At 67.1% G+C, this 57,671-nt stretch carries 49 protein-coding genes and 4 tRNA genes; 26 read left to right on the forward strand and 27 right to left on the reverse strand.

The annotated features are described in order from the left end of the window. The first annotated feature begins 512 nt into the window (after window positions 1-512). Complete coding sequence (locus tag ACHQ4I_RS04895; protein WP_420770463.1) at window positions 513-1,718, forward strand: GNAT family N-acetyltransferase; 1,206 nt, start codon at window positions 513-515, stop codon at window positions 1,716-1,718. A 74-nt stretch (window positions 1,719-1,792) separates the two neighbouring features. Continuing rightward, on the forward strand, window positions 1,793-2,221 hold the full coding sequence (locus ACHQ4I_RS04900) for a YccF domain-containing protein (protein ID WP_420770464.1): 429 nt from the start codon (window positions 1,793-1,795) through the stop codon (window positions 2,219-2,221). Window positions 2,222-2,231: 10 nt separating this feature from the next. Here ACHQ4I_RS04900 and ACHQ4I_RS04905 read toward each other — a convergent pair whose 3' ends face one another. Beyond that, window positions 2,232-2,669, reverse strand: coding sequence for a MarR family winged helix-turn-helix transcriptional regulator (locus ACHQ4I_RS04905; protein WP_420770465.1), 438 nt, complete (start codon window positions 2,667-2,669; stop codon window positions 2,232-2,234). A gap of 57 nt (window positions 2,670-2,726) precedes the next feature. On the opposite strand from ACHQ4I_RS04905, the gene ACHQ4I_RS04910 reads away from it, so the two are divergent. Further along, on the forward strand, window positions 2,727-2,969 hold the full coding sequence (locus ACHQ4I_RS04910; RefSeq protein WP_420770466.1) for a DUF2530 domain-containing protein: 243 nt from the start codon (window positions 2,727-2,729) through the stop codon (window positions 2,967-2,969). A 15-nt stretch (window positions 2,970-2,984) separates the two neighbouring features. Here the strand turns inward: ACHQ4I_RS04910 and ACHQ4I_RS04915 are convergent, their stop codons facing one another. Continuing rightward, window positions 2,985-5,036: a neutral/alkaline ceramidase gene (locus ACHQ4I_RS04915; RefSeq protein WP_420770467.1), complete on the reverse strand. Its 2,052-nt coding sequence runs from the start codon at window positions 5,034-5,036 to the stop codon at window positions 2,985-2,987. Window positions 5,037-5,151: 115 nt separating this feature from the next. Between ACHQ4I_RS04915 and ACHQ4I_RS04920 the strand changes: the two genes are divergently transcribed. Further along, window positions 5,152-5,778 (forward strand): TetR/AcrR family transcriptional regulator, encoded by a 627-nt coding sequence (locus ACHQ4I_RS04920; protein WP_364347106.1) that lies wholly within the window; start codon window positions 5,152-5,154, stop codon window positions 5,776-5,778. 83 nt (window positions 5,779-5,861) lie between these two features. Here the strand turns inward: ACHQ4I_RS04920 and ACHQ4I_RS04925 are convergent, their stop codons facing one another. After that, a complete protein-coding gene (locus tag ACHQ4I_RS04925) occupies window positions 5,862-9,122 on the reverse strand; it encodes a sacsin N-terminal ATP-binding-like domain-containing protein (RefSeq protein ID WP_420770468.1) in 3,261 nt (1,086 codons plus the stop codon). Window positions 9,123-9,863: 741 nt separating this feature from the next. Next, on the reverse strand, window positions 9,864-11,345 hold the full coding sequence (locus ACHQ4I_RS04930) for a DUF3027 domain-containing protein (RefSeq protein WP_420770469.1): 1,482 nt from the start codon (window positions 11,343-11,345) through the stop codon (window positions 9,864-9,866). Window positions 11,346-11,362: 17 nt separating this feature from the next. On the opposite strand from ACHQ4I_RS04930, the gene ACHQ4I_RS04935 reads away from it, so the two are divergent. The 3 genes from ACHQ4I_RS04935 to ACHQ4I_RS04945 all read left to right on the forward strand — a co-directional run bounded on the left by ACHQ4I_RS04935 (window position 11,363) and on the right by ACHQ4I_RS04945 (window position 14,444). Continuing rightward, window positions 11,363-12,136 (forward strand): glutaminyl-peptide cyclotransferase, encoded by a 774-nt coding sequence (locus tag ACHQ4I_RS04935; protein WP_420770470.1) that lies wholly within the window; start codon window positions 11,363-11,365, stop codon window positions 12,134-12,136. Window positions 12,137-12,213: 77 nt separating this feature from the next. Continuing rightward, the gene (locus ACHQ4I_RS04940; RefSeq protein ID WP_420770471.1) at window positions 12,214-13,938 is read left to right on the forward strand and encodes an MFS transporter; all 1,725 of its coding nucleotides are present in this window, start codon (window positions 12,214-12,216) and stop codon (window positions 13,936-13,938) included. After that, window positions 13,935-14,444, forward strand: coding sequence for a DUF2771 domain-containing protein (locus ACHQ4I_RS04945; RefSeq protein WP_420770472.1), 510 nt, complete (start codon window positions 13,935-13,937; stop codon window positions 14,442-14,444). The genes ACHQ4I_RS04940 and ACHQ4I_RS04945 overlap by 4 nt, the downstream gene beginning before the upstream one ends. A 164-nt stretch (window positions 14,445-14,608) precedes the next feature. On the opposite strand, the gene ACHQ4I_RS04950 is transcribed toward ACHQ4I_RS04945, so the two are convergent. After that, window positions 14,609-15,034, reverse strand: a complete 426-nt coding sequence (locus ACHQ4I_RS04950) for a cold-shock protein (RefSeq protein ID WP_420770815.1) — start codon at window positions 15,032-15,034, stop codon at window positions 14,609-14,611. A gap of 199 nt (window positions 15,035-15,233) precedes the next feature. Here ACHQ4I_RS04950 and ACHQ4I_RS04955 point away from each other — a divergent pair, with 199 nt between their 5' ends. Next, window positions 15,234-15,476 carry a hypothetical protein gene (locus tag ACHQ4I_RS04955; RefSeq protein WP_420770473.1) on the forward strand — a complete coding sequence of 81 codons (243 nt, stop codon included), beginning with the start codon at window positions 15,234-15,236 and terminating at the stop codon, window positions 15,474-15,476. 366 nt (window positions 15,477-15,842) lie between these two features. Then, window positions 15,843-16,463, forward strand: a complete 621-nt coding sequence (locus ACHQ4I_RS04960; RefSeq protein WP_420770474.1) for a resuscitation-promoting factor Rpf1 domain-containing protein — start codon at window positions 15,843-15,845, stop codon at window positions 16,461-16,463. Between the two features lie 90 nt (window positions 16,464-16,553). Here ACHQ4I_RS04960 and ACHQ4I_RS04965 read toward each other — a convergent pair whose 3' ends face one another. Beyond that, window positions 16,554-16,742 carry a hypothetical protein gene (locus tag ACHQ4I_RS04965; protein WP_420770475.1) on the reverse strand — a complete coding sequence of 63 codons (189 nt, stop codon included), beginning with the start codon at window positions 16,740-16,742 and terminating at the stop codon, window positions 16,554-16,556. 106 nt (window positions 16,743-16,848) lie between these two features. Between ACHQ4I_RS04965 and ACHQ4I_RS04970 the strand changes: the two genes are divergently transcribed. Next, window positions 16,849-19,140, forward strand: a complete 2,292-nt coding sequence (locus ACHQ4I_RS04970) for a helicase-associated domain-containing protein (RefSeq protein WP_420770476.1) — start codon at window positions 16,849-16,851, stop codon at window positions 19,138-19,140. Here the strand turns inward: ACHQ4I_RS04970 and ACHQ4I_RS04975 are convergent, their stop codons facing one another. Continuing rightward, window positions 19,141-19,653 carry an LppU/SCO3897 family protein gene (locus ACHQ4I_RS04975; protein WP_420770477.1) on the reverse strand — a complete coding sequence of 171 codons (513 nt, stop codon included), beginning with the start codon at window positions 19,651-19,653 and terminating at the stop codon, window positions 19,141-19,143. Between the two features lie 319 nt (window positions 19,654-19,972). On the opposite strand from ACHQ4I_RS04975, the gene ACHQ4I_RS04980 reads away from it, so the two are divergent. Further along, window positions 19,973-20,791 (forward strand): hypothetical protein, encoded by an 819-nt coding sequence (locus tag ACHQ4I_RS04980; RefSeq protein WP_420770478.1) that lies wholly within the window; start codon window positions 19,973-19,975, stop codon window positions 20,789-20,791. Between the two features lie 7 nt (window positions 20,792-20,798). Here the strand turns inward: ACHQ4I_RS04980 and ACHQ4I_RS04985 are convergent, their stop codons facing one another. From ACHQ4I_RS04985 to ACHQ4I_RS05000, 4 genes are read right to left on the reverse strand one after another with little or no spacing between them, the layout of a single operon-like run. Continuing rightward, a complete protein-coding gene (locus tag ACHQ4I_RS04985; RefSeq protein WP_420770479.1) occupies window positions 20,799-22,190 on the reverse strand; it encodes a M1 family metallopeptidase in 1,392 nt (463 codons plus the stop codon). 50 nt (window positions 22,191-22,240) lie between these two features. Then, window positions 22,241-22,876, reverse strand: coding sequence for a LysE family translocator (locus ACHQ4I_RS04990; RefSeq protein WP_420770480.1), 636 nt, complete (start codon window positions 22,874-22,876; stop codon window positions 22,241-22,243). Window positions 22,877-22,915: 39 nt separating this feature from the next. Then, window positions 22,916-23,584 carry a DUF3239 domain-containing protein gene (locus ACHQ4I_RS04995; RefSeq protein WP_420770481.1) on the reverse strand — a complete coding sequence of 223 codons (669 nt, stop codon included), beginning with the start codon at window positions 23,582-23,584 and terminating at the stop codon, window positions 22,916-22,918. Between the two features lie 41 nt (window positions 23,585-23,625). After that, entirely contained in the window at window positions 23,626-25,284 is a 1,659-nt protein-coding gene (locus ACHQ4I_RS05000) for a DNA repair helicase XPB (RefSeq protein ID WP_420770482.1), read from the reverse strand. Between the two features lie 307 nt (window positions 25,285-25,591). Between ACHQ4I_RS05000 and ACHQ4I_RS05005 the strand changes: the two genes are divergently transcribed. Further along, window positions 25,592-26,236, forward strand: a complete 645-nt coding sequence (locus ACHQ4I_RS05005) for a LysE family translocator (RefSeq protein ID WP_420770483.1) — start codon at window positions 25,592-25,594, stop codon at window positions 26,234-26,236. Between the two features lie 111 nt (window positions 26,237-26,347). Next, window positions 26,348-27,034, forward strand: a complete 687-nt coding sequence (locus ACHQ4I_RS05010) for a trimeric intracellular cation channel family protein (protein ID WP_420770484.1) — start codon at window positions 26,348-26,350, stop codon at window positions 27,032-27,034. A gap of 6 nt (window positions 27,035-27,040) precedes the next feature. On the opposite strand, the gene ACHQ4I_RS05015 is transcribed toward ACHQ4I_RS05010, so the two are convergent. Then, window positions 27,041-28,219 carry a pyridoxal phosphate-dependent aminotransferase gene (locus ACHQ4I_RS05015; protein ID WP_420770485.1) on the reverse strand — a complete coding sequence of 393 codons (1,179 nt, stop codon included), beginning with the start codon at window positions 28,217-28,219 and terminating at the stop codon, window positions 27,041-27,043. Between the two features lie 174 nt (window positions 28,220-28,393). Between ACHQ4I_RS05015 and ACHQ4I_RS05020 the strand changes: the two genes are divergently transcribed. Next, entirely contained in the window at window positions 28,394-28,597 is a 204-nt protein-coding gene (locus tag ACHQ4I_RS05020; protein WP_420770486.1) for a hypothetical protein, read from the forward strand. Between the two features lie 49 nt (window positions 28,598-28,646). On the opposite strand, the gene ACHQ4I_RS05025 is transcribed toward ACHQ4I_RS05020, so the two are convergent. After that, complete coding sequence (locus tag ACHQ4I_RS05025) at window positions 28,647-29,567, reverse strand: sigma-70 family RNA polymerase sigma factor (RefSeq protein ID WP_420770487.1); 921 nt, start codon at window positions 29,565-29,567, stop codon at window positions 28,647-28,649. A 106-nt stretch (window positions 29,568-29,673) separates the two neighbouring features. Between ACHQ4I_RS05025 and ACHQ4I_RS05030 the strand changes: the two genes are divergently transcribed. After that, window positions 29,674-30,243, forward strand: a complete 570-nt coding sequence (locus ACHQ4I_RS05030; protein WP_420770488.1) for a GNAT family N-acetyltransferase — start codon at window positions 29,674-29,676, stop codon at window positions 30,241-30,243. A 44-nt stretch (window positions 30,244-30,287) separates the two neighbouring features. Continuing rightward, window positions 30,288-30,842: an SAM-dependent methyltransferase gene (locus tag ACHQ4I_RS05035; RefSeq protein WP_420770489.1), complete on the forward strand. Its 555-nt coding sequence runs from the start codon at window positions 30,288-30,290 to the stop codon at window positions 30,840-30,842. A 38-nt stretch (window positions 30,843-30,880) separates the two neighbouring features. Here ACHQ4I_RS05035 and ACHQ4I_RS05040 read toward each other — a convergent pair whose 3' ends face one another. From ACHQ4I_RS05040 to ACHQ4I_RS05055, 4 genes are all read right to left on the reverse strand, one after another. Beyond that, on the reverse strand, window positions 30,881-31,972 hold the full coding sequence (locus tag ACHQ4I_RS05040; RefSeq protein WP_420770490.1) for a 3-deoxy-7-phosphoheptulonate synthase: 1,092 nt from the start codon (window positions 31,970-31,972) through the stop codon (window positions 30,881-30,883). Window positions 31,973-32,155: 183 nt separating this feature from the next. Then, on the reverse strand, window positions 32,156-32,626 hold the full coding sequence (locus ACHQ4I_RS05045; RefSeq protein WP_420770491.1) for a carboxymuconolactone decarboxylase family protein: 471 nt from the start codon (window positions 32,624-32,626) through the stop codon (window positions 32,156-32,158). A 149-nt stretch (window positions 32,627-32,775) separates the two neighbouring features. Beyond that, window positions 32,776-33,654: an oxidoreductase gene (locus ACHQ4I_RS05050; RefSeq protein WP_420770492.1), complete on the reverse strand. Its 879-nt coding sequence runs from the start codon at window positions 33,652-33,654 to the stop codon at window positions 32,776-32,778. A gap of 66 nt (window positions 33,655-33,720) precedes the next feature. Further along, entirely contained in the window at window positions 33,721-37,257 is a 3,537-nt protein-coding gene (locus ACHQ4I_RS05055) for a non-ribosomal peptide synthetase (protein ID WP_420770493.1), read from the reverse strand. A gap of 137 nt (window positions 37,258-37,394) precedes the next feature. Between ACHQ4I_RS05055 and ACHQ4I_RS05060 the strand changes: the two genes are divergently transcribed. Continuing rightward, the gene (locus ACHQ4I_RS05060; RefSeq protein WP_420770494.1) at window positions 37,395-39,014 is read left to right on the forward strand and encodes a (2,3-dihydroxybenzoyl)adenylate synthase; all 1,620 of its coding nucleotides are present in this window, start codon (window positions 37,395-37,397) and stop codon (window positions 39,012-39,014) included. 123 nt (window positions 39,015-39,137) lie between these two features. Here ACHQ4I_RS05060 and nbtS read toward each other — a convergent pair whose 3' ends face one another. Continuing rightward, window positions 39,138-40,448, reverse strand: a complete 1,311-nt coding sequence (gene nbtS / locus ACHQ4I_RS05065; RefSeq protein WP_420770495.1) for a nocobactin biosynthesis salicylate synthase NbtS — start codon at window positions 40,446-40,448, stop codon at window positions 39,138-39,140. Between the two features lie 104 nt (window positions 40,449-40,552). Beyond that, window positions 40,553-41,317: a DUF2127 domain-containing protein gene (locus ACHQ4I_RS05070; RefSeq protein ID WP_420770496.1), complete on the reverse strand. Its 765-nt coding sequence runs from the start codon at window positions 41,315-41,317 to the stop codon at window positions 40,553-40,555. Between the two features lie 212 nt (window positions 41,318-41,529). Between ACHQ4I_RS05070 and ACHQ4I_RS05075 the strand changes: the two genes are divergently transcribed. Further along, the gene (locus ACHQ4I_RS05075) at window positions 41,530-43,983 is read left to right on the forward strand and encodes a glycerol-3-phosphate 1-O-acyltransferase (RefSeq protein ID WP_420770497.1); all 2,454 of its coding nucleotides are present in this window, start codon (window positions 41,530-41,532) and stop codon (window positions 43,981-43,983) included. Next, window positions 43,983-45,458: an HAD-IB family hydrolase gene (locus ACHQ4I_RS05080; protein WP_420770498.1), complete on the forward strand. Its 1,476-nt coding sequence runs from the start codon at window positions 43,983-43,985 to the stop codon at window positions 45,456-45,458. Before ACHQ4I_RS05075 ends, ACHQ4I_RS05080 begins: the two co-directional genes overlap by 1 nt. Before the next feature lie 99 nt (window positions 45,459-45,557). On the opposite strand, the gene ACHQ4I_RS05085 is transcribed toward ACHQ4I_RS05080, so the two are convergent. The 6 genes from ACHQ4I_RS05085 to ACHQ4I_RS05110 form a co-directional block, all read right to left on the reverse strand. After that, window positions 45,558-46,277, reverse strand: coding sequence for a polyprenol monophosphomannose synthase (locus ACHQ4I_RS05085; protein ID WP_420770499.1), 720 nt, complete (start codon window positions 46,275-46,277; stop codon window positions 45,558-45,560). A 250-nt stretch (window positions 46,278-46,527) separates the two neighbouring features. After that, on the reverse strand, window positions 46,528-46,713 hold the full coding sequence (locus ACHQ4I_RS05090; RefSeq protein ID WP_420770500.1) for a hypothetical protein: 186 nt from the start codon (window positions 46,711-46,713) through the stop codon (window positions 46,528-46,530). A gap of 127 nt (window positions 46,714-46,840) precedes the next feature. After that, window positions 46,841-46,914 (reverse strand) — tRNA-Phe (locus ACHQ4I_RS05095). Window positions 46,915-46,973: 59 nt separating this feature from the next. Then, window positions 46,974-47,047: transfer RNA gene (locus ACHQ4I_RS05100), tRNA-Asp, on the reverse strand. A 29-nt stretch (window positions 47,048-47,076) separates the two neighbouring features. Beyond that, window positions 47,077-47,149: transfer RNA gene (locus ACHQ4I_RS05105), tRNA-Glu, on the reverse strand. A gap of 93 nt (window positions 47,150-47,242) precedes the next feature. After that, complete coding sequence (locus ACHQ4I_RS05110; protein ID WP_420770501.1) at window positions 47,243-47,908, reverse strand: TetR family transcriptional regulator; 666 nt, start codon at window positions 47,906-47,908, stop codon at window positions 47,243-47,245. Window positions 47,909-48,748: 840 nt separating this feature from the next. On the opposite strand from ACHQ4I_RS05110, the gene ACHQ4I_RS05115 reads away from it, so the two are divergent. The 3 genes from ACHQ4I_RS05115 (at window position 48,749) to ACHQ4I_RS05125 (ending at window position 50,650) form a co-directional block, all read left to right on the forward strand. Continuing rightward, a tRNA-Lys gene (locus ACHQ4I_RS05115) sits at window positions 48,749-48,821 on the forward strand. 159 nt (window positions 48,822-48,980) lie between these two features. Then, entirely contained in the window at window positions 48,981-49,214 is a 234-nt protein-coding gene (locus ACHQ4I_RS05120) for a DUF937 domain-containing protein (protein WP_420770502.1), read from the forward strand. Window positions 49,215-49,687: 473 nt separating this feature from the next. Next, window positions 49,688-50,650: an acyl-ACP desaturase gene (locus ACHQ4I_RS05125; RefSeq protein ID WP_420770503.1), complete on the forward strand. Its 963-nt coding sequence runs from the start codon at window positions 49,688-49,690 to the stop codon at window positions 50,648-50,650. A 140-nt stretch (window positions 50,651-50,790) separates the two neighbouring features. Here ACHQ4I_RS05125 and ACHQ4I_RS05130 read toward each other — a convergent pair whose 3' ends face one another. Beyond that, window positions 50,791-51,429, reverse strand: coding sequence for a hypothetical protein (locus tag ACHQ4I_RS05130; RefSeq protein ID WP_420770504.1), 639 nt, complete (start codon window positions 51,427-51,429; stop codon window positions 50,791-50,793). A 242-nt stretch (window positions 51,430-51,671) separates the two neighbouring features. Between ACHQ4I_RS05130 and ACHQ4I_RS05135 the strand changes: the two genes are divergently transcribed. Both ACHQ4I_RS05135 and dusB read left to right on the forward strand, forming a co-directional pair. Beyond that, window positions 51,672-52,538, forward strand: a complete 867-nt coding sequence (locus tag ACHQ4I_RS05135) for an SDR family oxidoreductase (protein WP_420770505.1) — start codon at window positions 51,672-51,674, stop codon at window positions 52,536-52,538. Between the two features lie 222 nt (window positions 52,539-52,760). Further along, window positions 52,761-53,909, forward strand: a complete 1,149-nt coding sequence (gene dusB / locus ACHQ4I_RS05140) for a tRNA dihydrouridine synthase DusB (RefSeq protein WP_420770506.1) — start codon at window positions 52,761-52,763, stop codon at window positions 53,907-53,909. Window positions 53,910-54,552: 643 nt separating this feature from the next. Here the strand turns inward: dusB and ACHQ4I_RS05145 are convergent. Further along, window positions 54,553-55,356 (reverse strand): hypothetical protein, encoded by an 804-nt coding sequence (locus ACHQ4I_RS05145; RefSeq protein WP_420770507.1) that lies wholly within the window; start codon window positions 55,354-55,356, stop codon window positions 54,553-54,555. Between ACHQ4I_RS05145 and ACHQ4I_RS05150 the strand changes: the two genes are divergently transcribed. Both ACHQ4I_RS05150 and phoU read left to right on the forward strand, forming a co-directional pair. Then, on the forward strand, window positions 55,337-56,782 hold the full coding sequence (locus ACHQ4I_RS05150; RefSeq protein ID WP_420770508.1) for an LCP family protein: 1,446 nt from the start codon (window positions 55,337-55,339) through the stop codon (window positions 56,780-56,782). The two genes, ACHQ4I_RS05145 and ACHQ4I_RS05150, sit on opposite strands and share 20 nt — an antisense overlap. A 101-nt stretch (window positions 56,783-56,883) precedes the next feature. Next, a complete protein-coding gene (gene phoU, locus ACHQ4I_RS05155; RefSeq protein ID WP_420770509.1) occupies window positions 56,884-57,546 on the forward strand; it encodes a phosphate signaling complex protein PhoU in 663 nt (220 codons plus the stop codon). The last annotated feature ends 125 nt before the right edge of the window (window positions 57,547-57,671 follow it).

A 57,671-nucleotide genomic window follows, 5' to 3' on the forward strand; every position in this document is an offset into this window, starting at 1 on the left:
CTCGCCAGCACGCCACACATGCGACACAGCCACAGCTCGACCGCCAAGACCGCCGCCGATGCCGAGCTGACCAGGCAGACATTTCCGCCTTCACCAGCACGCCACACATGCAACACAGCCACAGCTCGGCCCCCCGAACCCGCCGCCGATGCCGAGCTCATCAGGCAGACATTTCCGCCCTCGCCAGTACGCCACACAGCTACAGCTCGACCGCCAAGACCGCCGCTGATTCCCAGCTGACCACGCGGACATTTCCGCCTTCGCCAGCACGTCGCTCATGCGGCACGGCTACGGCACGGCCGCCGAGACCGCCGCCAGGGAGGGCGAGGTCCGCGGTTCCGCAGTTCCTCAGGGTATGTGTGGGCGACCGGGCCGATCCCGCTCGAGCCTGCGCTGAGCTTCGAGCAAACCTCGGCGGGGCGTGTGGCAAGTCGGTCTGCGAGGTGTTCGGTACCTCTGTGCAGCCGGTAAATCGAGTGCGGGTGGGTGGGGCACCGTGCGATGGTCGAGGGATGACGCTGATACCCGGCATCACCATTCGGTCGGCCACCGACGACGATGTGGCGGACATCCGATTGCTCGGCGACACTTTGTTCGGCGGGCGCACCGAGCCGGCGCATGCGGACCTGCGCAAGCAAGTCTTTCCGACCGAGGAGGCGATCGTCGCCATCGATGACGGGCGCGTCGTCGGGCATGCCAGGTCCACCCGGATGACGCTGACGGTGCCCGGCGAGCGCACGGTCGAGGCCTGCGGCATCGCCGCGGTCGGGGTCGCGCCGACCCACCGGCGGCGCGGGATTCTGCGGGCCATGTACACCGAGCAACATCGGCGCACCGAAGCAGACGGGCTCGCGTTGACCATTTTCACCGCGAGTCAGGGCGCCATCTACGGCCGGTTCGGATATGGACCGACGATTCGCGAGAACGCGGTGTCGATCGATCGGCGGTTCGCCGAATTCCTGCCGTCCGCACCCGATCCGGGCGGTGTGGTGCTCAGTACCATGGCCGACGCGGGCGAGCCGATACGCGCGATCTACGACCGGTGGCGTCGCCTGGTGCCCGGCGCACAGCGACGTCCCGAGGCCCGCTGGAAAATGGACCTCGCCGATCCCCCCGCCTTCCGCGACGGTGGCACCGACCTTTTCGCGTTCCTGCACCCGGACGGATATGCGCTGTATCGGTACCACCGCCGCGAGCATGGCAAGGCCGCGGTGGTCGAGGAGATGCGCGCGGTGACCCCCGAGGCGCATATCGCTTTGTGGCGGGCGCTATTCGGGCTCGAGCTCTGTAGCCACGTCGAGGCCGCGCTCACCGATAACGATCCGCTCCCGTATCTGCTCACCGATCTGCGGCTGGTGCGCACGAAGGCGCGCTACGACGCATTGTGGTTGCGTCTCATGGATATTCCCGCCGCCTTGACGGCACGCTCCTACCTGCGCGATCTGAATGTCGTACTCGCGGTGCAAGATCCGTTCCGCAACGCGGGCGGCACCTTCGAACTCACGGTGCGCGACGGTGTCGCCGAATGCGCGCCGACCACCGGGACGGCCGACTTCGAACTCGGCATCGACGTGCTCGCCAGCATGTACCTCGGCGCGTACCCGGCGCGGGTCTTCGCGGCGGCCAACCGGCTGCAAGCCAAGGATGCCGGGCAGCTGCGCGCACTCGACGAGGCGTTCGGCGCGGAACGGGAGGCGGTGCTGGGCTGGTTCTTCTGATCGGGGTTGTCCCTGAGCCCACGTCGTACTCGGGAGTGATTCCCGGACGGGAGGTGAACTGGCATGCTGGACCCATGAAGCCGATTCAGCTGGTGCTCAATATCCTCTGGCTCGTGTTCGTCGGGTTCTGGATGGCGCTCGGCTACATCCTGGCAGGCATCATCTGCTGCGTCCTGATCATCACGATCCCGTGGGGTATCGCGTCGTTCCGGATCGCGGCCTACGTGCTGTGGCCGTTCGGGCGGACCACGGTCGAAAAGCCTTCCGCCGGTGTCGGCTCGATGATCGGCAACATCATCTGGTTCCTCGTCGCCGGTTGGTGGTTGGCGCTCGGACACCTGTTCACCAGCATCCCGCTGTTCATCTCGATCATCGGCATCCCCTTCGGCTGGGCGAACCTCAAGCTCATCCCGGTCTCGCTGTTCCCGCTCGGGCGCGAGATCGTCGACAGCGACCAGCCGTTCGGCGCGCAGTACACGCGCGGCGGGTACGTACCTCGCTGACGGCTTCGGCCTACTCCGAGTCCGCGACCAGCTGCTTCATGATGCCGACGGCGCGGGTCAGCACCACCAGCTGATCGTTGGTCAAGGTGGACAGCTGTTCGGTCATCCAGGCCTCGCGGGCGCTGGTCTCATCGGCGATCAACGCCCGGCCCGCGTCCGAGAGCGAGACGATGATCTGGCGGCCGTCGGTCGGGTGCGGTTTGCGCTCCACCAGTTCCAGATCGGTCAGCGAGGCGATCACCCGCGTCATCGACGGCGGCTGCACACGTTCCTTGGCGGCCAGGGCGCCCGGTGTCATCGCACCTTCCCGATGCAGGGTGGCAAGTGCGGAGAGCTGCGTCAGCGAAATCTGCGCGTCGGCGCGCCGTCCCCGCAGATGTCGCGTCAAGCGCACCACCGCGAGCGACAGCTCACCTGCGAGAGCTCGAACATCCGATGGCGTTGTCACAGAGCAGAACGATACGGGACACGCTGGCCGGTGACCGCCTGTTCCCGCAGCTACGCTATGACTGTGACCCAGAATGTCCCGCAGATACCGCCGCGCTTCACCGATCCACGGCCGGTCCTCGCGGTCGGCAGCGCCCTGTGGCTGATCGCCACCATCGTGGTGTGGACCAGCGACCGCTGGGAATCGGCACGCCCGGTGTGTCTGATGGGCCTGGCGGTGGGCTTGCTCGGCTACACCATCTTCGCGATCCAGCGCCGCGGCGCTCGCCGCGGGGACAAGGGCGCGCAGACCGGACTCTGAGCCACCACAATTCGGTCAGCCCACGTCGAACTCGTTGGTGGTGCCGGTGAAGGGCCGCAAGACACCGTCAGCGCCCAGGCTGTCGGCGAAATGCTGCATGCGATAGCGCCCCGGGGTCGCGTCGGCCGGGATGTCCCAGGTGAAGCGGGCCACGGATTCGGCCGTGCCGTGTTTGCTCCAGTAGAAGCGCACCGCCCATTCGCCCTCGTTGGCAATGCGCTCCCAGTCGCCGGATCCGTTGCGGCGCTGCACTTCCAGGAAGGTGCCGTTGCGGCGGGGGTTGTGTTTCGGGTGGGCGGAGACGAATTCGGCGGCGGCTCGGGAGCCGGGCGCGTAGGTGGCGGCGGGTTGGGTCAGGAGGTCACCGAAGCCGCGACCCGGGGGTGGGGCATCCGGGCCCGGGGCGGGTTGGAAGTTCGGCTGCAGATTGGAGACGTCGCGGGGTGCGGGTCCGCGGGGAACCTGCTGGCGGGCGGCGAAAGCCGTTGCCAGCCGGGTGAACTCCTGCTGGTAGGCGGGCAATGTGTAGCGGCCGAATAGGGTCGAGCCACCCTCGTACTGCTGGGAGTCGTATTCCTCCGGGGTGGTGACGTATTCGTGGTACGCGTTCGCGTACCCCTGCATGAGCACCTGGTCCAGCGCTACACCGAGCGCGGCGGCGACGGCGCGGCGGATACGCAGTCCGGCCACGATGGTGAATTCCCCACCGCCGCAGGCCAAGTAGAGCTCGCCGATCCGAACGATCTGAATGGGCACAACATTCGGCACCCACGGGACCGGCGGCAGCAGCCCGAGCGGCGCCACGATCGCCTTGGGCGCCTGGGCATCGGCGAGCCAGGACGGTGCGGGCTGGCGCGGATCGCCGAGCGCATCGATGAACGGGTTGCGCACACCCTCCGGGATCGGGATGCCCGGCAGACCAGGCCCGTCCTCGGTGCTGCCCGCGATGAGCGAAACACCCGCGGCGGCGGGTGCGGTGTGGCGCGGCTGACCGTCCGGGGTGAACCTGCCGTCGACGGCGGTATCGGCAAGGTCGATATAACAGAGCATCGAGTCGACCGGGCCGCTGATCGGCCGCGCACCCGCCAGTGCGGTTTTCGAGGCGCGATACTGCCGCTCGCCGATGATGCGGGTGTTGTCGAACTCGTCCTCGGTCGGGCCCGAGCCGGGGCGCAGATTCAGATTCGGGGACATATCACCCGCATTGGTCTGGGCGAAGGCGGCCACGAAATCGGCTGGGCCGTCCAGATATCGGACGCCGTGTTCGGTGTGCTCATAGGAGAACGAGGCGTAACCCTTGTTATCCGCGCTGATCAACCGGTTCTGGTTGGTCATCGAGGTGTTGTGGGTGGCGAACCAGGTGATGGCGCCGACCTGTTTGCCACCCTTGACGAATGACAAGGCGGTGACCGCGGGGTCGATGGCATTCGGAAAGTGCTGTTTATCCGTATCAGGATTGCGCTCGAAGGCAACCCGCGACCGATTGACGCTGGCGTCGTGCAGTTCGGCGCGTCCGAGCGATAGCGTGCCCGGTCCGAGATCGGCATGCGCGGCCGCGATCGCCTCCACAATGCCGTTCACCTCGGCGTCGTAGACCTGCTGCTGAAATCCGAGGATGGACAGGTTGTACGCGTAATCGTTGCTGGAGCCGCCACAGGTCGCATGCGAATGCGTCGAGGTGAGCACGACGTTCTGCTCGCTGTATAGGTCACCGAAGCGACTGGCGAGTTCGAGCATGACGCCGCGGTGTACGGACTGGAAAATCATGCCGTTCTCCGCGACCGCGAACACGATTCGGCTGGTACCGCTGTCGATGACGAATGCGCGGGCCCGCGGGCGCAGATGTATGCCCGCGGTCTGCTGCTCGAGCTGCGAATAGCCCATCATTCCGCATTCAGCGGCCGGGCCGGTGATGTCGGAAAGGCCGAGTCCGATGAGGTAGCCACTCGATTCGGGGGCCGCGGCGGCCGGCGCCGCGGTCACACCTGGCACCGCGGCCGCGGCTGTCGCGAGCGCGGCGGAACCCGCCGCGGTTCGGGCCAGCACCGTTCTGCGTGACAGCGGCATGCGCGTCTCCCTTCGATCCCGTGGTGAAGCGAACCACACAACTGGACGCTCGTCCAGTCGAGATTTTCGGCCCTGCGAATTGACTGCGACGGAGTTGGAGACTTAACTCCCTTGGGTGTCCTCCCGATTGAGCGTCGAAGAACGACGGGCCCACCTTATCGAGGCAGCCATCGGCCTTGCCGAGAAAAAGGGCGTCGCGGGCGTGACCACGCGCGATGTCGCTCAGGCAGCCGGTGTTTCGCTCGGTGTGGTGCATTACTGTTTCGAAAACAAGGACGCGCTGATGACCGAGCTGGTCAAGGCGCTATCGATGGAATTACGCGATTCTGTCGATGCCAATGAAACAGTTTGGCAAGACGTCGGAAGTGGAAAAGAAGCGCTTCAAAAATTGGTGCGCGCGGGACTCGAACTGATGTGGCTCAACATTGAAGCCACACCGGAACGACAACTACTCACCTACGAAACCACCACATATGCGCTACGCGAAGGGGAATCGACCCCGGCGAAACTCGCCATCGCGCGCGAGCAGTACGCATTCAACGACACCACCGTCGCCGACATCCTCGACCACGCGCGCGATGCCACCGGTTGCCGTTGGTCCGTACCGGTGCCGACACTGAGCCGCTTCACCCTCAATGTGATCGACGGTGTCGTACTGCGCTGGTTGGTCGACAACGACAGTGAAAGTGTGCGCGGGCAGCTGGATCTGCTCAGCGAGATGGTCGCCAACTACGCGGTGTAGCTCGGGCGGAGCTCCGAACGCGCTCGGGTGCACGATGATTCGCGCGTTCTGGTCTGGATCCGCAACCTTTCCCCGGCTGGGCGTCAGGCCGAGTGGCCGGGGATTCGGATGTGGGTGGTTGTGCCGTCGCGCCACCAAGGGACGGAGACGGTTAGTTCCAGGGGGCCGTGCAGGCGGATCCGGAGATCGTCGTGCAGCACCAGGTCGCCTTCCTGGTCCGGCATGGTGAACAGTTGGCGGACAACGATTCCCAGTGGTTCGGCGGACCAGGTGGTGCGACGGCCACGGCTGGTCACCTCGGCGGTGAATACGTCCGAGACCAGGGGCAGGTCGAGTAGGGTCGCGAGGGCTGGTGCGGTGGCGAGATCGCCTGCCACCAAGCGGTCCGGAGGCAGGGCGAGGCCGAACCATGGCTGGTCGAGCACCCAGGCGTCGTTCGGATCGACCACAGCCGAGGACAGGGCGCGTACGCGGTCGGGTAGATCGAGTTCGGTCAGGTCGAGGTGATCCGCGGCCACGGCGGCGGCCAGGCGGGCGTGGGTTCGGGAAACCACCTCGGGTGCAGGGGTTTTCGATGGATCGGCGAGGGCGTCGAGCAGGGCGGCGGCCAGCTCCTGAGTGATGGCAGTCGGGTTCGCCAGGACCGCGCGCAGGGCGTCGGCATCCGGATCGGGAAGCTCGAATGCGGGAAGTAGATCGGCGAATTCGGGTTCGCCAGGGTGGCGGAGCAGGCCGAGTGGGGTGCCGTTGATGCGGGCGTGCCGGCGCAGCCACCAGGCCGTGTAGCCCTCGGGGTCGGTGAGCAGACGACGGGTGCGCGGGCTGGATGCCAACTGCCGCAATGCCTCCGGCCAGGATGATTCATCGACCAGGTCCAGGTCGCGGACGGCGGCCAGTTCCGGCGGATCCTCGGACAGGCCGGACCACCAGCGCTCCTCGTCGTCCAGATGATGGTCCGGACCGGTGGGATCGGTTTCGACGACGATGCTGAAATCCCAGCCGACGCCGACGGCTCGCAGCGCATCGGCGCCATAGCGGTCCACCAGATCCGGTGCGACGGTGCCGAAGGGTGAGTCCGTCACCAGCAATGCGGTGAGTGGCGCCTCGGGGAGCAGCAATTCGTCCGCGGGCAGTAATTCCCCAGTGCTGTCCGGCAATTCGAGGAGCCCGAGCCAGGACGGGAGCGCGGACGGATCGGCGTATGCGGCGAGGCGCAGTACGGCGTCGACAGTGTCCGGATCGCCCGGCTGATCCTCCAGCTCGGCGCGTAATCCCGGATCGGTCAACAGATCCTCGGCGCTCGCCGAACGCGCACCGAGGCGCGCGAGCAGCGGGTGCACCGCCTCCGGATGCACCAGCCGCGCCCAGTGCACCGGTATCGCCATCTCGAGCTGATCATCCAGAACCACTGTGCGCGGGCCGGTTACCAGCCTTCCATCGGCCAGCGGCACCGCAAGCGCCCCCAGCTCCTCGGCCGCCAATGGATCGACAACAAACGGCTCCAATGCCGCATACAACGACTGCCACCACTTCGGCGACCGCTCCAGCCCACCCGACAGCTCCGCCAGCCGAGCCAAACCCAGCCGATGCACGTCGAGCACACCCAGCGCCTCGCTGTGCCCGCGCCCCGACAACTCGGGCACCACCAACGGCCCGACCACGTCATCGAGTAACTCGGCCAATTCCCCGCTCAGACCGGTGAATACGCTCGCGCGCGTTGGCACCGCTGTCGCATCCTGGAATGCGCCTTTTGTGGGCGATCGACGGGTGGTCACGACCGGGAGCCACGGGCGGTTTTGCAGTTCGCGGACCAGGGCTTCGCGCAGCAGACCATCGACCTCGCTGCGGGCGAAGCCCGGCGTGGGGATCAGGACGAGGCGGTCACGGGGTGGGAGTGCGCGGGCGAAATCGGCATAGCCCTTGGCTAATTCGGCAACATGTGCACCGGGCAGGACGCGTCGACGATCCGGCTGCATGGGGATGTCGGCGATGAGTAGGGCAGGTAGCGACAGCTCCTCATCGGATCTGGTGGGTGCGCGCAACACATCGTGCGCTGCGGGCACCGGCCTGCCATCGCGCAGCGGCAGCAGCCAGCGCGCCCGGGCCGCGCGGTACTCCCACCAAACCCGCCGCTCCGATCCGGGCCCGTCGATGCGCAACTCCCAAAGCCCTTGCCCCGCAGGTCCGCTCAGATCCGCACCGGCGCCACCGAATTCGACTTCCCTATTGCTGCGGCTGGAGTCCGCTCCGGTGTCGCCACCTTCGATATCGCGCAGACCACCACGCCCGAGCTCGCCGCCGCTCAGATCCCCGCCGGTATCGCCGCCGTCGGCAGCACGCTCAGGCCGAACCGGTTCGCCGCTCAGATCTCCAGCAGTATTGACGCCATCGACGCCGCGCACATCCGATAACCGATTCGGATCCGCAGTGCCGCGGCTGAAATCCGCACCGGTGTCGCCACCTTCGTTGTCGCGCAGACCACCACGCCCGGACTCGCCGCCGCTCAGATCGCCGATGTTGACACCAGCGGCAGCACGCAGGCCAGCACGCCCAGGCTCATATGAATCGCCGCTGCTCAGAGCCGGGCCGGTATCGCCGCGCTCGGCGGCGATACGTGCGGGTTTGTGCGGGTTGGCGTGGTTGAGATCGATGATCGTGCTGGTTATCTCGTCGTCGCCGATTCGGATGCTCTGCAGGGCAGGCAGTTCCAGTAGGAGGTCTACGGCTTCGGCGCGCATTTCGGCGAGTAGGGATTGGGGGTCGATGTCGGGGCGCAGGGTCAGCACGATTTCGGTGTCCGCGCCGGGTTGCGGGGCGGATTCGATCGGCCAGGCCAGGCGCAGGACGGGTGGGGTGAAGGTGTCGGCTGGGCCGGGGACGGTGATCGCGTTGTCGCGTAGGGCTTTCCAGGTGAGCTCGCGGGAGAAGCGGAGGGAGCCGGTGGTCGATCGCACCTCGATCTCGTCGCTTACCGTGCGCACCGCGGTGAAGCCGACGCCGAAGCGGCCGACGCTCGTTGCCGGGTCCGCTTTGCCGGAGGCGCGCAGTGCGGTGAGGGCGTGTACGCCGGAAATATCCAGCGGCGCACCGGTATTCGAAATGTGCACGACGTCATCGATCAGCCGCACCACCAGCCGTCCCGGCACACCGGCCTTGGCGGCCGCGTCCGCGGCATTCTGCGCCAGCTCGGTCAGCAGCCGATCCCGGTACCCCGCCCGCACCAGATCCGCCTCGGTCGCGGCATCCTCCCGCAACCGAGTCGGCGAATCACGCCACGCCGCGAGAACCCCCGCCCGCAGCCCCGCCGTATCGAACGGATCGGACACCCCGCCCCCGGCGCTCACCCCTGCAGTGATGACCCGAACTCCGGCCGCACCGCAGCCCCCGGACCAGACCCAGCACCCGAGGCCCCGCCGTCAGCACCAGAAGCTTCGCCATCCGCGCCCTCGCCACCGACGCCCTCCGCCTCCGCACTCGATCCCGGTTGCGCCACAGCAGCTTCATCGCCTTCGGCAGCAGCATCAGTCAGGGCGGCGGATCCACCGTTTGCCTCGGCCTCGCCACCGACGCGAGCACCCGGTTCCACGCCGGCGGCCGACTCTGTCGAAGAATCGTTGAGCGCATCCGGACCGGACACAGCGTCGCCGATCGACTCGCTACCCGCATCGGAAGTGGTGGACTCAACCGCCGCACTCGGCTCGCCGACGACATCACGGCCCACGCCGCTCTGGGCGACCGCGCTGCTCCACTCCGACGCACCGCCTGCGGTCGCATCGGATTCGGATGTAGTACCGATGCTGTCCACGTCTGGGACAACGACATTCGCCTCAACCGAAACGCTCGGCTCTGCCTCGGCCACACCCGACAAAGCGTCGGCGCTGGGCTCGACCGCAGTGGGTGACTCGACGGCATCAACCGATCCGGTCGCGGCACCTGGCTCGGCCGAGGTCACCTCGGCCACAACATCACTCGCTGCCGATCGATCCGGCTCGACCGAGATCGCCTCTGCGGCGATATCACCCGCCGACCGATCCGCCGATTCGATCGGCTCAGCCGTGGCAGCCGATGTCGCATCCGGGGCAGCCTCAGCATCGGTCGTCGTCGGCACGGCATCCTGCTCGACTGCCGTATTCGACTCGGTCGCGACCTCGCCCGACGCGGTGTCGACACCGGGCTCGACGGCGGTGCTCGGTTCGGCCACAACATCGGCCGATGCGGAGGGTGCGCCGGGCTCGATCGTTGTTGACACGGTCTGATCCGGCGCAGTCTCGACGACGGACTCGCTGGTCGCCTCGGTTCCCTGCGGTGTCTCGATGACAGGTCCAGTGGGTGAACTGTCGGCCGCTACTTCGGCGGAGGTTTCGGCGGGCGCGGTCTCGACCACGGCCTCCGCAGCAGCTCCAGCAGGCGCAGACTCGACCACAGCTTCCCCAGAAGGCTCGGCAGGCGCAGACTCGACCACGGCCTCCACAGAAGGCTCGCCGGGCACAGACTCGACCACAGCTTCCCCAGAAGGCTCGGCAGGCACAGACTCGACCACGGCCTCCACAGAAGGCTCGCCGGGCACAGACTCGANCTTCCCCAGAAGGCTCGGCAGGCACAGACTCGACCACAGCCTCCACAGAAGGCTCGCCGGGCACAGACTCGACCACAGCTTCCCCAGAAGGCTCGGCAGGCACAGACTCGACCACAGCCTCCGCAGCAGCGTCGCCGGGCACAGACTCGACCAAAGCCTCCACAGAAGCTTCAGCAGGCGCAGACTCGACCACAGCCTCCGCAGCAGCTTCGGCGGCCGCGCCAGCACTCTCCGGCTTCCGCACTGCCTCCGCCGGAATCACATCGAACGCGGCATCGTCGTACGCCTCGTACAACGGCGACCCGCCGCCGGTGGGGACCTCTACGTCGGAGTGCGCGCCGCAGCCGTATTCGACGTGGACTACTCGCCCGTCCGCGCCCATGGCGTTGCCGCAGACGCCGAAGGCGGCGCGTAGCGAACCCGCCAGCGGGAGGTAGAAGCCGCAGCGGCCGCAGGTGGAGGGGGCGGCCTTGGCCATATCGGTTTCGGGGCCGAATTCGGAGTACCAGCGTTCGGCGGCCTCTTCGCGGCCCTCGCGGCTGAGCACCTTGGTGCGGCCGAGGCCGATTTCCTGGGCGACCTCGTCGACGGCCGGATCGCCACTGGCGACGTAGCCGGGCACCAGGCGCGGATCGTTGACGGCCGGGGCGAGCAGGTCGCCGGGCGCCAGATCGCCGGGGCGGATGCGCTGCTCCCAAGGGATGAAATCGGGCGCGACCAGCGCGTCCGGCCCAGGCAGCAGCGCCGACTCGCTCACCGTCGCATACGTCGCGCCGGGCGGAGCCGCCACCACGACCGCCCACTGCCAGCCGCGGTAGCCGGACAGGGTGGCCTCGAATCGATGGGTCGCCGCGGTGTCGTCCTCGGCGGTGACACCGATATGCGCGCCGACGCCGCTGGGTTCCAGCTCCAGGAGCGCACGGCGGGCCACGTCGACGGCCTCGGCAAGGATCGGCCGCACGCCGGACTGCGAAACAGAAACTGCGCTCACGGCCTACATTTTGCCGTATGGAGCGCAATCGGCGTTCGCTGGCCGTCGTTGTCCTGGTCAGCCTGCTCGGAATCACCGGGTGTGGCGGCTCCCACGACGATCCGCCGCGACTACGCATCGAGGTGGTCGGCACCCGTCCGCACGATCCGAGGGCGTTTACCGAGGGTCTCGAGGTCGACGGCACGGTGCTCTACGAGGGCACCGGCATGCCGGGCGCGTCGAGCGTGCGCGCCACCGATCTGAATACCGGTGACGAACTGAGCAGTGCCGAACTGCCCGCGCCCTACTTCGGCGAAGGCGTCACCAGAGCGGGTGCCACCTTGTGGCAGCTCACCTGGCAGGACCGGGTCGCGATCGCCCGCGACCCGGCGACACTGGCCGAACGATCCCGAGCGTCCTACGACGGTGAGGGCTGGGGTATGTGCACCCGCGCGGGCAAACTGGTGATGAGCAACGGGTCCGACACCCTCACCTTCCGCGACCCGGTCACCTTCGCCGCCACCGGCACCGTCACCCTGACCAGCCGGAACCGGGTCCACCTCAACGAACTCGATTGCGCCGCCGACGGTTCGGTCTACGCCAATTCCTATCCCACCGACGAGATCCTGCGCATCGATCCCGAAACCGGCGAGGTCCTCGCGGTCATCGACGCCAGCGGACTGCTCCCGGCCACCGTCCGCGCGGGCGCCGATGTGCTCAACGGCATCGCGCAACTCCCTGGCACCGACCACTTCCTGATCACCGGCAAATACTGGCCGACCATATTCGAGGTCAGATTCGTTCCGGAGTGAGCGAGCCGGGTCACCTTTCCGGACGGCTTGGTGCGGCAAGTGAACCCAACTCGCCGATGTACGACAGAATTGATGGCGTGACTACTCCCCGCGATCCCTCCGGTCCCGACCGTGGTCCGTGGGATGGCGAGGAGTCCCCACCGATTCAGCGTCACCCCGGCTATGACCGCTACCCGCCACCCCGTCGGTCATCACTTCCTCCCCTGCCCCCCGAACCGCAACGCCGCGAACCACCCGCCACCAGGCCACTGCCCGCCCCGAAACCGGCAGACCCGCCACCGGAGCCCGAAACACCACCCGGCGATGCCGAGCCACAGCGGATCCCACGCAAACTGACCGTCACCCGCGTCGCCGCCATGCGCGGTCGGGAACTGACCTCCCGCGGCGTAGCCACCTTCCAGCGCGCCGCCAAGGCCGATGGCGCCGACAAGTCCGGCCTCACCGCGCTGACCTACGCCACCATGGCGAACTTCGCCCTCGACGCCGCGATCGCGGTGGCACTGGCCAACACCCTGTTCTTCGCCAGCGCGACCGCGGAGAGCAAGACGAAGGTCGCGCTGTATCTCCTGATCACCATCGCCCCGTTCGCGGTGATCGCCCCGCTCATCGGCCCCATGCTCGACCGCCTGCAGCGCGGCCGCAGGCTCGCGCTGGCCACCTCCTTCGCCCTGCGCGCGGTGGTCGCGGTGGTGCTGATCCTGGCCTTCAACAGCTGGGCGCTGTATCCGCTCGCCCTGTGCATGATGATCGGCAGTAAATCGTTCTCCGTGCTCAAGAGCGCGGTGACGCCACGCGTGCTGCCACCGGAAATCGACTTGGTGCGCACCAACTCTCGGCTCACCGTCTTCGGTCTGGTCGGCGGCACCATCGGCGCGGGCGCGATCGCCGCACTCGCCGCCGCCATCGCCGACTCCAATGGCGCACTGGTCTTCGCCACCGCGATCGCGGTCGCCGGCACCTTCCTGAGCCTGCGCATCCCGCGCTGGGTCGAGGTCACCGAGGGCGAAGTCCCGGCGACCCTGAGCTACCACGCCAAGACCGAATTGCTCGATCCGACAACCGAAGCCACGATTCCGCCGCGCAAGCGCAGGCAGCCACTCGGCCGCGCGGTCGTCACCGGACTGTGGGGCAATAGCGCCATCCGCGTGCTGACCGGCTTCCTGACGTTCTATGTGGCCTTCGTCGCCAAGGCCACCGAACACGGCGGCTGGCAGCAGGCGGCCATGCTCGGCGTGGTCGGCGTCGCCGCGGCGGTCGGCAATTTCGTCGGCAACGCGACCGGCGCCCGGATCAGACTCGGCAAGCCGTCACTGATCGTGCTGGGCTGCACCGCCGCCTGCTGCGCGGTCGCGCTGCTGGCGGTCTTCCTGAACAACCTGCTCGGGGCCGCGTTGGCGACCCTGGTCGCGGCGGCCGCGAGCGCGCTGGCGAAGGTGTCGCTGGATGCCTCCATCCAGGACGATCTGCCGCCGGAATCGATCGCGTCCGGCTTCGGCCGGTCCGAAACCGTTTTGCAGCTCAGCTGGGTCCTCGGCGGCGCGGCCGGCGTGCTGATGCCGACCACCTACTGGCAGGGTTTCGCGTTCATCTCCGCGATCCTGCTGTTCGGACTGCTGCAGACCTTCATAAGCGATCGCGGCCATTCCCTGCTGCCCGGTCTGGGCGGACACCGCCCCGAACACGCGGAGCAGGCAGTCGCGACGCACCGACACGCCGACGCCGACCGAGCCGCGCAACGCGGTAGGGAGCGCGGTGGCGACACTAAGCACATGCAACGAGGCACAGGAGACCCGATCTGGTGAACAAGCCAAGTACCCGCACCGTCGTCGCGCTAGCCGCGGCGGCCCTACTGGTGTTCACCGTCGCATTCGTCGGCGTTCTGACGGTGCTCGTCCGCAACGCCGGCCACCCCGACCCGACCGTCACCGCGTATGCCCATGGCAAGACCGTCACGGTCGAGCCGTTCCTGTACTGCACGGTGAAGCTGGAGCAGTGCAAATACGGCGAGACCGTCGTTCTCGATGTCCCGGCCGGATATCCGCTGCAGCTGTCGCTGCCGAAGAAGATCGCCGACGCGCCCTGGCTGGCCCAGCTGGTCTACGCCCTGCCCACCGGCGAGAAGGTGGATCGGGTGGTGAGCCGCAACGACTTTCCCGCGGGCGCGCTCGCGGTAACGATCGATTCGAAGCCGGAGGACGACCTGCGGCTCGTCGGCGTCGAATTGCAGCTGCCCATCCTCGCGCGCGACGAGACGGGCCGGGAGTTCTACGTCCCGCATGCGGCCTGGTCGATCAGTACCTCGTCGTAGCGACTGCTTGCAGGTCGCTCGAAAGGGTCAGCAGCGACTGCTTGCAGGTCGCTCGAAAGGGTCAGCAGCGACTGCTCGCAGGTCGCTCGAAAGGGTCAGCCTGAAAACGACTCGCGCGCTGCCCGGTCAACCGGGCAGCGCGCGAAATTCATTGTCCGCGAACGTCAGTGATCGAGTTCGCGCGCGACCGCCCGCACCACTTCCGAAATGCGCTGCGCGGTCTTGCGATCCGGGTACTTGCCCTTGCGCAGATCCGGCTGCACCTTGGCCTCCAGCAGGGTGATCATGTCCTCGACCATCCCGTGCAGTTCGTCCGGCGTGTGCTTGCGCGCGGCCGGTTCCTTGTGCGCCGCACGATCGCGGTCCCGGCCCTCCCGGACCGAGGGCGGCGATTCGAGCACCTTCAGGCTCAGCGCCTGCGGCCCACGACGACCCGCGGCCATCCCGAATTCGACGCGCTGACCGGGCTTGAGGCCCTCCACACCATCCGGCAGCGCGGACGAACGGACGTAGACGTCCTCACCCTCGTCCTGGGAAAGGAAGCCGAAGCCCTTTTCGACGTCGTACCACTTCACCCTGCCGGTCGGCACTGCGCTCACCCGTTCATCATCGAAACCCGGACCCCATCGGCCCGAGCAAATCCGTCTGCCCAGGCCCCGTCCGGCGAAACGCCGCGGACGGATCCTGTCAGTTTGCGAAAAGAACGCGCCCCACAGCTGTGCAGGACGCGATTGCATCGAGTCTACCCCGGTGCGAATAACGCAAGCACATCAGTTTTACGGTCGAGCAGTGACGAACCCATCCGCGCCACCGCCCCCGAGCCGCTCGCCGCGCCGTGCCAGCGACTGGTTGCTGTATGTCGCACTCGGCCTGTTCGCGATCGGATTACTGGCGATCGTCGCCATATTTCTGACCCCGATCTTCAGCGACTCCGACCCGGCTCTGTGGCTGTATCTGACGGCGATGCTGGCGCCGCTCGGCTTCCTGTGCTCGGTCGGCTTCGCGCTGTGGTCCGGCCGACGGTCGCGGTGAACCGGTTACCCCTGCTAATCGTTACCGAATCTCTGATGTGATCCTCGTCACATCACGGCGCGGTCACGGAGCAGGACACGCCCGCTACCGGCCCAGCCGCACCGTCTCTCAGCTGCGCGGAAGCGACACCGCCGCAACCGATACCGGTCCGAGACCCGATCGGACCCGCCGGTTACCAAATAGTGATTTTTCGCCGGGATCGTCGTACGGTCTTACCCAGCCGGGACAACCGGCAACCACCGGCCCGCCGCATCGAACCTCGCCCCGCGGGTACCGGACCCCAACGGAATCAGGGGTGAGGGCGGGACGGACGACCTCTCAGTCCGGACCACTTGCAGATGCGTACGAGAGGCAGAAGAACCCGATATGAGTGGACGCCATCGCAAGCCAACCTCCACCGGGCGCACCGTGGCCAAGGTCGCCGTCACCGGCGCGATCATCGGCACCGCTGGTGTGGCTCTCGCTGGAAACGCCAGCGCGGCACCCGACTCCGACTGGGATCGACTCGCGCAGTGCGAGGCCGGCGGCAACTGGGGCATCAACACCGGCAACGGTTTCCAGGGCGGACTGCAGTTCTCCCCCGGCACTTGGACCGCGCACGGCGGCGGCGAATACGCCGCGACGGCCAACCAGGCCAGCCGCGAACAGCAGATCGCGGTCGCCGAGAAGGTACTCGCCAGCCAGGGCTGGGGCGCTTGGCCCTCTTGCTCGGCCTCGCTCGGCCTGAGCAGCGGCTCCACCCCGCGCACCGCCCCCTCCGCCGAGACCCCCCGCTGGAACCCGGTCCCGGCCGCCCCCGAGCAGGCCGTCGCCGACCCGAGCCAGCAGGTCTTCGACGCGATCGACCGCGCCGTCGCCGTCGTACAGGGCCAGGGCGTGCAGATCCCGAAGGAAGCCCTCGATTTCTTCAACGCCGCCAAGGGCACTCAGCTCGACCCGAGCGTCGTGAACTTCTACGAGGCGAACAAGGACCTGCTGCCCTCCTGAGTCGTCATAAAGCAGACCGTACGAAGAAGGTCCCCGCATCAATGGTGATGCGGGGACCTTCTCGTATCCGCGGGTTTTCCGTTCGACTGCTCAGCGGTTGATCACCGTATTCGGGTGCATGTACGGCAGTTGATCGGCCGGGACCGGAAACTCGGTGTCCTCGCCGAACGGCGAAAGCCCACCGGAACGGGTCGACGACAGTTCGGTGACCGCATGGCCACCGTCCTCTATCGAGGGCCAGCCGTTGTCGACATAGGGTTTCTTCGATTTGTTCACCACGTCCACATGCTAACGCGCCGGCCGTGCCTCGCTCATCCGGCGCCGCGAACACCATGCGCCGAGGCAGACCGGGCAGACAGATCTCCTGCACCGTAGGCTGGATCCGATGACTGCGACCGATTCAATAACGGGCTGGCTCGCGGCCCGTAGCGATGCGCAGCTGGTGGCTCTGCTCGAACTCCGGCCCGATCTGGCCGTGCCACTGCCCTCCTCGATGGCGGTGCTCGCGGCCCGCGCCGAACAGCGCGCGTCGGTAATGCGCGCCACCGACGACCTCGACACACTCGAATTCGCGATCGTGGAAACCCTTGCGGTGCACCGGTCGACGGGGTCCGGCGGCACGCCGATGAGTCGCAAGGCGCTGCGCTTGCAGTTGAAAGATCGGGTGAAGGTCGCCGCGATCGATGCCGCACTGACCCGCTTGTCCGATCGTGCGCTGGTGTGGAACGACGGTGACGACCTGCATCTGATCCCGGCCGCCGCCGAGGCGCTGCCCTGGCCGCTCGGCTCCGCCACCGAGATTCCGGACGCACTCACCGAGCCCGAGGTGGTGGCCGCCCTGGCGGCGGTCTCCCCCACCGAACGCGCACTGCTGGACAAACTGGCCGCAACCGGCCCGCGCGGGCGCACCAGGGACGCCGCGCCGGGCACACCCGCCGACCGCCCGATCCAGCAACTGCTCGGTCACCGGCTGTTGCGCTGGATCGATGACGAGACGGTCGAACTCCCGGTCACCGTCGGCCAGGTGCTGCGCCGGGAACCGGTGACCCATCCGCATGCCCTCGAACCCCCGCAGCCGACACCGACGAAGCAGAGTCCCACCGATGTGAACGCGGTCGCGGCGGGCGAAGTGGGCGAGCTGCTGCGGCACTGCGCCGACATTCTGGAGGCACTCGGCCAGGTGCCCGCGCCCGCCTTGCGCGCGGGTGGGCTCGGCGTGCGGGAGTTGCGCCGCATCGCCAAGCAGACCGGTATCGACGAACCGCGCGCCGGACTGCTCGTCGAACTGCTCGCGGCGGCCAAGCTCATCGAGAAGGGGATGCCGGACCCGCCGCCGGAATTCGACTCCACCGACGACTTCTGGGCGCCGACCCCGGCCGCCGACGGCTGGCGGGACGCACCGCCCGCGCGCCGCTGGGTGGCGCTGGCACTTGCCTGGCTGGAGCTGGACCGGATGCCGTGGATGATCGGCATGCGCGACGCCAACGACAAACCGCTCGCGGCACTGTCGATCGAACTGCGCACTCCGCACGCACCGCGCGACCGGCGCATCATGCTGAATCTGCTCGCCGAATATCCGACCGGCAACGCGCTGGATCCCGCCGATATCGGCCGCATCCTGGCCTGGCGACAACCGCGGTGGCGCAGGCACTTTCGCGCCGAGGCGGTCGAGCACACGCTGCAGGAGGCCGCGACGCTGGGATTCGTCGGGCGCGGCGCGCTCGGCTCACCGGCCAGGGCGCTGCTGCACGGTGCGCCGACCAGCGCATCCGATGCCGAGGCCGAGATGGAGTCGGCCCTGCCGGAACCGGTCGATCATGTGCTGGTCCAGGCGGATCTGACGGTTATCGCACCCGGCCCGCTGACCCCCGAGTTGCAGAGCCGGGTCGCGCTCGTCGCCGATGTCGAATCCGCCGGTGCGGCAACGGTTTACCGGATCAGCGATACGTCGGTGCGGCGCGCGCTGGACGCCGGGATGACGGCGGCGGAACTGCATACGCTGTTCACCACCCACTCCCGCACGCCGATCCCCCAGTCGCTGACCTATCTGATCGATGACGTGGCGCGCAGGCACGGCCAGCTACGCGCCGGAATGGCGCAGTCGTTCGTGCGCAGTGACGATCCCACGCTGCTGGCTCAGGTGCTGGCCTCGCCGGTGGCGAGCGAACTGGCGCTGCGGTCCATCGCGCCGACCGTCGCCATCGCGCAGGCCCCGCTCGGCGAACTGCTCGAACGGCTGCGCGCGGCCGGATTCGCACCGGCCGGTGAGGATTCGGCGGGCACCATCGTCGATCTGCGCCCGCGCGGCGCCCGAATCGCGGTCCGCCCGCATGCCAGGCAGCCGTATCGGCCGACGCCGCCGAGCACCGAGCAATTGGAACTGCTCGTCGCGGAGCTGCGCGCGGGCGAGCGGGCCGCCAGCGCCCGCAAGGGGCAGGCGGTGCGCACCGACGGCACCCGAACCAGTACCGCCGCGACCCTGGCGCTGCTGCAACTGGCGGCGCGGGTGCGGCGGTCGGTCAATATCGGTTATGTCGACGCCCAGGGCGTCGCGTCGCAGCGCGTTGTCGAACCGCTGAAGGTCGGCAACGGCCAGCTCGACGCGCTGGACCCGGTGACCGGCGCGGTCCGGCATTTCACCCTGCACCGGATCGCGTCGGTCGCCCTACTGGAGTAATCAGCCCTTGGCCGCGCCGAGGCAGAAGGTGACCTTCGGATCAGGCACGGTCACGAAGCTGGTCGCGTCGGCATCGCACAGCAGCTCGTCGGCCTGGCCGTCGATGCGCTTGACCACCTTGAATGTGGCCTCGGACGAGGAGCAGTCCACGTACTTGTAGGGGTTGGAGCCGACATCGGCATAGCAGCTGCCCTGCTTGAAGTTCGGCGCCAGGCACATGTAGGCCTTGCCGCCGCTCACCAGGTCCTCGGTGTAGGTGGTGTATTCGGCAGCGCAGTCGAGCTTGTTGTCCGCGGTCTGGAATACCTTGTAGACCGCCTTGGCCGAGGAGCAGTCGACCGGCTCGGATTTGGTGGCCGTCGATGAACTGTCGGTGACATTGATGCATTCACCGACCTTCGCCTTGGCGGTGTCGGACTTGCTTGCATTGTCGAGCGCCGAACAACCGGTCACCGCGGCCACCAATGCGCCCACCGCCAGGAGGGCGAGCACAAGACGTGCCAGCAGCCTCATTCCTGGGATCTTCAACGTGAAACCCTCTCTCACCGAACGCGTTCACGGTAGTCGTGAACGCGGTGAGAATACCGTCACGGTCGTCCGAACCGCATCAGCAGTTCGGACGACCGACCAACCCGAGCCGCGGCTCAGTACAGCCCGTACAGTCCGGTCAGCCCCTGCAGCGCGAGACCAACGTATTTCGGGATCAGGGTGACGAGGACGGTGAGCCCTAAACTGTTCACTATCAATGCCTTTCGCGCTACCACTACCTGGACGTTTGTCCAATATGTGCATTCTGTCGCTTCCGGAGACCCGGTCGTTACGCTTGGAAAGTATGAGGCTCGAAGAGGTCGCCGTCGACCTGTACGGACTCGACCCTGGTGAGTTCATAGCCGCCAGGGCGGCACGCGTCGCCGAGGCCAAGGATGCGGGCGATAGAGAACTCGCGGGCGCCATCGGCAAACTACGCAAGCCGACGGTGGTCGCGTGGACGGTGAATCTGCTGGCCCGCGCGGCGCCCGACGATCTCGACGCACTGCTGCGACTGGGCGCGGCTTTGCGCGCGGCGCAGCGAGAATTGTCCGGCGATCAGCTGCGCACCTTGACCGCACAGCGGCAACAGGCGGTGAACGCACTTGCCAAACGCGCCGGTGCGCTGGCCGCCGATCGCGGGCATCCGGTCGGCGAGGGGGTATTGCGCGAGGTGGGCCAGACGCTGACGGCGGCGCTGGCCGATGACACCGTGGCCGAGCAGGTGCATACCGGGACGTTGACGACCTCGGCGAGTTATGCAGGTTTCGGACCGAGCGGAGCCGTACTGACCGCCGTCGACGCAACGGACACAACGGAATCCGTGACGAAACCGGCGGCGGACAACGCGCGCCGGGAACTCGACGATGCGCTCGAAGCCCTCGAATCCGCCCGTGTGGCAAAGGATTCGGCGCAGGATGAGGCCGAAGCGGCGGCGAACCGCTTGGCCGAGAGCGAATCTCGCATCGAAGCGCTGCGCACCGAACTCGAGCACGCCGAGCAGCAGAAGCAGTTCGCCCGCACCGCCGAACGCGGCGCGCAGGAGCAGTTGCGTGCGGCTCAGAAGCAACTCGATCGGGTCGAACGCTGGGTGCGGCGGGCCCGCGAGCGGGTCGAGGAGTGAGTGATCGTCAGCTGCGCAGCGTGCCGGGAAAGAGGTATTCATCCGAGGGCACGGTGGTGCGGTTCAGCCAGGCGTCGAAGAAACCGGTCAGATCGGTGTGGGATTTCGACTGCATGAACGTGCGGAACTCCGGCATCGAGGCATTGCCGTAGGCGTGTGCGGCATTGAATTCCCGGACGGCGGCGAAGAATACGTCGTCACCCAGCTGTTTGCGCAAGGCGTGCAGGAACAGCGAGCCACGATAGTAGACGCAGGTGAATTCATTTCCGACACCCGGATTTTGCAACGGGATATCCCAGAACTCCGACCGGTCACGGTATTTCTGAATGGTTGCGCGGTAGTCGGCGTCGACATCTCGGCCTTCCATTCGCTCCGGCCACAGATAATCGGCGGTATAGCTGGCGAAGCATTCGTTCAGGCAGATATCGGACCATTGCCGCACCGATACCGAATCGCCCCACCACTGGTGCGCTATTTCGTGCACCACGATCCGCAGGTCGGTCCATGGCGCGTAGATCGGACGGGTCTGGGTCTCCAGCGAGAACTCCAGGTCCGCGTCGACGTAGATGCCGCCCGCGGCGTCGAACGGGTAGGGGCCGTAGAGCGCCTCTTCGAAGTCGAGAATCTCGGGCAGGCGCTGCTCGGTTTCCCTGTTGCGCTCCGCATCGGGGACGAAGGCGCTGATCAGCGGGGTGCCATTGGCTCGGCGCTGCTCGAGGTAGTCGTAGTGATCGATCGCGATGGTGGTCAGATAACCGAGCACCGGTTGATGCGTCTCCCAGGTGACGTTGCGCTTCGCACCGGTGACCTCGTTCTGTGTCCGCACACCGTTGGACACCACCTCCCATTCCGCGGGCACCGACGCGTGCAGCGTGAAGGTGGCCTTGTCCAGCGGAGTGTCGTTGAGCGGGTACCAGGTGGTGGCCGAATGCGGTTCACCCGCGACGAAGGCGCCGCCACTGGGTGCGTAGGTCCAGCCGTTGCCATCGGTATTCCCGGCCCGGCCCGCGTAGTCGACGGTCACGGTGAACGGCAGCCCGGGCAGCAGCGGCAGCAGTGGCGTCACGGTCAGTTCGTGCTCGCCGTTGCGGTCGAAGGCGGCGGGCAGGTTGTTCACCGAGACCATGCCCACGTCCGGTCCGTCGAAGTCGAGGTTGAACATCCGCAGCGCCTGGGTGGCGGTGGCGTCGATCCGGGTGGTGCCGGTGAGCTGGTGACTCGGCGGGTCGTAGTCGATGGTGACCTCGTAATGGCGGGCGTCGTAACCGCCGTTGCCGTCCAGCGGGTAGTACGGGTCACCCAGTCCGGGCGCGCCGACCAGCGGATCGGCAGTCGCCGGAATCGGAGCGGCGACCACCGCGCCGACCACCGCCGCACACAATAAGCCGGACCACCTCATTCGACGACCACCCCTTTCCGGCCCACCGACCTCGGTGGATCGTAGTCGCTTCAGTCGACGCTACCGCTGAGCGCCACCGACGCGCCGAGGCCGAAGATCATCGCGCCACCCGCGCCGCCGACCGCCTCGAGGCGTTGCGGCGAGCGGGCGAACCAGGTGCGTGCCGATGCGGCGAGCAGACCCCACGCGCTATCGGAGATCAGCGCGATCACCAAGAAGATGGTGCCGAGAATGAGGAACTGCAATGGCAGCGAGCCCGCCGCCGGATCGGCGAAGTGCGGCAGTACCGCCGAGAAGAAGACGATCGCCTTCGGGTTGGTCAGCCCCACCAAGACGCTCTGCCGAAAGACCCGGGAATCGGCGGGGTCGATCTTGGCGTTCAGCGCCTCCCGCAGAACCTTGCGCTCTCGAATCGCCTGGATTCCGAGGTACATCAGATACAGCGCGCCCGCGAACTTCACCACGGTGAGCGCGAGCGCCGAGGCCGCGAGCAGGGTGCCGAGCCCGACCGAGACCAGCAGCAGTGCGACGAAAACGCCTGCTGAATGGCCGACTACCGAGACCAGGGCGGCGCGGCGGCCGAGCGCGAGCGCGCGGCCGATGGTGAACAGCACACCCGGGCCGGGGATGACGATGATGACAATCGATGCGGCGATAAATGCCAGCAGATTTGACGCCGGAACCATCTACCGAGTCTATTGGGCGGCGCAAGGGAATTCGGATGTTCAGGAGCCCAGTTCGCCGGGGAGCTGGTCCGGGTCGAGCAGCAACCGTTTGGCGGAGGTGCGCCGCACCTTGTCGGCGAGCGCGAGATTGTCGGTGAGCAACCGCCATTCGGCCTCGCTGATGGCCGCGCGGGCGCGCTCGATGACGGTGCCGTCCCGGGTGCCCCAGGCGATCGGCATGGCGCTGACCGACTGCCAGCGCTCGCCGACCTGGCGCGGCGCCCGATCGGTGCGCACCGCGACCGACGGCACCCGCTCGCCCGCGCGCTTCTCGTGTCCGGGCAGGTCACGAACCTTCCTGATCACCAGGGCGTAGCGCGGATCTGGCGTCTCCGGTTTCGAGACGTCGACCAGGGCGAGCAGTACCACCCCGCTCGGATGGGTCTCGGAGACAACGGCGGGGACCAGCTCACCGTCGGCGTAGAGCTTGTCGATGCTGGAAAGGTGCGGCGTCCAGAACGCCACCCACAGCGCGACCACCGCGCCGAGCGCGAATGCGATCGCCAGCAGATAGGCCCACGGGTGGTTGAGCCAGATCAGGTACGCGGTGCCGGTCGCGGCGATGACGGCGGCCGCGATCGCCATGACGCGCAGTCGACGCAAGTCGGCGAAGACTTCGTTGACCGCATGCGCGTGGTTACGGTCCACCGCGAATTCGAAGCGTCGCACGGCATCATTCCTAGCACACGTATCGGAGATAAGTCCTCCGCTTATCCGATGGCGGGCCCCAGCAAGTCATCGGCATCCGTTATGCGATAGGCGTACCCCTGTTCGGCGAGGAAACGCTGCCGGTGCGCGGCGTATTCGGCGTCCAGGGTGTCACGTGCGACGACCGAATAGAAGTGGGCTTGGCCCCCATCCTGTTTCGGCCGCAATAGCCGACCGAGTCGTTGCGCTTCCTCCTGGCGCGAACCGAATGTTCCCGAAACCTGCACCGCGACAGACGCTTCGGGCAAATCGATGGAAAAGTTCGCGACCTTGCTCACCACCAGCACCGGAATCTCACCGCGCCGGAAGGCGTCGAAAAGTTCTTCGCGCTCTTTGGTTTTCGTCGAACCCTGAATGACCGGCGCGTTGAGATCGACGCCGAGTTCGTCCAGTTGATCCAGGTAGGCGCCGATCACCAAGGCCGGCGCATCCTTGTGCTGGGCCAGAATCGATTCCACCACAGGGATTTTCGTGCGCGCGGTCGAGCAGAGCTTGTAGCGCTCCTCGGGCTCGGCGGTGGCGTAGGCCATCCGCTCGGCATCGGTCAGGGTGACCCGGACCTCGATGCATTCGGCGGGGGCGATCCAGCCCTGGGCCTCGATGTCCTTCCACGGGGCGTCGTAGCGCTTCGGTCCGATCAGCGAGAACACATCGCCCTCGCGGCCGTCCTCGCGCACCAGGGTCGCGGTGAGTCCGAGCCTGCGTCGCGATTGCAGATCGGCGGTCATCCGGAAAACCGGTGCGGGCAGCAGGTGCACCTCGTCGTAGATGACCAGGCCCCAGTCGCGGCTGTCGAAGAGTTCGAGATGCTTGTACTCGCCCTTGGTGCGGCGGGTGATCACCTGATAGGTGGCAATGGTGACCGGACGGATCTCCTTGCGCTCACCGGAGTATTCGCCGATCTCGTCCTCGGTCAACGAGGTTCGCGCCAGCAGTTCGCGCCGCCACTGCCGTCCGGCCACGGTATTGGTGACCAGGATCAATGTCGTCGCCTGCGCCTTGGCCATCGCGGCGGCGCCGACCATGGTCTTGCCCGCACCACACGGCAGCACGACCACACCGGAACCACCGGCCCAGAAGGAATCGGCGGCCATCTCCTGATAGTCACGCAGATGCCACTGGCCGCCGGTGTAATCCAGCTCGATCGGATGCGCTTCGCCGTCGACATAGCCAGCCAGATCCTCGGCGGGCCAGCCGATCTTGAGCAGCATCTGCTTGATCCGGCCGCGCTCGGACGGATGCACGACGACGGTGTCCTCGTCGAGGCGGGCACCGAGCATCGGGGCGATCTTCTTGTGTCGCAGCACCTCTTCGAGCACCGCCCGATCCAGACTGACCAGCGTCAACCCGTGCGCGGGATGCTTAACCAGCTGCAAACGGCCATACCTGGCCATGGTGTCCACAACGTCGACCAGCAGTGGCTGCGGCACCGCATACCGCGAGTAGCTGACCAGCGCGTCCACCACCTGCTCGGCGTCATGCCCCGCGGCGCGCGCATTCCACAGCGCCAACGGCGTCACCCGATAGGTGTGCACATGCTCCGGCGCCCGCTCCAACTCCGCGAACGGCGCGATCGCCTGCCGCGCCACCCCGGCCAACTCGTGGTCGACCTCGAGCAGCAGCGTCTTGTCACTCTGAACGATCAGCGGACCGTCGGTCACAGCTCCGCCTCGCTAGGGCTCGGCTCCGCCGCGACCGCAGGTGCTGTGCCTATGGTTCCCTCGCTACGCTCGCTCACGATCTCTCCTCGTATACCGCGATCGGGATCCGATCGCGCGTGCGACTTCGGCCCATTGTTCCCGACACCACCGACAATCCGGCGGGTAGCGGGCCATGCCGACGGGTGCGGTGCTCACATCGGCCTCGGTACTACAGCGTCTGGGCCGCCGGTTTTGTTCCGACGGCGCCAGGCCAGCGGCGCTCGACTGGACCGCGACGGGGACGGGGTCGGCGGGTGAGGATCGGGCCATGATCGATAACGCGGCGATTCTGGGAGTGGCGGCGGCTGCGCTGGGAATGGTGCTGACGCCGGGGCCGAACATGATGTATCTGGTTTCGCGCAGCGTTTCACAAGGTCGGCGGGCCGGATTGGTCTCGCTCGGGGGTGTGGCGGCCGGGTTCGCGGTATATCTGGCGGCGGCCACGGCGGGGATCACCGCGGTGTTCGCGGTGGTCCCGGGGCTGTATCTGGCCGTGAAACTAGCGGGGGCGGGATATCTGCTGTGGCTGGCCTGGCAGGCGGTACGGCCCGGTGGGACCTCGGTATTCGCGCCCGCCGAACTGCCATCGGATCCGACCCGGCGGTTGTTCACCATGGGACTGGTCACCAATCTGCTGAATCCGAAGATCGCGATCATGTACATGGCGCTGATTCCGCAGTTCGTCGCGCCCGAGCACGGGCGGGTGTGGTTGCAGAGCCTGTGCCTCGGGTCGGTGCAGATCGCGGTGGGGTTGTCGGTGGACGCGCTGATCGTGCTCGGGGCGGGCGGGATCGCCGCCTTCCTGACCGGTCGGCCGCTGTGGCTGCGAATCCAGCGCTACGTCACGGGCACGATGCTCGGCGGGATCGCCGTGCTGGTCGCCGCCGACCGCGCCCGCCCGATGCCCGCCTGACAGGTGTGACCTCCTGAGGCGTCGCGGCGGCGTCAAGGGTGTGGCGGAGTTCATAGCACCCCGTCGTGCAACCCTGCTCCAGCAGGAGTGCACGTGGAAGGGAGCGGATGGATGGGTGCCGGTCTGGATGTCATGGCGACGCAGCTCGACTCGGCGGTGACCGCCGCCCAGCGGACCGGCGAGCTGCTGGGAGTCGTCGCGTTCGCGACCTCCGGTGCGCTGCTCGCCGTCCGCAAGAACCTCGATATCTTCGGGATGGCGGTGCTCGCGTGCAGCACCGCGCTCGGTGGCGGCGTCATCCGTGATCTGCTCATCGGCCGCACCCCGCCCGCCGCGTTCACCGACCTGACGTTCCTGTGCGCCTCCCTACTGACCACGCTTGTCATCTTCTTCCGGCATCCGCCGAGCAGGCTGACCAGGGGCCCACTCGAGATCGCCGATACGGTGGGCCTCGGCCTGTTCTGTGTCACGGGAACCGTGGTCGCCTACACCCACGGCACCGGCGCCCCGACCGCCGCACTGCTCGGCATGGTTACCGCCATCGGCGGCGGTGTGATCCGGGACGTGCTCAGCGGACAGGTGCCCAGCGTGCTGCGTCCGGATCAGGAGTTGTACGCGGTGCCCGCCCTTTTCGGCTCGATAACCACCGCCGCGCTTCTACACTTCGGCGCCTATCGCGCCTGGACCGGCTTTCTCGCCGCGCTCGTCGCGATTGTGGTTCGACTCCTCGCGCGTCGCTTCCAATGGCGCGCGCCCCAGGCCAGGCACATCACCCATCCCAGAGAAACCACCGACTGAGCCAGCTCAGCCGACCCGCACACCCGCGCGGAGTCGGCGCACGCCCTCGTCGAGGGTTTCGTCGCGTTTGCAGAATGTGAAGCGCACCAGGTGATTCCACGCCTGCGCGTGATCGGCGAAGACGCTGATCGGCACGGCCGCGACGCCGAGGCGAGACGGGAGCTCCCGGCAGAAGGCCAGGCCGTCGGTCGCGCCCATCGGCGTGATATCCGCGCAGATGAAATAGCCACCCGCGCTCTCCCGCACCCCGAAACCGGTGTCCTTGAGCGCGGCAGCGAGCCGGAGTCGCTTATCCGATAGCGCGTCTCGCAGTCCGGCGACCCAGCCGAGTTCATTGTTCAGCGCGTGCGCGACGGCAGGTTGGAACGGCCCGCCCGCCACGAAGGTCATGAACTGTTTGGCCGCGAGCACACCGTCTATGAGATCCGCAGGGCCACAGGCCCAGCCGGTCTTCCAGCCGGTGACGTTGAAAGTCTTTGCCGCGCTGGACACCACGATGGTGCGCTCGGCCATACCGGGCAGGGTGGCGAGGCTGATGTGCTCGTTGCCGTCGTAGACGAGATGTTCGTAGACCTCGTCGGTGAGCACCAATAGGTCGTGCTCGCAGGCGATTTCGGCGATCGCCGTCAGATCGGCGCGGTCGAGTACGGTACCGGTCGGGTTGTGCGGTGAATTGACGATCAACATCTTGGTCGCGGGCGTAATGGCCGCGCGCAGGCTGTCCAGGTCGAGGACGAAGCGGTCACCGTCGGCGACGAGGTGGGCCGTGCGCCGCCGCGCCCCGGCCAGTGCGACCGCGGCCGCGTAGGAGTCGTAATAGGGCTCGATCAGCACGACCTCCCGGCCGGGTTCCACCAGCCCGAGCACGGCGGCGCTGATCGCCTCCGTGGCCCCGACGGTGACCAGCACCTGGGTGTCCGGGTCGTAGTGGGTGCCGTAGCGGCGTGCCCGGTCGGCGGCGATGGCGTGGCGCAGGATCGGCATGCCGCGCCCGGGCGGGTACTGGTTCAGTCCGTCGGCGATGGCCTGGCGCGCGACCTCGAGCATGCCAGCGGGACCGTCGGTGTCCGGAAATCCCTGCCCCAGATTGACCGCGTCGTGGCGGACGGCTAATTCGGTCATCTCCGCGAAGATCGTGGAGGCAAAAGGGCGCAGGCGAGCGACGGTCGCGGATTGCGAGGACATATCCGGAGCGTAGCTCAGCGATCGCTATTGTTGCCATTAGATAGCGAACGGCTATGTTTCACTTTTGAATTAGGCTCTCTACCTGCATGGTTGTGCGTTTTCCCAACGGCGGCTAGCCTCGCCGTGTTCTACCTCACAAACCGCTCACAAGGCGGTAGCTCGAAAGGGGCGCTGATGGCCTCGTATCTGGACCTGGTACTGAATCCGGCCACGTCGGAGGTCGCCGGAACCGTACTGGGTTTCCTCCGAAATGTCGCACACGAGCTGATCTCCGGATTCGGCTCCTCCACCGGCGACTGGTTCAACGGCTCATCGACCGGCAATAGCGGCACCGGATCGTCCACCGGGAACTGGTTCCTGGGCTCCTCCACGCCGTAGCCCACCGGCGGTGTCAGGCCTGGCGATGAGGGCACGGCCTGGCACCGCCTCAGCCGAGGCGGACCCGGGACAGCTTTTCCGGATTCGCGAGATCGTAGGCGCCGCAGACCAATCCGTCGCGAACGGCGAATCCGACGACGCGGGCCGGACCGTCGAGGCGACCGTACCCCGGGGCGACCCGATGCACTACCAAACCCAATTGCCCATTGACCGTGGCGAATTCGTATTCCAGCGTCGGCTCCGACGAGCCATCCATCCCGTGCTTGCGTATCAGTCCGAGCAGGAAGCGGGCGACCTTATCCGCGCCGCCGATGACATTGACCGCAGTGGATGTGGCGCCATTGGCATCGCCGATCATCACCGCATCCGGATGCAGCGCAGCGGTTACCGCGCCGATATCACCGGCGGCCAGCGCATCCACGAACTTCCGCACCGCGGCCGCGTGTTCGACATCCGGCGTGGGCGGCGGGGCCTGTGCGACGGACTTCCTGGCCCGCACCGCCAGCTGACGCGCCGCCTCCACCGAAACGCCCAGGATTTCCGCGATTTCGTCGAAGGGCACCGAAAGTCCGTCGTGCAGTACGAATGCCACGCGCTGTGGCGGCGTCAGACTTTCCAACACCACCATGGCGGCGAGGCTGCATTCCTGTTTGCGAACCACCGCATCCAACGGATCCGGCGTGCTCGACGGCGTAATGCCGGTCACAATGGGTTCCGGAAGCCACTGCCCCACATAGCTTTCCCGACGCACCGCGGCACTGCGCAAGCGGTCCAGGCAGATTCGGCCGACCACGGTGGTCAGCCAGGCCCGCAGATCCTCGATCTCGGATTGATGCGTACCCGCCAGCCGCAGCCAACTCTCCTGCACCGCGTCCTCGGCGTCGCCCGCGCTGCCCGTCAGCCGGTATGCGACCGAGAGCAGATGCGCCCGATGCGATTCGAACAGGTCGGCGAGAAGAGCGGAAACCATCGGGCCGATTCTACGGTCTGTGAGATCGCCGCTTGACCTCGGGCCGGACCGGCCGTCATGCGAAATCCGAATGAGCCGACCGGGAGTCGCATGACACGATGCTCCCATGGAGGATCATCCGCTATCCGACGGAACAGTCTGGCTGTCGCGGCCGACCGAGGCCGATATCGACGATATCGTCGAATGCTGCCAGGAGCCGACCATCGCCGAGTGGGTGACGATTCCGGTGCCGTATGACCGGGAGAACGCCGAGGCCTTCGTCAACGAGATTGTCGGGCCGGGCTGGGCCGCCCGCAGCCCTACCTGGGCGCTGCGGCAGCGCGCCGACGGTCCGGTCGTCGGCATGATCAGCCTGGAAGCACGCGACGAATCGGCATCGGAGATCGGCTTCTGGCTGATGCCCGCACAACGCGGACGCGGGCTGATGTCGCGTGCGATCGCCCTGGTGTGCGAATTCGGTTTCGATCCGGACGGATTGTCTCTCGCGCGGATCGGCTGGCGCGCGTTCGTGGGTAACCACGCCTCGGCCGCGGTGATCCGCCGCAACGGGTTTCACTACGAGGGCATGGCGCGGCTCGGCAGCACACAACGCGGCGTCCGCCGCGACACCTGGCTCGCGGGGCGGCTGGCGACGGATCCGCGCGGCCCGGCCACGGATTGGCCGCCCGGGATCTGACCGAACCACCGACCACCCCACCGCAACCGTCGTAGATTGCGGATATGCCGGCTGATACCCGATTCGACTGGATCGCCGAAACCATGCACGTGCGGCCCGACGACCGGATCCTGGAGATCGGTCCCGGCTCCAGTGATTCGATCGCATACCTGGCCGCGCGGCTGGACCGCGGCCGGATCGTCGGCGTCGACCGCTCGGCAACGGCGATCGCCCGCGCGGCGAAACGCCATGCCGCCCTGATCGATTGCGGCAAGGTCCACCTGCTGCACGCCGGATTGGACAAGCTCGACCGCGGCCGGGTGCTCGCCGAGATCGAACCGGCCACCGGCGGATTCGACAAGGTCGTCGCGGTCAACGTGAACATGTTCTGGACCAAACGCCCCACCGCCGAACTGGCCCTGATCCGGCAGGTGCTCGCGCCCGACGGCACGCTGTACCTGTTCTATGGATACGGCCAACCAGGCGGGCACACCAGCGCCAGCCCCAAACCGGCGCCAGGACACCTCATCGACTATCTGGCCACCGCGGGCTTCGACGGCGCCACCGTGTCCTCCGGCGATATTCTCGGCATCGTCGCCAAACCGCGCCGAAATCCGTAGCCGCGCCCCGGCTTTCACCGGGGCGGCAGGCTTGGATATCAGCGGTTGCGGCGCTGCCGCACGGCATCGGCGAGGCGGTCGAGCTGGGCGGCCGTGGTATCCCAATCGATGCAGGCATCGGTGATGGACTGGCCGTAGGTCAGCGCGTCGGCGTGCCCGAGGGTCAGATCCTGGCGGCCCGCGACCAGGAAGCTCTCCAGCATCACCCCGACCACGCCCGGTTCACCCGCAGCCAGCCGGCCCGCGATATCGGTGACCACGTCGACCTGCTTGTTGTGATCCTTATTGCTATTGCCGTGGCTGGCGTCGACCACGATCCGCTGCGGCAGCGAAGCCTTCTCCAACCGGATGCAGGCCTCGGCGACCGAGGCGGCGTCGTAGTTCGGGCCGTTGCTGCCGCCGCGCAGGATCACATGGCAGTCCGGATTGCCGGTGGTGCGGATCAGCGCCGAGCGACCGTCGAGGTCGGTGCCGGGGAACACGTGGCTCGCGGCGGCGGCGCGGACACCGTCGACGGCCACCTGCACATCGCCGTCGGTGCCGTTCTTGATGCCGACCGGCATGGACAGCGCACTGCTCAGCTGGCGGTGCACCTGACTGGCCGCGGTGCGCGCGCCGATGGCGCCGTAGGAGACCAGATCCGCGATGTACTGCGGGGTGATCGGGTCGAGGAATTCACAGGCCACCGGCAGGCCGAGCGCGGTGATATCGACCAGCACCTTGCGGCCGATGCCCAGGCCGGTGTTGACGTCGAAGGAACCGTCCAGGTGCGGATCGTTGATCAGCCCCTTCCAGCCCAGGGTGGTGCGCGGCTTCTCGAAGTACACCCGCATCACCACATGCAGCCGGTCGTTCAACTCGGCCGACTTGGCGGCGAGACGACGGGCGTAGTCCAGCGCGGCGGCGGGATCGTGCACCGAACACGGCCCGACGATCACCATCAGGCGATCGTCGGTGCCGTTGAGCACATCGACGGTGGCTTTGCGACCGGCACGGACCACGTCGGCCAGCGGATCGGTGATCCGGTGGACCTGACGCACCTCCGCAGGTGAGCGCAATGGGCTCACGCTGAGGGTGCGTTGATCATCCAGATCGGAATGCCGCGCGTCGACGTCGGCTGCGGTAGTCATCGTTGGTGGGTTCCTTTACTTCAAGGCCGACCCACGGGATGTCGAACCCGTCGAGCCGGTCATCATCCGGCTCGGGGTGGAGGTGAAGTCAGCGCGTGTGGTTGCCGCAGACCGGCCCACCCAGGGCCGGGTTGCTAAACCAGAAATAGACGCGCTGCACGTCGGCCACTGTAGCAGAGGGGTTCACCCCCACTGACCGGGGACGTAATCACCGGCCGGAGTCCGGGCGATGACGTTCATCCGGTTCCACGCGTTGATCATGGCGATGGCGGCGATGAGGGCCGCGGTCTGGTCGTCGTCGTAGTGCTTGCGCACCTGCGCCCAGGTCTCGTCGCTGACGCTGCGGCCGTCGCCGATCCGGGTGGCCTCCTCGGTGAGGGCGAGGGCGGCGCGCTCGGCATCGGTGAAGACGGTGGCCTCGTGCCAGGCGGCGACGAGGTTGAGCCGCACCGAGGTTTCGCCCGCGTGTGCGGCGTCCTTGGTGTGCATATCGGTGCAGTAGCCGCAGCCGTTGATCTGGCTGGCGCGGATCTTGACCAGTTCGTAGGTGGCGGCGGGCAGGCCGGATCCGTCGACGACCTTGCCCGCGGTGTTGAGGCGCTTGACGAAGCTGCCGCCGACCGGGTTGGCGTGGAAGTTGAAGCGCTGTTCCATGATCTGTGCCTTTCCATTCGGTTGGGTTCACAGAGACGACGACGCGGTGAGGCGAGGTGTGACATCACCGAATGTGATGTGAGTCACGGGTGTTCACGGCGCTGGCAAACGGATTCGGCTGGGCGTCGTGCTTCCTGGACGTCCGTCGCTTATTTCCCGAAGTTGTATGTGACGCCGGTCAGCTTCTCCGACAGCTCCCACAGGCCGCGCGCGACCTCCTCGTCCTTGGACGCCGCAGTCGAACCGGAGGGCCCCGGGTAGCCGCGCATGCCGCCCCAGCCGTCCGGACCATAGAACGCGCCCGGCTCGACCTGCTCGGTGGCCGCGTAAATCTCGGGCAGCGCACCCATTTCGGCGCTCTGCGCCAGCAGCCGGTTGCCCAGCGCCATGATCGAGTCCAGGATGGATTCGGTGTGTGACTGGAGATCCGTTGCGGCATAACCGGGATGGGCGGCCACCGAGATCTTGGACGAACCCGCCGCGGTGAGCTTGCGCTGCAATTCGTAGGCGAACATCAGGTTGGCCAGCTTGGCCTGACCATAGGCGGGCCAGCGCTGGTACTTGCGGCGCTCCCAGTTCAGGTCGTCGAGATCGATCTTCCCGACCCGATGCGCACCGCTGGACACGGTGACCACCCGATCCGAAATCTTGTCCAGCAGTAGCCCGGTCAGCGCGAAATGTCCGAGATGGTTTGTGCCGATCTGCATTTCGAAACCGTCGGCGGTGCGCCGCTCCGGCACTGCCATCACTCCGGCGTTATTGATCAGCACATCGAGCCGGTCCACCCCATCGGCGAACTCCCGTACCGAGGCCAGGTCCGCGAGATCGAGTTTGCGCACCGAGGCCCGCTCCCCGATCTCCCCGGCCACCCGCTCAGCCTTGGCCACATTCCGACAGGCCAGGATCACCTGCGCACCGGCCCCCGCCAGCGCCCGCGCGGTCGCCGCCCCCAGCCCACTATTCGCGCCGGTGACGATGATCGTGCGGCCGCTCTGGTCGGGAATGTCGGAAGTATCCCACCTGCTCATACCGGGAAGTCTAGTCCTGGACGGGGTGCGGCTCATCCGCTTCGACCCGCCCGCGAGCCGCCACCGTCAAACCTGGGCCAGCACCTCGTCGTCGCTCATCGCGGCCACCTCCAGATACATCTCGGCGACGGCCTCCAGCCTCCCGGCAGCGCCCTTGTCGGCCTCGCGGTCGAGCAGGCGCGCGGCCAGGCCCGCCACCGTGCGGGCGGTGAAGAGGTCGGCGACGATCGCGTCCGGTGCGTCCAGCCACTCGCGGACGCGGGCGATCACCGCCGTGCCGAGGACGGAGTCACCGCCGAGGGCGAAGAAGTCGTCCGTGGCCCCGACCCGTGCGGTGTCCAGGACCGTGCCGACGATATCGGCGAGTGCGCGTTCCAGGTCGGTGCGCGGATCGACGAATTCGACTGCGTCATCGGCGCGTTCGAGTACCGCGCGCACGGCCTTGCGGTCCGGTTTGGCATTCGAGGTCAGCGGCAGTTCCGCGAGAACTTCCAGGCGCGTCGGAATCATGTAGGCGGGCAACAGCTCCGCCACGGCCGCGCGTACCGCCTCCGGGACGAGCTCGGTATTCGCCTCGGGGACAAGGGCGGCCACGAGTTTCGGCGCGGCGGAGCCGACTACGGCGGCAATGGCGTGACGGACGCCCGGAACCTGGCGCAGCGCGCTCTCGACCTCACCGAGTTCCACCCGGTAGCCGCGGATCTTGACCTGGTGATCGGCGCGGCCGAGGAATTCCAGTGCGCCATCGGGCAGGTAGCGGGCCAGGTCGCCGGTGCGGTACCAGCGCATACCGTCGTGCACGACGAAGCGTTCGGCGGTGCGTTCCGGATCGCCGCGATAGCCCGCCGCGACGCCGTCGCCGCCGATCCACAGTTCACCGGTCACCCAGTCGGGGCAGTCGTGGCCGGTGGGGCCGACGACGCGGCACCGCACATTGCGCAGCGGCGTGCCGTAGGGGACGGCGGTCCATGCCGCGGGCACCGCGCCGTCGACGACCTCGCAGATGGTGGAGTGGATGGCGGTTTCGGTGGCGCCGCCGAGCCCGGCGAAGCGCGCGGCGGGTGCCACGGCATCGAGGCGGCCGGGCAGGGCGATATCGACCCGATCACCGCCGAGGATGACCATCCGCAGCGACCCGAGCGGCGCACCGGCGGCCGCGGTGAGCAGCATGTCGAGCAAGCTGGGCACGCAGTTGAGCACCGAAACCTGGTGGCGGCGAATCAGTTCCACCCAGGTCGCCGGTTCACCGCGCTGCGCGTCATCGACCGCGACCACCGCGCCGCCCGCGCTGAGCAGGCCGAAGATGTCGTACACCGATAGGTCGAACTCCAGTGCCGAGAGGGCGAGTACGCGATCGGCGGCGTCGAGCTCGAAGCGTTCGTTCAGGTCGTCGATGGTGTTCATGGCCGCGCGGTGCGGCACCTGCACGCCCTTGGGCTTACCGGTCGAACCGGAGGTGAACAGGACGTAGGCGATGGCTTCCGGATCGCCGAAGATGGGGCGCGCCAATGGTTTCGAATAGGCGCGGGCTTCGGCCAATGCGAGGGTACGGATCTGCGGGATCTCGTCATCGCCGACGGTCAGGGCGGCGACGGCATTACCGGTGCGCAGGATCTCCGCGCGCCGGGCCGCGGGTTGGTCGAAGCCGATCGGTACGTAGACCGCGCCCGCGGCCAGCACACCGAGGGTCGCCACCACCTGGTCCGGCCCCTTCGGCAGCTGTACCGCGACCGAATCACCGGGCAGCACACCGGCATCGCGCAGCGCACCGGCGACGGCAAGCGCCTCGGCGGCGAGCTTGCCATAGGAGGCGACGCCGCCCGGTTCCCAGATCAGCGCGGGTGCATCGGGATTCGTCGCGGCATTGGCGAAAAAGCCGGTGTGCAACAGCCGTCCGCTGACGGGTCCGGCGGTGGCGTTGACCCGGGCACGGGTTTCCGCCTGCTCCAAGGGAATCCGCAGCGCTGCCTCGGCATCCCATCCGGCCGACGACATCTCGCCCGATCCGAGGTCCCCGGCCAGCCGCATGATGGCGTCGATGTAGCGCGCGAACATCGCCTCGATCACGCCCGCGGGAAAGGCGGATTCGCGGACATCCCAGTTCAGCAGCAGTCCACCGTGCACCTCGGTGATCTGCGCGTCGAGCAGCACCTGCGGGCCCTGCGAGATGATCCAGACCGGATCGCCGAAGGTCTCGGTCACCGTGTCGGCGAACAATTCACCGAGATTCAGCGCGCTGGTGTAGACAATCGGCGCGAGGACCGGTTCGCCGCGCTGCCGCCCGAGGTCGCGCAGCACCTCCAGTCCCGAGTAGGCGGTATGCGCACCCGCCGCATGCAGATTCGCCTGCAGCGCCCGCGCGCGTTCGGTGACGGTCGCCGGTTCGGTCACATCGACCTCGAGCAGCACCGAGGAGGTGAAGTCGCCGACCACCCCGTCGATCTCCGGATGCACCGGTTCCCGGTGGAACAGCGGCAGATTCAGCAGGAACCGACGCTGCGCCGACCAGCCGCCAATGGTTTCGGCGAAGACCGACGCCAGTGCCATCGCCGGTGTGATGCCGCGGGCGTGCGCGGCCTCGAATACCCGCGTCTTCGCCTCGGGTGCGAGCCAGCGGTGGTGCCGCACGGTACGGCTCGCTCCCGAAACCGCCGACGCCTGTGGCAGTTCCGGCGCGCCGGGCAGTTCGGGCAGCCGCTGCTGCCACCACTGCCGATCCCGCTCGTGTTCGGCGCCGGTCCCGCTCGGGTTCTCCGCGAGGTAGCGCCGGAATGTATAGGTCTGCGGCGGTAGCGATTCGCCGTGATAGAGCCGAGCCAGATCGCTGATCAGAATGCGGTAGCTCATCGCATCGGCCGCGAGCATGTCGACATCGAGGTGCAGCCGGGTCCGGCCGTCCGCCAATAGCGTCAAGGCGATATCGATGACCTGACCGTCCTCGACCGCCATCCGCTGATGAGTTCTGTTGTCCCGCAGCTGCTCCAGCCTGCGCTCCACCTCATCCGACGGTAGATCACGAAGATCGGTGCAGGTCCACACCGAGCGACGCGGCCGAGCCATGGTCTGCTGTGTGCCATCCGGGAGGAATCGCGTGCGCAGCATCGGATGCCGCCGCACTAGCGCATCGACGGCCCGCTCGAGCCGTGCGGGATCGACTCCCGCACCGTCGAATTCGACATACAGATGTGCCGCGACGCCACCGAGTTCGTGGGACTCGGAGCGCCCGATCCAATAGGCGTGCTGCATCGGCGCGAGCGCAAAGGGAGTTTCGTCCTCGGCCCGATCCCCCGCCGCACCCGCATCGCCCGACCGCACATCCCCCGCATCGCCCCGCTGAGCTCCCGCGGATCCGCCGAGCAGCTCATGCCACCCGTCGACCGTCGGATTCGCCGCCAACAGCGCGAAGTTGATATCGATACCCCGCTTACGCCAGCCACCCGCGAGTTTCATGGTGCGGATGGAGTCCAGCCCCAACTGGATCAGATCATCGCCGTCGGCGATCGTCTCGACGGATATGTCGAGCTGCTTCGCGATCGCGGCGCGGATTTCCTCGCGGTCGATTGTCGTCCCCGCCCCGTTCCCCGGTCGCTGTGCTGGCTCCATCTGGCGCTGTCACTCCTTGGTCGCCGCCGCATCCGGCGGATCGAGACTGCTCGGCGGTAGCCTATCGCACTGATATAGGGTTGCCTAACCTATGTTACGAGACCCTAATCATGCGGTAGATCACTGTGAGGCAGCCCGTGACTTCGACATCCACCTCGCCCACCCATCGCGACGGCTACGTCCCCTTTCCGACCGCCGATGCCGAGGCCTATCGCGCGGCCGGTTACTGGACCGGCCGACCGCTCGGCGACCTGTTGCGCGCGACGGCGACCCAGCACCCGCACCGAACCGCATTGCTCGATGCCAGTGGCGCGCGCGGCTACGCGTGGGTGGACGCCGAGGCCGACCGAATGGCGCACGGCCTGCTCGCACTCGGGATCGAGCCGGGCGACCGGGTGGTCGTGCAACTGCCGAATGTGCCGGAATTCCTGACCGTCCTGTTCGGATTGCTACGCGCCGGCATCATTCCCGTATTGACCCTGCCCGCCCACCGCCGCGCCGAAATCGAGCATCTGGCCGAACTTTCCGAGGCGGTCGCCTACATCGTGGCCGACCGGCTCGGCGACTTCGACTACCGCGAACTGGCCGAAACCGTCCGCGCGGCCGTGCCCACCCTGCGCCATATTCTGGTGCTCGGCGATCCGGGAACCTTCACCGAGCTGAATTCGATTCCCCGCGACGGCGGTGCGCTCCCCGATATCGACCCGAGCGATATCGCGCTGATGCTGGTCTCCGGCGGCACCACCGGCCTGCCGAAGCTGATCGCACGCACCCACGACGACTACGCCTACAACGCCACCGCGAGCGCCGAGATCTGCGGACTGACCGAGGACGACGTCTACCTCGCGACATTGCCCGCCGCGCACAACTTCCCGCTCGCCTGCCCCGGCATCCTCGGCACCGTGGCGGTGGGCGGAGCCGTCGCGTTCACCACCGATCCGAGTCCGGAGAGCGCCTTCGCCGCGATCGCACGCCATCAGGTCACGGTCACCGCGGTCGTGCCACCGCTGGCCCAACTCTGGTGCGCGGCAACCGAATGGGAGGACGCCGAGCTCGGCTCGCTGCGACTACTTCAGGTCGGCGGCGCCCGGCTGGCCGAGGTGAACGCCCGCGAGGTGGAACCAGCGCTGGGCGTTCGACTTCAGCAGGTATTCGGCATGGCCGAGGGCCTGCTCAACTACACCCGCCTCGACGACGCCTACGACCTCGTCTGCACCACCCAGGGCCGCCCGCTCTCCCCCGCCGACGAGATCCGCGTCGTCGATGCCGACGGCAACGATGTCGCCCCGGGCGACGAAGGCGAACTACTCACCAAAGGCCCCTACACAATCCGCGGCTACTACCGCGCCCCCGAACACAACGCCCGCGCCTTCACCCCCGACGGCTACTACCGCTCCGGCGACCTCGTCCGCCGCCTCCCCAGCGGACATCTGATCGTCTCCGGCCGCATCAAGGACGTCATCAACCGCGGCGGCGAGAACGTCTCCTGCGACGAACTCGAGGAACACCTGCTCGCCTACCCGTCCGTGCGGCACGCCGCCGCCGTCGGCCTGCCCGACGCCGCGCTCGGCGAAAAGGTGTGCGCCGTCCTGGTTGTCGACGGCGATATGCCGACTCTCGCGCAGCTCAAGTCGTTCCTGACCGACCGAGGCCTGGCCACCTACAAGCTCCCGGACATCCTGCGCCGCGCCGACTCGCTCCCGATCACCGCCGTCGGGAAGGTCGATAAGAAGGCCCTGCGCGCCAGCCACGGCTGACCGGACGATCGGGGGTGGCGTGAGTCCGAATTACGCCGCCCCCGATCTATACCCGGATGTCGCCGATAACCGGGTTGCCCCAGCAGATATTCGGAGCGCACCTCGATCTTGATGGGTCCGCTCTTACGCCTTGACGATGTAGGGCGCGATGCTGCCCAACTTTTCGCAGGTCTCCTCGAATTCCCGGTCCGGCCGCGACTGCCCGACGATGCCGGCGCCCGCACGCAGCCAGGCGCCCTCGGTGGTCTGATAGACCGCGCGCAGCACCAAAGTGGCCTCCATCGCACCGGACGGCGAAATCGTCACCACGGCCCCGGAATACAGACCGCGCGGCGCGCCGTCGAGCCGGAATACCGAATCCACGCCCTCCCGCTTCGGAATTCCGGAGGCGGTGACCGACGGGAAGAGCACTTCCAGCGCATCCCAACTGGAACGGTCCGCGGCGAGGCGTCCCCGAACCGTCGAGGCCAGATGCTGCACACTGCCGCGTTCGCGCACCGCCATGAAATCGGAGACCGCCGGCGTACCCGGGTCGGCCACCTCGGTGATCTCGGCAAAGGAGGTCTGGACCGAAATCGCGTGCTCCACGATCTCTTTGGGATCGGTGACGAGGTCGGCGCGCGCCGCCATATCGATGGCCGCACCGAGCCCGAAGGCGCGAGTCCCGGCCAGCGGCTCGGTGGTGACCACCCGGTCCTCGTCAACGGCGGCGACCAGTTCCGGACTGAATCCCGCCGCCTCGAGCCCACCGAGGCGCAGCAGGAATGATCGCGCCGGGGTGTTGTTGAGGCGGCCGAGCCGGTAGGTCGCGGGCACATCGACCGCGAACGGCAGATCGACCTTCCTGGACAGAATGACCTTCTGGTAACGGCCGGAACCGATCTCCGCGACCGCCTCGGCGACCCGATCGCGATAACCGGTCGGATCGAGGCGCACGTCGACCGGATGCGCCCGCGGCAGTTCGGTGTCCTGCGAGGCGGCGATGAGCTCGTGAATCTCATCGGCCTCGGCGGGTGTCGCGCCGGTGATCCGGACGCCGAACGCGCCGACGCGCACCTCGATGCGCGGAATCATCAAATGGGCCAGTGCCGTTCGCGGATGCAGATGTGCGGTCGCGTCCAATGCCCATGCGCAGAACTCGAATCCGATCCAGCCGTAGGCCTGTCGCCCACCCAGCGGCAGCGTGCCGAGCGCGCGGTCGATGACGCCGGCCGGACTGCCCTCCCACGCACCGGCGGTACCGCGCCCGTCCCAGACCACGCGCAACTCGTTCGCGTCGAGTTCGACGCTGCCGAGCGGATCCGCGGCGAAAACCCATTCGCCGGGCCGCTCGTACATCACGTATTCGCCGAAGCGCTCGGCCGCGGCCAGCCGGGACATCGCTGCCGCCGGATCGGTCACATACTCAACGCGCAAGCGCTCCGTGGTCGACAACGGTCCTCCAAAAGTTACGCTGACCTAACTCAGGAAAGTAAGGTTAGCATTACCTCGGTAAACCGCTACTGTGCCGACAACCACAGCGACGAACGCGAAAACGGTTACTCCGCAGGCACCGCGAGCGCCGACCGCTCGACGCTCAACAGACTCTCCGTGCTGTGCTCCGCGTGGTACGCGGCCCCGCCGCCGCGCAGTCCGAACAGCCGCTTGCTGTAGATCAGCCAGACCACCGCGGCGATATTGATCAACAGCGCGCCGATGCGCAGCACGGTGATCTTCTCGGTCAACTCGTAGATTTCCAGCGGCAGGAAGATGCTGGTCGCGACGACCGCGAAATACTCACCCCAGCGCTTGACCAACCACAGCCCGACCGCCTCGATCGCCTGCAGCGTCGCGTAGCACAGAATGCCGATACCCACCCACAGCAGCGTCGTATTCGACAGCGAGAACGCCTGATCGATCAGATGCACGATCTTGGATCGGTCGATATCCCACCCGATCTGATCGGCCAGCGGCCGCAGCAGCGGCAGGTCCCGGTCGAAGTCCGCGCGCATGGTCTCGCGCGAGGAGCGGAATTTGAAGACGGCGAGCGCGGCCACCACCAATAGCAGTCCGCGCGCCAACCGCTCGATCGCCAGCGCCCGCATCAGCCACCGGTCCCGCAGCAGTCGCCCGCGCGGCACCTCCGGTGCGTGATCGGCGGGGCCGGAGCCGACCGGTTCGCCCGGCACGAAGGTGCCGCAGCGCAGACACCGCCACGCGACCCCCGCCACGGTCTCCACATGCAAACGATCCGCCAGATCCTGCTCGTCCGGCGCGTAGGTGTAATGGCCGTGCCAGCCGCACGCGCGTAACGCCCAATCCATGCACGCAGCCTAGGCTGATCCTTTCGAGCGACCTGCAAGCAGTCGCTAGCGGCCCCTTTCGAGCGACCTGCAAGCAGTCGCTACGGCGATCACCATCGGTCGCGATCGAAAGCATCGTGTCGGATGCCGCAACGCAACTCGCCCGCCGGAGTTCCTGCGCGGAATCCCGTGGCGGGCTTCAATAGGGGGATCGGCAGTTGCGGAGGAACAGCATGATCGATCAGCGCGGGGATTCGCCCGCTCCGGCTCGAGCCACGGCACCCAAGTCGGTGGTGGCGCTCATCGACGCGGGCTCCGGAGTGGAACGCGAACTCGTCGGCGCCTGGCTCGCCGACGGCGGGATCAAACACGACCTCGGCGTCGACGCACCCATCACCCAGTTGGATCTGGACGCGGGCGCGATCGGCGCGCGGCTGGTCGGGCGGCGCGACGATCCGCTCGTGGTGCCGATCCGGGTGCTGTGGCTACCGCCGGAGCGCGACGGGGTCCGCCGCATCACCTTCGCCGACCTGGCCCTGCTGACCAATCCACGCCAGCCGAATCGCCTGGCGCAACGCCGGTTGGTCGGCTCGCCCGACCGGCATGTGGTGCTCACCGGTCAGCCCGCCCTGCTCAGCGAGCTGCGCGCCAATAATCCGGAGGCGGCGGCCCTGCTCGTCAAGGGCTCCGCCGAACCGTTCGCCCGCGCCATCATGCGCGCCGCGGTGGTCGCGCTGGAACGCGCCGAACGCTCCGTCATCGGCGACCGGTACAAGGTGCCCCGGCTGGTGGCCGAGGAGATCCTGGACTCCCCCGAATTCCTGCGCAGGCTCGAACTCATCGCCGATCAGATCGGCGCCAGTCCGCACGAGGTGTACCGGCGGGCGGAGAAGGCGCTGCGCGAACTCGTGGCCGCGCAGAGCAGGTTGGTCTCGGATCTGTTCACCCAGGCGATGCGCCCGATCCACGCCTCGACCTGGAAGGTGGACTCCGACGACTCCGGTCTGGACGGACTGCGCGCGCTCAACCGCCACTATCCGCTGGTCTTCCTGCCTTCGCACCGGTCCTATGTCGACGCGTTCGTCCTCGGTGATGTGCTGGCCCGCAACGACTTTCCGCCCAATCATGTGATCGGCGGCGCGAATCTGAGCTTCTGGCCGATGGGACCGATCGCCCGACGCACCGGCACCGTATTCATTCGCCGCAGCTTCGGTGACGACGAGGTCTACAAGGCGGTGGTCGAGGAGTACTTCGCCTATCTGCTGGCCAAGCGATTCAATCTGGAGTGGTACTTCGAGGGCGGCCGCACGCGCACCGGAAAGCTGCGCCCGCCGCGCTACGGACTGCTGAATTACCTTGCCTCCGCGGTCCGTTCGAATCGGATCGACGATGTCATGCTCGTCCCGGTGTCGATCACCTATGAGCGGCTCAACGAACTCGGCGCCATCGCCACCGAACAGGTGGGCGGGAAGAAGAAGCCGGAGGGACTGGCCTGGCTGGCGCGTTACGTTCGCAGCCAACAGCATTCGGCCGGACACGTCTACGTGCGCTTCGGTGCGCCGTTGTCGGCGCGCGACCGTCTCGGGGCGTTCGGTGATCCGCTCTGGCCGCCGGCGGTTGTCATTCCGTTGCACCCCACCGAGCGGTCCGAAACCGAGCCGAGCGTTGCGGCGGAGTCGGCCGAGGTCGCCGAGCTGGAGCGAAAGGCGGTGCAGCGGTTGGCCTTCGAGGTCGCCGTTGGCATCAACGCGGTCACTCCGATCACCGTCAACGCGCTGGTCACGCTGGCACTGCTCGGTGTGCACGAGCGCGCGCTCACCCTCGGCGAGGTGCGCACCGTGCTGGCCCCGGTGCTGCGCTACATCGAGAAGCGCGATCTGCCGCGCGGCGAGTTGGCGGCGTTGCGTGATGAGCAGAGCCTCGCGGTCGTGCTCGAGCAGCTCTCGCTGGCCAAGGTGGTGACGGTGTATCGCGGTGGACTGGAACCGGTGTACTCGATCGAAGCGGGTGCGCATCTGGAAGCCGCGTTCTATCGCAATAGCGCGGTGCACTGGTTCATCAACCGCGCCATCCTCGAACTATCCATCCTGGCAGGGTTGGAGACGCGGGCGCCGGATCAGCTGCGGGCCGGATGGGACGAGGCCTTCGAGTTGCGCGACCTGCTGAAGTTCGAATTCTTCTTCCCGGAACGGGCGGAATTCTCGGCGCAGATGACCGCAGAGATGCTGCTGGTCGACCCGGATTGGCACACCCGCACCGCCGAGGACACCCTCGGCGAGGACGTTCTGCACAAGCTCACCGCCTCCGGATTCATGATGGCCCACCGTGCGCTGCGCTCGTTCGTCGACGCGCAGCTGGTGGTGGCCGAGCGGCTGGCGGCCCGCGACAGCGCCGAGGAGATCGATCGCAAGGAATTCATCGACGAATGCGTCGCGGTCGGCAAGCAGATGATGTTGCAGCAGCGGCTGCACAGCCCGGAGTCGGTATCCACCGAATTGTTCACCAGCGCACTGAAACTCGCCGACAACCGCGGCCTGCTGACCAGGGTGAGCCATGATTCGGCCAAGCCGAGGGCCGAATTGACCAAGCGCAGAGTCGAATTCGCCGACCAGCTGCGGACCATCGCCGCCCTGATCGCACAGGCCGCCGCGCTCGACCCGTCCAATCGGCCGGTACTGGGGGCCTGATGGGGGCATCGAGTACCGCGGAGTCGCAGTTCCCAGCGATTCCGGCGGATCTAGCGAGCGCGGTCGCCGCGATCCGATCCGGACCGCAGGGACCGCAGGTCGCCGCGGTCTTCGACTTCGGCGGCACCGTGGTGGACGGCTTCGCACGACCGCCGTGGTGGCGGCGGGTATTCCGGCGCGTGGGAGCCCGAACCGCGGCGGGCACGCTGCTCGGCAGCATCCGCAACGGGCTCACCGACGGCGAATACGGGCGGTTTCTGCAACAGGCCACGCACTCGCTGGCCGACCGGCCGGAAGCCGAACTGGAGCAGTTGGGCGAGCGGCTGTTCCGACGCACCATCTACGGACATCTGTATCCCGAAGCGTGGCAGTTGATCAGGACGCACGAGGCCGCGGGCCATACCCTGGTGCTCATCACCGCGCTGACCAGATTCCAGGTCGAGCCCGCCGCGGCCGCACTCGGTATCGAGCATGTGCTGTACACCCGCATGGCGACGACCGAGGGCGTGCTCACCGGTTATGCCGATGGAAAAACTCTGTGGCGCAATGGCAAAGCCGATGCGGTTCGGGAATTCGCCGCGGCCCACGGCCTGGATATCACTCGCAGCTACGTCTACGCCGACAGCATCGCCGATCTGCCGCTGCTGTCGGTGGTAGGGCATCCGGTGGCGGTCAATCCCGATCACAAGCTCGGTGTCACTGCCGCCGATCAGCATTGGCCGACCATGGACTTCCGTCCCCGGCAACCCCCGCGCCCGAGCGACTATCTGCGCACCATCGCCGGATTCGCCGGACTGCTGGCCGGAGCGGTGTTCGGCGTGCTGACCAAGTCACATACCCGCCAGCGCCGGAAGATGGCCGACGCGCTGATGGCCTATGGCACCGGTGCGACGCTCCGGGCGACCGGGATCCGGCTGCGGATCACCGGAGCGGAAAACGCCCGTGCGCCGCGGCCCGCCGTCTTCCTGTTCAACCATCAGAGCCAATTCGACGTCATCATCGTGCCCAATGTGCTGGCGGGCGGAGTCACCGGCATCGGCAAGAAGGAGCTGACGAAGAATCCGATCTTCGGTCCGCTGATGCGGTTCGTCGGGGTCACCTTCATCGATCGCTCGAACACCACGCAGGCCAAGGCGGCCCTGGCGCCGGTGGTGCATACGTTGCGCGATGGCTTATCGATCGCGGTCTCGCCCGAGGGCACCCGGTCGTATACGCCGGGCGTCGGCCCGTTCAAGAAGGGCGCCTTCCACATCGCGATCCAGGCCGGGGTGCCGGTGATCCCGGTGGTGATCCGCAATGCGGGCGAAATCAACTGGCGCAACTCGATGATCGCACGCAAGGGCACCGTGGATGTCGCCATCCTCGACCCGATCGACGTCAGCGGCTGGGATCCGAACGATTTGGACGACAAGGTCGAAGCCGTCCGGCGGCTCTACCTCGACACCCTGCTGAACTGGCCAGCACCGGACCGCTGAGGGCGTCCCGGGACGAGCGGTCGGACCGGGCACGCCGCGCAGACCCTTTACACCGGCTGCCCGGTCGATAGACGAGGTGCCCGGTCGTCCGCGACGCGATCAGACCGAGCGGCCGAACAGCAGCTTCCACGGCATCAGGGCCGATTCCAGCTGCACCTTGAGGCTCATCTTGGAGGCGCCCAGGGTGCGCTCCTCGAATCGGATCGGCACCTCCGCGATCGCGATGCCCTTCTTGACGGCCCGATGGTTCATCTCGACCTGGAACGAATATCCGTTGCTGCGAATCGAGGCCACGTCGATGGCGCGCAGCGTATCGGCCTTCCACGCCTTGAATCCGGCGGTCGCGTCCTTCACACCCAGGCGCAGGATCAGGTTCACGTAGAAGTTGGCCCACGCGGACAGCGCCTTGCGGTACCACTTCCACTCCTCGGCGGTGGACCCGCCGGGCACGTACCGGGAACCGAGCACGACACCGGCATCGGTGGTGTTCAGCTTGTCCAGCATCGCCGGAATGACCTCGGCCGGATGCGATAGGTCGGCGTCCATCTGGATCACCACGTCGGCGCCTTCGTCCAGTGCCCGGGTGATCCCGGCAACGTAGGCGCGGCCCAATCCGTCCTTCTCGGTCCGGTGCAGCACGCCGACAACGTTCGGCAGCTCCGCCGCCAACTTATCGGCGATCTCACCGGTGCCATCCGGCGAACTGTCATCCACCACGAGCACGTGCAGGTCGGGCACCGGCAGCGCCGTCAGCCGCTCCACCGCAACCGGCAGATTTTCCCGCTCGTTGTAGGTCGGCACAACAACGGTAACCCTCAAGGGTCGCCCTCCCTGCTCACCTGTTCCAGCCCGCAGACCCACGACAGGACCCGGAGCATTCGTCTGATTGCAAAGAACCGTACTTGATCGACCTAAAGAGCTCCTGAGCGCATACGCGCTCGCGCGGCCACCCGTTCTCCCGCGCCGTGCCGACTACCTCGCAGATCACACCGCGCGCCACCCGAGCACCCCGCCCGCCGACCCGCACGCACCGCGAATTCAGTTGCCCCCCACCGCCCCTGACACGTGCTCACTTCTGCCCGTCGCGCCAATCCCGATCCCGAGCATCCTCCCGAGCATTGCGCGCATGCACGATCTCCAACGCCCGCTCAGCCGTTCGCTGATCCGGATACGGCCCCATCCGATCCCGGAACCAGCACTGCTTCCCACTCTCGGCCCGCTGATGCTTCAAGCAGTAGTACCACTTCTCCGCCATCCCCCCAGCATTCCACCACCATGATCATCCGACCCCCCTTTTCCGCCCTCCGCACGCACCCCGGAAACGCAAAAAGACGAGGAGCCCCTGTCCGCACTGTGTGGGGACAGGGGCTCCTCGCTACGAGTGGCCAGGGCCGGGATCGAACCGGCGACCTTCCGCTTTTCAGGCGGACGCTCGTACCAACTGAGCTACCTGGCCGCAGGCACCCGTGGTGAATGCCATACGCGAAACGCCGGATTGCTCCGGCGCTTATTTTGCGACCCTGACGGGACTCGAACCCGCGACCTCCGCCGTGACAGGGCGGCGCGCTAACCAACTGCGCCACAGGGCCTTGCGTTGCTTCCAACGATCCTTAGACCGTACCCCCTACGGGATTCGAACCCGCGCTACCGCCTTGAAAGGGCGGCGTCCTAGGCCGCTAGACGAAGGGGGCTCGCCCCGGATTTCTCCGGACCGGCTTCAACGGCTGTCCGTTGGGAGCTGGGATAGCTTATGACAGATCAGCCACGATTCCCAAATCGGCTGTTCAGGCTCCCAAACCGAGCTCTTCGAGCCGAGCCTGGGCGCGCCAGCCATCGTTGCGGAATTTCTCAACCCACTCCTGGGTGGACATCGCCTCGACCACGACCTCGAGCGCCTCCTGGAACCGGGCGCGCAGATCGACCCCGTTGCCGAGGATGTCGATCATGTAGCGCTGGCCCGCCAGCGCGGCCGAGAGGGTGCGGGTGAACCGGTCCGGGTCGGCGTCGGCGCGCAGCTGCCCCTGATCGATGGCGCGGACCGCGAGCGCTCTGGTCGCGCGGCCGAGGATCCGACCGCCGCCGGTCTGCACGTCGCGATAGAAGTCCGGCTCGATGATCAACCGGAATTCGGCCTGCACGATGATGTCGTGCTCGAGTCGCAATGCCACCTCGTCGACCATCCCGTGCAGGACGTCGAGCGGACCGAGATCCGTTCTGGCAAGCCAACGCTCGGCCGATGTGCGGTACCGGTCGACCGCGGTCTCGAGTACCGCGCGAGCGAGATCTTCCTTGGAATCGAAATGAAAGTACATGGCGCCCTTGGTGGCGCGTGAACCTTCCAATATGCGGTTGAGCGATGCAGCGGCATAGCCGCTCTTCCCGAACTCAACGGCGGCGGACCTGATAATCGCCGCGCGTGTCCGGCGGGCCCGCTCTTGCTGCCGTGCCATGCTCGAAACGCCTCCGAAGCCTACTCGCCGCCAAACGCTGCCCCCCAAAGGAACGGACCCTTGGCGCGAAGTTATGAGTTTTATCAATACTTCAAACCGGGATTTCGCCCGGTTTCAAACTTTCGGTACGAAAACTTGCGAAATTCCCGAAAAACACCAGCTGGTATAGTTTTCCTGCCCAGGTGCGCCGCAGGGGGTGCGCACCTGGGCATTACTTCGTCTCGGATCTGCCTCCCCCTGCGTCGACTCGTAGGAAGTCACGATCGGCCGTACCGGTCGCGACACGTTCGGGCACAACAACGATAAGCCGAATTCCGGATCGCCGCGTAAGTCGGCGATTCTTCCGTAATTCACCAAGTCGTCACCGTACCCGGAAAGACCATCCGACACGCGGCAAACCGAAGACTCGCGGCGCCGAAACATCGGGATATCTGTTACAGCTAACATCACGCAATCGTCCTTCGGATTTCCGAATTCGACAGCGACGCAGCACTGTTCACCCGAGTCGACCAGCGGCCCGGTCACCGCGGCGCCGACCGCGCGACACCGGCCAGTCACCTCGCTGCGTCCCCCCGCACGCCGGCCATACACCCCCCGCAAATCCAAAGACATTGGTACGCAACATGATTGGATGGTAGCCCGGCGCGGTCGGAATGAACAAAGCTGGGTACCAAATGTTTACCGGCAGCATCGCTGCCCGCACGCATCGTGTTACCCGCTGCGAGAGCGCGACTCGGGTCCGGCACCCGGCAACCCCGAGCGAACCGATCCGCGCCGCACCGGACGCACACCGCCCCCGGTTACCCGATCCGCGCTCGGCCAACTACACTGTCCCTCCGCGCCCCTATAGCTCAGTTGGTAGAGCTACGGACTTTTAATCCGCAGGTCGTAGGTTCGAGCCCTACTGGGGGCACCTTCTCAGGCGTCCGGTTTGATACCGGACGTCTGAGTCTTTTTTCGGTCCCTCGGCGCGCGCGACGCGCACCCGCGAAACAGCACATTTCGCGTGGGCTTTCCTTGCCGCGGCGCGTCCCCGCACACCGGGGGCATCCCTGCACAACAGGTGGAGCCGATGACTTCGTTCGATGATTTGCTCTCCCAGGTTCCCCTCGCACAGATCGCCGACAAGTCGGGTGTCGACCAGGCCACCGCCACAAATGCGGTAAAGGCCGCATTGCCGACGCTGCTCAGCGGAGTGTGGGCCGAGGCGACCGAGCCCGAGGGCATTGCCTTCCGTCGGCGCTCTGGACCCGCACGGCGAACTGGTCGCAGGCGAGGGCCCTGCCGATGCCGGCCCCGATCGTGATGGCCTACCTGACCGGGCAGATGGGCGGTGACCGGCGCTGCGGCCTCGCAGACCCGGTCAGGCTGCATTGGCGACATACTCAGCGGCAGCGGCAGCGGCACGCGGCGGCGGCGGCAGCGGCGGCACGATCGTAGAAGCGTTGGCCAAGAACCCCGGCGGTGCGCTCGTCGGCCTTTTCGGGGGCAAACGCCGAAGAACGTCCCGGCGGCGGCCGGCATCTTTGTACGTTCGAGCACGCCGGGCTAACGACTCCCGGCCCGTAGCGATAAACCACTCGCCGCGGGTCGACCCCCTACACTCGGGATGGTTGTCGAACGCCGACGACGGCGTATGACCTCTATCACGAGCTGTCATTTGCCAGCCGGATGCGTTTCGCATCACACCTACGGTGCCGTAAGGTATGGCCGCATCGGCACACGGTCTACCCGGGGGACTGACCAGCAAGAGCGCACGCACACATGAAGGGCTTGTATATGGCAAGGGATCTGACTCAACTCGAGCTGCTCACGGAGTTGGAGCCGGTTGCCGAAGAAAACGTCAACCGGCACCTCTCCCTGGCAAAGGAATGGCATCCGCACGACTATGTCCCGTGGGATGAGGGGCGCAACTTCGCGGCACTCGGCGGGGTGGACTGGGACCCGGAGCAGTCCCGGCTGAACGAGGTCGCGAAGGCGGCCATGATCACCAATCTGCTCACCGAGGACAACCTGCCCTCCTATCACCGCGAGATCGCCGAGAACTTCTCCCAGGACGGCGCCTGGGGCACCTGGGTGGGCCGCTGGACCGCCGAGGAGAACCGCCACGGCATCGTCATGCGCGACTACCTCGTGGTCACCCGTGGCGTCGATCCGGTCGCGCTCGAAGAGGCGCGCATGATCCACATGACCAACGGGTTCGCCTCCCCCACCGAGGCCGATGCGGGCTTCCTGCACTCGGTTGCGTACGTGACCTTCCAGGAGCTGGCCACCCGGGTCAGCCACCGCAATACCGGCAGGGTCTGTGACGACCCGATCGCCGACCGCATGCTGCAGCGCGTCGCCGCCGACGAGAACCTGCACATGATCTTCTACCGCAACATGTGCGGCGCGGCCCTGGATCTGACCCCCGACCAGGCCCTCGAGGCGATCACACTGATCCTGGAGAACTTCCAGATGCCCGGCGCCGGCATGCCCAATTTCCGCCGCAACGGCGTGCTGATGGCCAAGCACGGCATCTACGACCTGCGCCAGCACCTCGAAGAGGTGGTCCAGCCGGTGCTCAAGAAGTGGAACATCTTCGAGCGCACCGACTTCACCGCGCGCGGTGAGGCCGTGCGCGAGCGCCTCGGCCTGTTCCTGGAGAAGCTGGGCCAGGATGTGCTCAAGTTCGAAGAGCAGCGCGACCGCATGCTCGCCCGCGAGGCGAAGAAGCGCGAGCTCGCCGGGATCGCCGGCTGATCTCGAACCGCGCACCGAACGCAACGCGCCGCCGCCGGATTGTCCGGCGGCGGCGCGTTTTTCGTCGGTAACCGTATTTCGATCGCGTCCTACTTCATCGATGGCTACCCGATGCGGTCGCGGCTACTTCACCGGCCTGGCTACTTCAGCGGAAGCGCGCCGTCGACACCGCCGACATCGGTGATCTTCCAATCGGTGTTCTTATCCAGCGTGACGTTGTAAGTCACCGTCGTCTGCGCACCCTCGGGGCTCTGCGCATTCGTCGAACTCACATTCACGAACACATCGACCTTGTAGATTCCGCCCTGATCCGACATCACCTTTGCGGTAATCGGGGTGGCCGTCGAGGTCCACTTCAACGGGACCAGAATCTGTTCGAGTTTGGGTGCGGTCGCATCGAACTTATTGGCCAGCTGCGGGACGGTATTCGCCTTCAACTTCGCCACCCAGGACGGGATGTCCTGGTAATTGACCGTTGCCGCGCCGACCGCGTATTCGGTGGCGACCTGTTCGGCCTTCTTGTCCGCGGCGGTCTGATCCTTTTGATCCGCGAGATCACCGCGGGCGGACCAGAGTAATCCCGCCAGCACGCCGACCGCGATCACCAATGCGGCGATTACCGCGCCCGAAACCACGGTGGAGACGCGAATCGATACCGTTCCCGACTGCCGGTCGCTCCGCTGGCCGGACTTATCGGCCTTCGTATCGGACGTCTGCCCCGGCGCCACGCCGGAGTCGCCGTCCGCGCCTGATTCGGTGCCCTCGATCCGTTCCGTCATTCGCCCTCTCCGATGAGTCTGGTGGTCACGGGCGATACCCGTGAGTAACAGGCTACTGAGGGCGTCTGAGAAGGCCGTACCGCCCTCGGCGCGCGGGGCCGGACATCTCGAGCCCTATTCCGAATCCGCCGACGATCCGGCGGGAAACCTCGACACTGGTATTGCCGCCGAACCGGCGGTGTGATCGGCCGCCGACGGCGCCCGACCGGCCAAAGCTCATAGGACCGTAGGAGGCCGAGGACATGTCCAGCACATCGAAGGGCGACGGGGCGCTCACCGGCAAGGTTGTCGCTATCACCGGAGGGGCGCGCGGCATCGGACGCGCGACCGCCGAGGCATTTCTCGCGGCGGGCGCGGCGGTCGCGATCGGCGATATCGATGTCGAACTCGTCGCCAAGACGGCGGCGGAGTTGGGGGCCGATCCGGATGCCAAGATCGTCGGCCTGCCGCTGAACGTCACGGATAAGGCTTCCTTCGCGGCATTCCTCGACAGCGTGGACAGTGAGCTGGGTCCGCTGGACGTATTGGTCAACAACGCGGGCATCATGCCGACCGGATTGTTCGCCGACGAGGACGAGGCGATGACCGAGCGGATCATCAATATCAATCTCACGGGCGTGATCCACGGTTCGCGGCTGGCCGTCAAGCGGTTCATGGACCGCGGCAGCGGACATCTGATCAATATCGCGTCTTTGGCCGGGACACAGGGCTTTCCGGGCCTGGCCACCTATTGCGCGACCAAACACGCGGTTGTCGGGTTCACCTCGGCACTGCATCTCGAGATGAAGGAGCACGGCGTGCACGTCGGCGCGGTGCTGCCGGGCATCGTCCGCACCGAACTGTCGGCCGGCGCCAATATGCCGGCCTGGATTACGCCGCTGACCACCGTGGATCCGGAGGATGTCGCGCAGGCCATCGTGAAATCGGTGCAGCAGGGCAAACCGCTGGTGACCGTGCCGCGCCGCCTCGCGGCCATCATCAAATCGGCGCAGTTGCTGCCCTACCGGGCACAGTTGGGCGTCGCCAAATTCACCGGTGCGACAACGGCTTACGCGCAGCCGGACCCGGCCGTGCGCGAGATCTACCACCGCAGGCTCCGCGGCGAGTAATTCGAAATCCTCTACCGTGCAGTCTGATTCACGTCGACAATCGTGGCGATCAGAGTGTCGAGGATTGCAGGATGCGTTCGCGGCTGAATTCGCCGGGGATACCGAAACTCTGCCGCCCGACTATGTTGCTGGGCGTCGGCCACAGCCCGGAAAAGGTGAATCAGCGCACGTCAGCTCATACGGCTTGGGGCAGCCGCGTTGGCTGATGAGACACTGGTGGGCGTGACGATTACTGCTGAGGCCCAGAGCACGCTGCGGATCGGGCCGTATCCGGTCGATCCGGCGGTGGTGCTCGCGCCGATGGCGGGCATCACGAATCTGGCGTTCCGGAAATTGTGCCGGGAGTTCGGCAGCTCCACCTCGATCTATGTCTGCGAGATGATCACCGCCCGGGCGGTGGTGGAGCGCAATGAGAAGACGCTGCACATGATGTCCTTCGACGAGGACGAGCACCCACGCTCCATGCAGTTGTACGGCGTGGATCCGGCCACGCTCGGCGAGGCCGTGCGGATCATCGTCGGCGAGGGCTGGGCCGATCACATCGACCTCAATCTCGGCTGTCCTGTGCCGAAGGTCACTCGATTGGGCGGCGGTGCGGCGCTGCCGTACAAGCGCGCGCTGTTCAGCAAGATCGTCCAGGCGATGGTTTCCGGCGCCGAACCGGCGGGCGTCCCGGTGACGGTGAAGTTCCGCATCGGCATCGACGAGGACCACCTCACCTACTTGGACGCGGGCCGCATCGCCGAGGCCGAGGGCGCCAAGGCCGTCGCGCTGCACGCCCGCACCGCCGCACAGCGGTATTCGGGTCAGGCCGACTGGACGGCCATCGCCCGGCTCAAGGAAGCCGTCACAACGATTCCCGTGCTCGGCAACGGCGATATCTTCTCCGCCGCCGACGCGGTGCGCATGATGGACGAAACCGGCTGCGACGGAGTCGTTGTCGGCCGCGGCTGCCTCGGCCGGCCGTGGCTGTTCGCCGAACTGCAGGCGGCGCTGCGCGGCCAGGCACTGCCCGAGGCGCCGAATCTCGGCCGGGTCGGCGAGGTGCTGTACCGGCACGGCGCGCTGCTCGCCGAACACCTCGGCGAGGACAAGGCCATGCGTGATCTGCGCAAGCATATGGCCTGGTATCTGATGGGCTTCCCGGTCGGCGCGGACCTGCGCCGCTCCTTCGCGACGGTGTCGAGCCTCACCCAATTGCAGGACCTCATCGGCGAGCTCGACCCGACCGCGCCATTCCCCCGCGACGCCGAAGGTCCGCGCGGCCGACAAGGCTCGCCGGGCAAGGTGGCGCTGCCACACGGCTGGCTCGACGATCCGGACGATCCGGCCGTCCCCGAGGGCGCCGATCTGATGCACAGCGGCGGCTGATCTTTTCGAGCGGCCTGCAAGCAGTCGCTACGGGATCGCTCCAACGGACCCACAAGCAACCGACACGGGATCGTCCCAACAGACCCGCAAACATTGACACGGGATCGTCCCAACGAACCCGCAAGCAACCGACACGGGATCGCTCCAACGGACCCACAAGCAACCGACACGGGATCGTCCCAACAGACCCGCAAACATTGACACGGGATCGTCCCAACAGACCCGCAAGCAACCGACACGGGATCGTCTCGTGCGACCCGCACGCAGTCGACACGGTGCTATCCACGCGATCGCAACCGTCACGTGATCGTCAAAAACCCTCTCACCAGCGCGCACGCCGCGGCGAAACAACACCGCGGCCGGCCGATTTCGCACCGGGCTGGCTCACCGTGGCGGAATCGTTATCATTGGCGGAATCGGTCATGCCGGTCGAAAGCGGCCGAAACGGCAGCGGAGACGAAAAGCGAGGTTCGTTGGTGGGTGACGATCGGCACGGGCAGTCGCCACGGCCCGGAGGTCGCGCCCCGTGGGAGCGCTATCCCACGGCGGATTACACCGAACGGGACGGTGCACGAGCGTCCCGCAGAGCCCGACATAACGACCCCGAATCCGGCTCGGCACCGCTCACGGTTCAGGACCTAGTTCAGAAGGTCGACAACGAACGCTCCGGACGCAGGCGGGGGGCCGCGGCGCCACCAGATGCACCGGCCACCCACGCGAACCGGCGCTCCGAGACCGCCGCCCCGAAACCCCCGGAATCCGCCTCGTCCCGGTCTGCGGAGCCCACACGACAAGCCGACATCCCGCCGCGCAAATCGAGCGCCGCACCAGCCCGCCAGGCCGATGCACCGCCCCGCACATCGGGCAACCCCGCCGGGCGCAAGGCCGACGCACCACCCCGCACGTCGAGCAACCCCGCCGGGCGAAAAGCTGACGCACTACCTCGCACGTCGAGCAACCCCGCCGGGCGAAAAGCCGACGCACCACCCCGCACATCGGGCATCCCCGCCGGGCGCAAGGCCGACGCACCGCCCCGCACATCCAGCACCCCAGCCGGGCGCAAAGCCGACGCACCGCCCCGCACGTCGAGCACCCCAGCCGCCAAGGCCGACGCACCACCTCGTACATCCGGCAGCACCCGCCGATCCCCGGCCTCCCCGGTCGTCGACGACATCGCGGGCACCGCGAAAAGACGCACCGCGACGGCATCCGGTGCGAAGGAGCCGCCCGAGGTCGTCACCGATGTCATTCCCCCGCTGGAGGACGCCCCGCCCGCCAAGAAGCGCGGCACCGGCTGGCCGACCACGGACACCCCGAAGCCCGCGGCCGCATCCACCCGCGTCGGTCTGTCCCGGCTCGCCGCGAGTCGGCAGCGTCGCAACAGGCGGCTGCTACTCGCGGGCCGGGCCGCCGTGACGATCTGCGCGGTGATCGCACTGCTGGTCACCGGCGGCGGCTGGAGTTATCTGCGCTCGACCGCCAACGGCTTCACCCAGGTCTCCGCACTCGACGACCATCCCGAAGACGTGGTCGACTCGGGCGCACAGCTCGGCGACGAGAACTACCTGCTCGTCGGCACGGACACCCGTGCCGGCGTCAACGGACAGGTGGGCGCGGGCTCTACCGACGATGCCGAGGGCGCCCGTTCCGACACGGTAATGCTGGTGAATATCCCGAAGAACCGCTCGCGGGTCGTCGTGGTGTCCTTCCCCCGCGATCTCGATATCAGTCGGCCACAGTGCAACGGCTGGGATAACGACAAGGGCACATACACCAACGAGGTCTTCCCGTCGGCCATCGGTGACAAGCTCAATGCCGTCTACGCCCTCGGCGGGCCGAAATGTCTGGTCAATGTGATCCGGAAAATGTCCGGCCTCAGCATCGGCCACTTCATCGGCATCGACTTCGCCGGGTTCGAGGCCATGGTCGACCAGGTCGGCGGCGTGGAGGTCTGCACGACCAAGCCGATTGTCGACGGCATCCTCGGCACCGTCCTGGAGAAGCCGGGCAAACAGCAGATCAACGGCAGTACGGCACTGGACTACGTGCGGGCACGGCATGTGTACGGCGAGGAACGCAGCGACTACGACCGGATCAACCGCCAGCAGCGGTTCCTGGCCTCGCTGCTGCGCGGCGCGCTGTCGAGCCGGGTGCTGTTCGATCCGGGCAAGTTGAACGGTTTCATCTCCGCCTTCACCAGCCACACCTTCGTCGACAAGGTCCAGCCCACCGACCTGCTGACGCTGGGCCGTTCGCTGCAGAAGGTCGACGCGGGCGCGGTCACCTTCCTGACCATCCCGACCGCGGGCACCACCTCCTACGGCAACGAGATCCCCCGCGATTCGGATATCAAGGCGATCTTCCGCGCCATCATCGATGACCAGCCACTGCCCGGCGAGAAGAAATCGACTCCGGCCCCCGGATCGATCCCGTCGTCCCAACCGGCGCCGCCGAAGCTGTCCGCGGTCGATCCGAGCACGGTGTCGCTGCTGGTCTCCAATGGTTCGGAGACAGGGGGCGCGGCCAATAAGGCGGCGGCCAAACTCGGCAACCAGGGCTTCCAGATCTACAACACCGGCAATTACTCCGGCGGGAATTCCGAGGTCGCCACCAAGGTCCGCTTCGGGCCCGGCCACGAGGCCGAGGCGGCCACCGTGGCCAGCTCCCTGCCGGGAGCGACCATGGAGGAGGCGAAGGATCTCGGCGGCATCGTCGAGGTTGTGATCGGCGCCGACTACACGGGCACGGTGCGTGCTCCGACGCCGGTCGGCGATCCGATCTCGAATGTCTCGGTCACCGTGTCGAGTGCGGCACCGGTCACACTGCCCTCGGATCTGGAGCACGTGAACGCCGCCGACGACACCTGCAAGTAGGCACCGCCCCGAACTGGGGCAACATCGTCGCTAATGTTCGGCACCGCCCATTAACCCTCTGTTGGTGACTAGGTCAGCACTGGGCACTAATGTCAGCTTTCATGCGTGTCATCTACAACGAGCAAATGGCCGATCTTGCCCACCTGCTGGGTGAGATGGCCGGTCTGGCGGGTTCGGCGATGGAGCGAGCCACCCAGTCTCTGCTCCAGGCCGATCTCACCCTGGCTGAGTCGGTGATCAGCGAGGACGAACGGATCGCCGAAATGATCACCGACGCCGAGGAGAAGGCGTTTGCCCTACTTGCGCTGCAGGCGCCGGTGGCGGGCGATCTGCGGCAGGTAGTGAGCGCGATCCAGATCGTCCAGGATGTGAACCGGATGGGCGCGCTGGCGCTGCACGTCGCCAAGGTGACCCGCAGGCGCCACCCCAACCACGCGCTACCCGAGTCGGTGAACGGCTACTTCGCCGAGATGGGCCGCATCGCGGTGAATATGGGCGCGGGCGCCAAGGAGGTGCTCGACACCCGCGATCCCGAACGCGCCGCCCAGCTCAACGAGGACGACGAGGCGATGGACGATCTGCACCGTCACCTGTTCACGCTGCTGATGGACCGCGACTGGAAATACGGCGTCGCCGCGGCCGTCGACGTGACGCTGCTCGGCCGCTACTACGAGCGTTTCGCCGACCACGCCGTCGAGATCGGGCGTCGGGTGATCTTCCTGGTCACCGGCGTGCTGCCGCCGGACCCTGACGCCGAGGCGTAGCACTTCCCGGCGAGACATCTTGCCGGACAACAGGAGACGACACGCAGCGTACCGCCGGGCCGGCAGATTTCTGGGTCCCGGCACTCCGAATAACATTGCTGGACATAGCGAAAAGGCCCGCACCT

The sequence above is a fragment of the Nocardia nepalensis genome (genome assembly GCF_048910785.1).
GTDB classification, from domain to species: domain Bacteria; phylum Actinomycetota; class Actinomycetes; order Mycobacteriales; family Mycobacteriaceae; genus Nocardia; species Nocardia nepalensis.

Bases quoted from the DNA above. Each gene is read 5' to 3' on its own strand.
- ACHQ4I_RS04895 (WP_420770463.1), top strand. From the start codon at position 513: ATGACGCTGATACCCGGCATCACCATTCGGTCGGCCACCGACGACGAT.
- ACHQ4I_RS04900 (WP_420770464.1), top strand. From the start codon at position 1,793: ATGAAGCCGATTCAGCTGGTGCTCAATATCCTCTGGCTCGTGTTCGTC.
- ACHQ4I_RS04910 (WP_420770466.1), top strand. From the start codon at position 2,727: ATGACTGTGACCCAGAATGTCCCGCAGATACCGCCGCGCTTCACCGAT.
- ACHQ4I_RS04915 (WP_420770467.1), bottom strand. From the start codon at position 5,036: ATGCCGCTGTCACGCAGAACGGTGCTGGCCCGAACCGCGGCGGGTTCC.
- ACHQ4I_RS04935 (WP_420770470.1), top strand. From the start codon at position 11,363: ATGGAGCGCAATCGGCGTTCGCTGGCCGTCGTTGTCCTGGTCAGCCTG.
- ACHQ4I_RS04960 (WP_420770474.1), top strand. From the start codon at position 15,843: ATGAGTGGACGCCATCGCAAGCCAACCTCCACCGGGCGCACCGTGGCC.
- ACHQ4I_RS04970 (WP_420770476.1), top strand. From the start codon at position 16,849: ATGACTGCGACCGATTCAATAACGGGCTGGCTCGCGGCCCGTAGCGAT.
- ACHQ4I_RS04975 (WP_420770477.1), bottom strand. From the start codon at position 19,653: ATGAGGCTGCTGGCACGTCTTGTGCTCGCCCTCCTGGCGGTGGGCGCA.
- ACHQ4I_RS04980 (WP_420770478.1), top strand. From the start codon at position 19,973: ATGAGGCTCGAAGAGGTCGCCGTCGACCTGTACGGACTCGACCCTGGT.
- ACHQ4I_RS04985 (WP_420770479.1), bottom strand. From the start codon at position 22,190: ATGAGGTGGTCCGGCTTATTGTGTGCGGCGGTGGTCGGCGCGGTGGTC.
- ACHQ4I_RS04990 (WP_420770480.1), bottom strand. From the start codon at position 22,876: ATGGTTCCGGCGTCAAATCTGCTGGCATTTATCGCCGCATCGATTGTC.
- ACHQ4I_RS05005 (WP_420770483.1), top strand. From the start codon at position 25,592: ATGATCGATAACGCGGCGATTCTGGGAGTGGCGGCGGCTGCGCTGGGA.
- ACHQ4I_RS05010 (WP_420770484.1), top strand. From the start codon at position 26,348: ATGGGTGCCGGTCTGGATGTCATGGCGACGCAGCTCGACTCGGCGGTG.
- ACHQ4I_RS05015 (WP_420770485.1), bottom strand. From the start codon at position 28,219: ATGTCCTCGCAATCCGCGACCGTCGCTCGCCTGCGCCCTTTTGCCTCC.
- ACHQ4I_RS05020 (WP_420770486.1), top strand. From the start codon at position 28,394: ATGGCCTCGTATCTGGACCTGGTACTGAATCCGGCCACGTCGGAGGTC.
- ACHQ4I_RS05025 (WP_420770487.1), bottom strand. From the start codon at position 29,567: ATGGTTTCCGCTCTTCTCGCCGACCTGTTCGAATCGCATCGGGCGCAT.
- ACHQ4I_RS05030 (WP_420770488.1), top strand. From the start codon at position 29,674: ATGGAGGATCATCCGCTATCCGACGGAACAGTCTGGCTGTCGCGGCCG.
- ACHQ4I_RS05035 (WP_420770489.1), top strand. From the start codon at position 30,288: ATGCCGGCTGATACCCGATTCGACTGGATCGCCGAAACCATGCACGTG.
- ACHQ4I_RS05040 (WP_420770490.1), bottom strand. From the start codon at position 31,972: ATGACTACCGCAGCCGACGTCGACGCGCGGCATTCCGATCTGGATGAT.
- ACHQ4I_RS05045 (WP_420770491.1), bottom strand. From the start codon at position 32,626: ATGGAACAGCGCTTCAACTTCCACGCCAACCCGGTCGGCGGCAGCTTC.
- ACHQ4I_RS05050 (WP_420770492.1), bottom strand. From the start codon at position 33,654: ATGAGCAGGTGGGATACTTCCGACATTCCCGACCAGAGCGGCCGCACG.
- ACHQ4I_RS05055 (WP_420770493.1), bottom strand. From the start codon at position 37,257: ATGGAGCCAGCACAGCGACCGGGGAACGGGGCGGGGACGACAATCGAC.
- ACHQ4I_RS05070 (WP_420770496.1), bottom strand. From the start codon at position 41,317: ATGGATTGGGCGTTACGCGCGTGCGGCTGGCACGGCCATTACACCTAC.
- ACHQ4I_RS05075 (WP_420770497.1), top strand. From the start codon at position 41,530: ATGATCGATCAGCGCGGGGATTCGCCCGCTCCGGCTCGAGCCACGGCA.
- ACHQ4I_RS05080 (WP_420770498.1), top strand. From the start codon at position 43,983: ATGGGGGCATCGAGTACCGCGGAGTCGCAGTTCCCAGCGATTCCGGCG.
- ACHQ4I_RS05090 (WP_420770500.1), bottom strand. From the start codon at position 46,713: ATGGCGGAGAAGTGGTACTACTGCTTGAAGCATCAGCGGGCCGAGAGT.
- ACHQ4I_RS05110 (WP_420770501.1), bottom strand. From the start codon at position 47,908: ATGGCACGGCAGCAAGAGCGGGCCCGCCGGACACGCGCGGCGATTATC.
- ACHQ4I_RS05120 (WP_420770502.1), top strand. From the start codon at position 48,981: ATGACTTCGTTCGATGATTTGCTCTCCCAGGTTCCCCTCGCACAGATC.
- ACHQ4I_RS05125 (WP_420770503.1), top strand. From the start codon at position 49,688: ATGGCAAGGGATCTGACTCAACTCGAGCTGCTCACGGAGTTGGAGCCG.
- ACHQ4I_RS05130 (WP_420770504.1), bottom strand. From the start codon at position 51,429: ATGACGGAACGGATCGAGGGCACCGAATCAGGCGCGGACGGCGACTCC.
- ACHQ4I_RS05135 (WP_420770505.1), top strand. From the start codon at position 51,672: ATGTCCAGCACATCGAAGGGCGACGGGGCGCTCACCGGCAAGGTTGTC.
- phoU (WP_420770509.1), top strand. From the start codon at position 56,884: ATGCGTGTCATCTACAACGAGCAAATGGCCGATCTTGCCCACCTGCTG.